55 protein-coding genes (1 of these 55 running past the window's edge) are annotated in these 56,429 nt (G+C 63.4%); 23 read left to right on the top strand and 32 right to left on the bottom strand.

Annotated elements, in window-relative coordinates:
• The 7 genes from ACZYOF_RS11075 to ACZYOF_RS11045 all read right to left on the bottom strand — a co-directional run.
• A protein-coding gene (locus ACZYOF_RS11075; RefSeq protein ID WP_463715773.1) for a hypothetical protein crosses the window boundary here: on the bottom strand, positions 1-196 show its beginning. The gene continues 452 nt to the left of window position 1, outside the view; the window shows 196 of its 648 coding nt (coding positions 1-196); its start codon is at positions 194-196; the stop codon falls past the left edge of the window.
• On the bottom strand, positions 193-753 hold the full coding sequence (locus tag ACZYOF_RS11070) for a c-type cytochrome (protein ID WP_463715772.1): 561 nt from the start codon (positions 751-753) through the stop codon (positions 193-195). The genes ACZYOF_RS11075 and ACZYOF_RS11070 overlap by 4 nt, the downstream gene beginning before the upstream one ends.
• 60 nt (positions 754-813) lie before the next feature.
• Positions 814-2,604 (bottom strand): PQQ-dependent dehydrogenase, methanol/ethanol family, encoded by a 1,791-nt coding sequence (locus ACZYOF_RS11065; RefSeq protein WP_282531888.1) that lies wholly within the window; start codon positions 2,602-2,604, stop codon positions 814-816.
• A 109-nt stretch (positions 2,605-2,713) separates the two neighbouring features.
• Positions 2,714-3,181: a copper chaperone PCu(A)C gene (locus ACZYOF_RS11060; RefSeq protein ID WP_463715771.1), complete on the bottom strand. Its 468-nt coding sequence runs from the start codon at positions 3,179-3,181 to the stop codon at positions 2,714-2,716.
• Positions 3,182-3,642: 461 nt separating this feature from the next.
• Complete coding sequence (locus ACZYOF_RS11055) at positions 3,643-4,620, bottom strand: Bug family tripartite tricarboxylate transporter substrate binding protein (RefSeq protein ID WP_463715770.1); 978 nt, start codon at positions 4,618-4,620, stop codon at positions 3,643-3,645.
• A 79-nt stretch (positions 4,621-4,699) separates the two neighbouring features.
• Positions 4,700-5,896, bottom strand: a complete 1,197-nt coding sequence (locus ACZYOF_RS11050) for a CaiB/BaiF CoA transferase family protein (protein WP_463715769.1) — start codon at positions 5,894-5,896, stop codon at positions 4,700-4,702.
• Positions 5,897-5,935: 39 nt separating this feature from the next.
• Positions 5,936-6,823 carry an IclR family transcriptional regulator gene (locus ACZYOF_RS11045; protein ID WP_463715768.1) on the bottom strand — a complete coding sequence of 296 codons (888 nt, stop codon included), beginning with the start codon at positions 6,821-6,823 and terminating at the stop codon, positions 5,936-5,938.
• Between the two features lie 362 nt (positions 6,824-7,185).
• Here ACZYOF_RS11045 and ACZYOF_RS11040 point away from each other — a divergent pair, with 362 nt between their 5' ends.
• Complete coding sequence (locus tag ACZYOF_RS11040; protein ID WP_463715767.1) at positions 7,186-7,629, top strand: hypothetical protein; 444 nt, start codon at positions 7,186-7,188, stop codon at positions 7,627-7,629.
• Between the two features lie 579 nt (positions 7,630-8,208).
• Here ACZYOF_RS11040 and ACZYOF_RS11035 read toward each other — a convergent pair.
• Positions 8,209-9,789, bottom strand: a complete 1,581-nt coding sequence (locus ACZYOF_RS11035; RefSeq protein WP_463715766.1) for a porin — start codon at positions 9,787-9,789, stop codon at positions 8,209-8,211.
• A gap of 368 nt (positions 9,790-10,157) precedes the next feature.
• Here ACZYOF_RS11035 and ACZYOF_RS11030 point away from each other — a divergent pair, with 368 nt between their 5' ends.
• The gene (locus ACZYOF_RS11030; RefSeq protein WP_130579931.1) at positions 10,158-10,640 is read left to right on the top strand and encodes a MarR family winged helix-turn-helix transcriptional regulator; all 483 of its coding nucleotides are present in this window, start codon (positions 10,158-10,160) and stop codon (positions 10,638-10,640) included.
• 104 nt (positions 10,641-10,744) lie between these two features.
• Here the strand turns inward: ACZYOF_RS11030 and ACZYOF_RS11025 are convergent, their stop codons facing one another.
• From ACZYOF_RS11025 to ACZYOF_RS11015, 3 genes are all read right to left on the bottom strand, one after another.
• Positions 10,745-11,869, bottom strand: coding sequence for an alpha/beta hydrolase family protein (locus ACZYOF_RS11025; protein WP_463715765.1), 1,125 nt, complete (start codon positions 11,867-11,869; stop codon positions 10,745-10,747).
• A 546-nt stretch (positions 11,870-12,415) separates the two neighbouring features.
• A complete protein-coding gene (locus tag ACZYOF_RS11020; protein WP_130579929.1) occupies positions 12,416-13,072 on the bottom strand; it encodes a pyridoxamine 5'-phosphate oxidase family protein in 657 nt (218 codons plus the stop codon).
• Between the two features lie 8 nt (positions 13,073-13,080).
• Positions 13,081-14,181, bottom strand: a complete 1,101-nt coding sequence (locus tag ACZYOF_RS11015) for an Ldh family oxidoreductase (RefSeq protein WP_463715764.1) — start codon at positions 14,179-14,181, stop codon at positions 13,081-13,083.
• 213 nt (positions 14,182-14,394) lie between these two features.
• Between ACZYOF_RS11015 and ACZYOF_RS11010 the strand changes: the two genes are divergently transcribed.
• Together ACZYOF_RS11010 and ACZYOF_RS11005 are read left to right on the top strand one after the other, a co-directional pair.
• Positions 14,395-15,618 (top strand): ABC transporter substrate-binding protein, encoded by a 1,224-nt coding sequence (locus tag ACZYOF_RS11010; RefSeq protein ID WP_463715763.1) that lies wholly within the window; start codon positions 14,395-14,397, stop codon positions 15,616-15,618.
• Between the two features lie 124 nt (positions 15,619-15,742).
• Complete coding sequence (locus ACZYOF_RS11005; RefSeq protein WP_394565745.1) at positions 15,743-16,348, top strand: helix-turn-helix domain-containing protein; 606 nt, start codon at positions 15,743-15,745, stop codon at positions 16,346-16,348.
• A 102-nt stretch (positions 16,349-16,450) separates the two neighbouring features.
• Here the strand turns inward: ACZYOF_RS11005 and ACZYOF_RS11000 are convergent, their stop codons facing one another.
• Positions 16,451-16,651 carry a hypothetical protein gene (locus ACZYOF_RS11000; RefSeq protein ID WP_463715762.1) on the bottom strand — a complete coding sequence of 67 codons (201 nt, stop codon included), beginning with the start codon at positions 16,649-16,651 and terminating at the stop codon, positions 16,451-16,453.
• Between the two features lie 212 nt (positions 16,652-16,863).
• Between ACZYOF_RS11000 and ACZYOF_RS10995 the strand changes: the two genes are divergently transcribed.
• From ACZYOF_RS10995 to ACZYOF_RS10970, 6 genes are all read left to right on the top strand, one after another.
• A complete protein-coding gene (locus ACZYOF_RS10995; protein ID WP_463715761.1) occupies positions 16,864-17,184 on the top strand; it encodes a helix-turn-helix domain-containing protein in 321 nt (106 codons plus the stop codon).
• A gap of 235 nt (positions 17,185-17,419) precedes the next feature.
• The gene (locus ACZYOF_RS10990; protein ID WP_463715760.1) at positions 17,420-18,160 is read left to right on the top strand and encodes an outer membrane protein; all 741 of its coding nucleotides are present in this window, start codon (positions 17,420-17,422) and stop codon (positions 18,158-18,160) included.
• A gap of 279 nt (positions 18,161-18,439) precedes the next feature.
• The gene (locus ACZYOF_RS10985) at positions 18,440-20,584 is read left to right on the top strand and encodes a methyl-accepting chemotaxis protein (RefSeq protein ID WP_463715759.1); all 2,145 of its coding nucleotides are present in this window, start codon (positions 18,440-18,442) and stop codon (positions 20,582-20,584) included.
• Positions 20,585-20,780: 196 nt separating this feature from the next.
• Positions 20,781-21,842 (top strand): MBL fold metallo-hydrolase, encoded by a 1,062-nt coding sequence (locus ACZYOF_RS10980; RefSeq protein WP_463715758.1) that lies wholly within the window; start codon positions 20,781-20,783, stop codon positions 21,840-21,842.
• 259 nt (positions 21,843-22,101) lie between these two features.
• A complete protein-coding gene (hemA, locus tag ACZYOF_RS10975) occupies positions 22,102-23,331 on the top strand; it encodes a 5-aminolevulinate synthase (RefSeq protein WP_463715757.1) in 1,230 nt (409 codons plus the stop codon).
• A gap of 116 nt (positions 23,332-23,447) precedes the next feature.
• A complete protein-coding gene (locus ACZYOF_RS10970; RefSeq protein WP_463715756.1) occupies positions 23,448-26,957 on the top strand; it encodes a PAS domain-containing hybrid sensor histidine kinase/response regulator in 3,510 nt (1,169 codons plus the stop codon).
• A gap of 144 nt (positions 26,958-27,101) precedes the next feature.
• Here the strand turns inward: ACZYOF_RS10970 and ACZYOF_RS10965 are convergent, their stop codons facing one another.
• On the bottom strand, positions 27,102-27,776 hold the full coding sequence (locus tag ACZYOF_RS10965; protein ID WP_282532205.1) for a response regulator: 675 nt from the start codon (positions 27,774-27,776) through the stop codon (positions 27,102-27,104).
• A 351-nt stretch (positions 27,777-28,127) separates the two neighbouring features.
• Between ACZYOF_RS10965 and ACZYOF_RS10960 the strand changes: the two genes are divergently transcribed.
• A complete protein-coding gene (locus ACZYOF_RS10960; RefSeq protein ID WP_463715783.1) occupies positions 28,128-29,753 on the top strand; it encodes an MFS transporter in 1,626 nt (541 codons plus the stop codon).
• Positions 29,754-29,960: 207 nt separating this feature from the next.
• On the opposite strand, the gene ACZYOF_RS10955 is transcribed toward ACZYOF_RS10960, so the two are convergent.
• From ACZYOF_RS10955 to ACZYOF_RS10945, 3 genes are read right to left on the bottom strand one after another with little or no spacing between them, the layout of a single operon-like run.
• Entirely contained in the window at positions 29,961-30,425 is a 465-nt protein-coding gene (locus ACZYOF_RS10955) for a secondary thiamine-phosphate synthase enzyme YjbQ (protein ID WP_463715755.1), read from the bottom strand.
• 26 nt (positions 30,426-30,451) lie between these two features.
• On the bottom strand, positions 30,452-30,976 hold the full coding sequence (locus tag ACZYOF_RS10950) for a hypothetical protein (protein WP_463715754.1): 525 nt from the start codon (positions 30,974-30,976) through the stop codon (positions 30,452-30,454).
• 29 nt (positions 30,977-31,005) lie between these two features.
• Positions 31,006-31,629, bottom strand: a complete 624-nt coding sequence (locus ACZYOF_RS10945; protein WP_463715753.1) for a DsbA family protein — start codon at positions 31,627-31,629, stop codon at positions 31,006-31,008.
• Positions 31,630-31,901: 272 nt separating this feature from the next.
• Between ACZYOF_RS10945 and ACZYOF_RS10940 the strand changes: the two genes are divergently transcribed.
• The 5 genes from ACZYOF_RS10940 (at position 31,902) to ACZYOF_RS10920 (ending at position 34,489) form a co-directional block, all read left to right on the top strand.
• A complete protein-coding gene (locus tag ACZYOF_RS10940) occupies positions 31,902-32,273 on the top strand; it encodes an AtpZ/AtpI family protein (protein ID WP_130583480.1) in 372 nt (123 codons plus the stop codon).
• Between the two features lie 71 nt (positions 32,274-32,344).
• On the top strand, positions 32,345-33,094 hold the full coding sequence (locus ACZYOF_RS10935) for a F0F1 ATP synthase subunit A (protein ID WP_130583474.1): 750 nt from the start codon (positions 32,345-32,347) through the stop codon (positions 33,092-33,094).
• A gap of 52 nt (positions 33,095-33,146) precedes the next feature.
• Complete coding sequence (locus ACZYOF_RS10930; protein ID WP_027537362.1) at positions 33,147-33,377, top strand: F0F1 ATP synthase subunit C; 231 nt, start codon at positions 33,147-33,149, stop codon at positions 33,375-33,377.
• Between the two features lie 57 nt (positions 33,378-33,434).
• The gene (locus ACZYOF_RS10925) at positions 33,435-34,004 is read left to right on the top strand and encodes a F0F1 ATP synthase subunit B family protein (protein ID WP_130583473.1); all 570 of its coding nucleotides are present in this window, start codon (positions 33,435-33,437) and stop codon (positions 34,002-34,004) included.
• Positions 34,004-34,489, top strand: a complete 486-nt coding sequence (locus ACZYOF_RS10920) for a F0F1 ATP synthase subunit B family protein (RefSeq protein ID WP_130583472.1) — start codon at positions 34,004-34,006, stop codon at positions 34,487-34,489. The genes ACZYOF_RS10925 and ACZYOF_RS10920 overlap by 1 nt, the downstream gene beginning before the upstream one ends.
• A 176-nt stretch (positions 34,490-34,665) precedes the next feature.
• Here the strand turns inward: ACZYOF_RS10920 and ACZYOF_RS10915 are convergent, their stop codons facing one another.
• From ACZYOF_RS10915 to ACZYOF_RS10895, 5 genes are all read right to left on the bottom strand, one after another.
• Entirely contained in the window at positions 34,666-35,316 is a 651-nt protein-coding gene (locus ACZYOF_RS10915) for a hypothetical protein (RefSeq protein ID WP_463715752.1), read from the bottom strand.
• A gap of 103 nt (positions 35,317-35,419) precedes the next feature.
• Entirely contained in the window at positions 35,420-36,007 is a 588-nt protein-coding gene (locus ACZYOF_RS10910; protein ID WP_130583842.1) for a GNAT family N-acetyltransferase, read from the bottom strand.
• A gap of 37 nt (positions 36,008-36,044) precedes the next feature.
• A complete protein-coding gene (locus ACZYOF_RS10905) occupies positions 36,045-37,334 on the bottom strand; it encodes a M16 family metallopeptidase (RefSeq protein WP_130583843.1) in 1,290 nt (429 codons plus the stop codon).
• The gene (gene thrC / locus ACZYOF_RS10900) at positions 37,331-38,749 is read right to left on the bottom strand and encodes a threonine synthase (protein ID WP_165421526.1); all 1,419 of its coding nucleotides are present in this window, start codon (positions 38,747-38,749) and stop codon (positions 37,331-37,333) included. Before thrC ends, ACZYOF_RS10905 begins: the two co-directional genes overlap by 4 nt.
• Before the next feature lie 509 nt (positions 38,750-39,258).
• Positions 39,259-39,903 carry a response regulator transcription factor gene (locus ACZYOF_RS10895; protein ID WP_282532225.1) on the bottom strand — a complete coding sequence of 215 codons (645 nt, stop codon included), beginning with the start codon at positions 39,901-39,903 and terminating at the stop codon, positions 39,259-39,261.
• Positions 39,904-40,036: 133 nt separating this feature from the next.
• Between ACZYOF_RS10895 and ACZYOF_RS10890 the strand changes: the two genes are divergently transcribed.
• The gene (locus ACZYOF_RS10890) at positions 40,037-41,314 is read left to right on the top strand and encodes a histidine kinase (protein WP_463715751.1); all 1,278 of its coding nucleotides are present in this window, start codon (positions 40,037-40,039) and stop codon (positions 41,312-41,314) included.
• Between the two features lie 114 nt (positions 41,315-41,428).
• Here ACZYOF_RS10890 and ACZYOF_RS10885 read toward each other — a convergent pair whose 3' ends face one another.
• From ACZYOF_RS10885 to coxB, 8 genes are all read right to left on the bottom strand, one after another.
• Entirely contained in the window at positions 41,429-42,205 is a 777-nt protein-coding gene (locus ACZYOF_RS10885; protein WP_463715750.1) for an SURF1 family protein, read from the bottom strand.
• Positions 42,202-42,591 (bottom strand): DUF983 domain-containing protein, encoded by a 390-nt coding sequence (locus ACZYOF_RS10880; protein ID WP_394565731.1) that lies wholly within the window; start codon positions 42,589-42,591, stop codon positions 42,202-42,204. The genes ACZYOF_RS10885 and ACZYOF_RS10880 overlap by 4 nt, the downstream gene beginning before the upstream one ends.
• 76 nt (positions 42,592-42,667) lie before the next feature.
• Entirely contained in the window at positions 42,668-43,564 is an 897-nt protein-coding gene (locus tag ACZYOF_RS10875) for a cytochrome c oxidase subunit 3 (RefSeq protein WP_394565730.1), read from the bottom strand.
• A gap of 49 nt (positions 43,565-43,613) precedes the next feature.
• Positions 43,614-44,255, bottom strand: coding sequence for a cytochrome c oxidase assembly protein (locus tag ACZYOF_RS10870; protein WP_282532216.1), 642 nt, complete (start codon positions 44,253-44,255; stop codon positions 43,614-43,616).
• Positions 44,256-44,267: 12 nt separating this feature from the next.
• Entirely contained in the window at positions 44,268-44,432 is a 165-nt protein-coding gene (locus ACZYOF_RS10865) for a hypothetical protein (RefSeq protein WP_028167936.1), read from the bottom strand.
• Positions 44,433-44,450: 18 nt separating this feature from the next.
• Positions 44,451-45,386 (bottom strand): heme o synthase, encoded by a 936-nt coding sequence (locus tag ACZYOF_RS10860; protein ID WP_130582504.1) that lies wholly within the window; start codon positions 45,384-45,386, stop codon positions 44,451-44,453.
• A gap of 68 nt (positions 45,387-45,454) precedes the next feature.
• Complete coding sequence (ctaD, locus tag ACZYOF_RS10855; RefSeq protein WP_282532218.1) at positions 45,455-47,065, bottom strand: cytochrome c oxidase subunit I; 1,611 nt, start codon at positions 47,063-47,065, stop codon at positions 45,455-45,457.
• A gap of 94 nt (positions 47,066-47,159) precedes the next feature.
• A complete protein-coding gene (gene coxB / locus ACZYOF_RS10850; RefSeq protein ID WP_463715749.1) occupies positions 47,160-47,999 on the bottom strand; it encodes a cytochrome c oxidase subunit II in 840 nt (279 codons plus the stop codon).
• 498 nt (positions 48,000-48,497) lie between these two features.
• Here coxB and ACZYOF_RS10845 point away from each other — a divergent pair, with 498 nt between their 5' ends.
• The 5 genes from ACZYOF_RS10845 (at position 48,498) to ACZYOF_RS10825 (ending at position 52,483) form a co-directional block, all read left to right on the top strand.
• Positions 48,498-49,034, top strand: a complete 537-nt coding sequence (locus ACZYOF_RS10845) for an invasion associated locus B family protein (protein ID WP_463715748.1) — start codon at positions 48,498-48,500, stop codon at positions 49,032-49,034.
• Positions 49,035-49,137: 103 nt separating this feature from the next.
• Positions 49,138-50,562, top strand: coding sequence for a metalloprotease TldD (tldD, locus tag ACZYOF_RS10840; protein WP_463715747.1), 1,425 nt, complete (start codon positions 49,138-49,140; stop codon positions 50,560-50,562).
• Positions 50,562-51,332, top strand: coding sequence for a signal peptidase I (lepB, locus tag ACZYOF_RS10835; protein ID WP_130582506.1), 771 nt, complete (start codon positions 50,562-50,564; stop codon positions 51,330-51,332). The genes tldD and lepB overlap by 1 nt, the downstream gene beginning before the upstream one ends.
• A gap of 158 nt (positions 51,333-51,490) precedes the next feature.
• Complete coding sequence (locus tag ACZYOF_RS10830; RefSeq protein WP_282532220.1) at positions 51,491-51,832, top strand: MmcQ/YjbR family DNA-binding protein; 342 nt, start codon at positions 51,491-51,493, stop codon at positions 51,830-51,832.
• Between the two features lie 84 nt (positions 51,833-51,916).
• Positions 51,917-52,483, top strand: coding sequence for a nucleotidyltransferase family protein (locus tag ACZYOF_RS10825; RefSeq protein ID WP_463715746.1), 567 nt, complete (start codon positions 51,917-51,919; stop codon positions 52,481-52,483).
• Between the two features lie 149 nt (positions 52,484-52,632).
• Here ACZYOF_RS10825 and ACZYOF_RS10820 read toward each other — a convergent pair whose 3' ends face one another.
• The 3 genes from ACZYOF_RS10820 to ACZYOF_RS10810 all read right to left on the bottom strand — a co-directional run bounded on the left by ACZYOF_RS10820 (position 52,633) and on the right by ACZYOF_RS10810 (position 55,457).
• Positions 52,633-53,187 carry a PAN domain-containing protein gene (locus tag ACZYOF_RS10820; RefSeq protein WP_165421546.1) on the bottom strand — a complete coding sequence of 185 codons (555 nt, stop codon included), beginning with the start codon at positions 53,185-53,187 and terminating at the stop codon, positions 52,633-52,635.
• Positions 53,188-53,501: 314 nt separating this feature from the next.
• Complete coding sequence (locus ACZYOF_RS10815) at positions 53,502-54,872, bottom strand: glutamate--cysteine ligase (RefSeq protein WP_282532222.1); 1,371 nt, start codon at positions 54,870-54,872, stop codon at positions 53,502-53,504.
• Between the two features lie 96 nt (positions 54,873-54,968).
• Positions 54,969-55,457: a MarR family winged helix-turn-helix transcriptional regulator gene (locus ACZYOF_RS10810; protein WP_130583966.1), complete on the bottom strand. Its 489-nt coding sequence runs from the start codon at positions 55,455-55,457 to the stop codon at positions 54,969-54,971.
• A gap of 145 nt (positions 55,458-55,602) precedes the next feature.
• Between ACZYOF_RS10810 and gstA the strand changes: the two genes are divergently transcribed.
• The gene (gstA, locus tag ACZYOF_RS10805) at positions 55,603-56,214 is read left to right on the top strand and encodes a glutathione transferase GstA (protein WP_463715745.1); all 612 of its coding nucleotides are present in this window, start codon (positions 55,603-55,605) and stop codon (positions 56,212-56,214) included.
• Positions 56,215-56,429: the final 215 nt, after the last annotated feature.

Genomic DNA, 56,429 nt, shown 5'->3' with positions numbered 1-56,429 from the left:
TATGCCGCGGATCCGTCGCACAGTAGAAATCGACATAGCCTGACTCCGCCAGTTCGTTGATGGCCATGCCGAGGCGGATGTCGCGCAGGTCGTTGCCGCCGAATTCCTCCGTCCGCGCCGGAGAATTGGCGAGCGCGACCGCCTGCCAGGCGAGCAGAGCGCTGAGGATTCCACAAAGTTTCAACCTGATCGTCACTGGCTCTTCCCCGTGCTGGCCGTCGCATCATCCTGCTTCTTGTAGATGTCGCAAACCCGCGACGTGCTCGAGAAGAAGGTGACGCATTCCGCATAAGTGGGCTCGCCAGCACCCTTGATATGCGCAAGCACATAGTCGGCGACCGCCTCGATATCCTTCTGCCGCAGGAACGTTCCGGCCTCAGGCGGCATATGGCTGCCCGCCTCCTCGCGGTTCATGCCGTAGCACTTCACCTCATCATAGGCGCCGCGCACGAAGAACGGCATGCCTGTGCTGGGCCGCCCGCAACTGACCGTTTCAATGATTTGCTCGCGCGTCAGCACGGTCTTGCGCAGCGACAGCGCATCGCCACCGTAGCCACCGCCGCCATTGCCGTGCCATTTGTGGCAACCCATGCAATTGGCCTTGCTGAACACCGCCTTGCCGGCATTGGTCGGATCCGAAGCCGTCGCCTGCCCCGACTGACCGAAAGCTGCGGTTGGCATCGAAAGAATCAGGGCGACGACACTCATGAGCAGCACACGTGCCGCCGCCGAGGATGCGTTGAAGATCATCATGACGTCTCTTGTTGACGAAGCGGGAGGGCCCGACATTGCGGGCCCTCCATGGTTGGAAACTCAGAGCGCGAACACGTAGAGCATCGATCCCGGCTGGATCTTCTTCAGCTCGGGCGTTGAATCGATGAACCATTTGTCCCAGGCGCCGCCGAGACCGACGAGGATGGCGAGATATTGCTTGCCATCGACCGTGAAGGTCATCGGCGGTGCGTTGACGCCGCCTCCGGTGTTGAACTCCCAGAGCTTCTGCAGCGACTTGGCATCAAGCGCCATCACTTCGCCGGACGGCTGGCCGCTGAAGACGAGATCAGGAGTTGCAAGAATGCCGCCCAGATTGGGGAACGGCGTTTCCATCTTGCCGGCGATCTTCCCGGTGGTGACGTCGATCGCGGTGACGCTGCCCGTGATCTTGAACGGCTGGCTCGGACCACCGCCGGTCCAGAACTCACGCGGCTTCAGCTTGTCGGGCGTAGCGACCTCGACCTTGATCCGGTTGCAGCTCTCGATCACCGGGATGTACCAGAGCTTCAGGTCCGGATTGTAGGCGGTCGGCGGCCAGTTCTTGCCGCCCATGTTGCCGGGGCAGATGTCGGTTTCCATGTTGGTGCGGCTCGGCGTCACCGAGGCGACGTAAGTCTGCACCGCCTTGTTCGGGTCGTACTCGATCGGCTTGCCGGTCTCCGCATCGAGCCCCTTGGTCCATGTGACCTTCTTGACGAACGGAAGGCCCCAAATGAACTTGCCGGTGGTGCGGTCGATCGCATAGGCGAAGCCGTTGCGGTCGGCTTCGAGCGCGAGCTTGCGCGGTCCGGTGGGTCCGGGAATATCGACCAGCACGTTCTCCGCCACGCTGTCATAGTCGTAAGGGTCGTTCGGCGTGTGCTGATAGTGCCACTTGATCTTGCCGGTGTTGGCATCGAGGGCCAGCGAGCTGTCGGTGTAGAGGTTGTCGCCGGGCCGATACTCGTTGTCCCAGTCCGGTCCCGGATTGCCGACGCCCCAAATGATGGTGTCGGTCGACGGATCGTAGCTGCCGGTCACCCAGGTCGAACCGCCGCCGGCGGCAGCCGCGTTGTTGCTGTCCTTCCAGGTGTCGCTGCCTGGCTCGCCCTTGCCCGGAATCGTATGCGTGCGCCAGAGTTCCTTTTGGGTGTTGAGATCGGTCGCGGCGATCCAGCCGCGGATGCCGTATTCCGCGCCGGCCACGCCTGTTATCGCCATGTTCTTGACGATCAGCGGCGCGCCGGTGATGACTTCGCCCTTATCAGGATCGGCGACGGTGCGTTGCCAGGCGACCTGACCGGTCTCCTTGTTGGTCGCGATCAGCCGGCCGTCCAGCGTGTGGGAAACGACGAGATTGCCCCACAAGGCAACGCCGCGGTTGTCGACGCCGCAGCAGGCGACGGCACCGGCCCAGTCACGGTCGGTCTTGGGATCCATCTTCCAGACCAACTGGCCGCGGCCGCCATGCGCGTCGATCTTGTAGACCGAGCCCCATCCGTCAGTGACGTAGAGGAAGCCGTTTTCGGCGATCGGCGTGCCTTCGAGGCCGCCATGGCTCCAGATGCCGCCGGGCTCGATGCCGCCGAGATGCATGGTCCAGGCGACCTTCAGGTTCTTCACGGTATCGCGGTTGATCTCCTTGAGGGAGGAGAACCGGTGAGCGGAGTAGTTCTGGTGATGATGAAGCCAGTTGCCCGGTTCCTTGTCGACGTTGAGCAACCGTTCCTGGTTGACCTCGTCAGCGGCGAAAGCCGGCAATGCCGCCATCATGCCTCCGGCGGCGACTGCTGCGGCGAGCAGACCCGCTCGCCTGGTGATTCTTCTTGCGTGACCTGAAAATCGCTCCATGAGCAAATGCCCTCCTATGGCAAGTTCATGTTGGATCGAGCGCTCGGCATATCCGAACCGCTCAGTCGAGAAGCCTCATTCAGCGGGCTCACCTTGCCCGTTGTCGCGATCACGGCGTTCGTGAAACCTCCACCTCCGTTTCCTTGGTTCCGGCTTTCTGGAAGACGACGGCGCATGTGAACTTCTCGCCGTCGACAAGCTTCTGCCGCGTCTGCAGCAGCATCACGTGATATCCGTCGCGCTTGAGCTCGGTCGTCTTGTTTTCCGGAATCGGAATCGACTTGATCTCGCGCATGGCCGGCGCGCCTTCCCCGCGATCGACGGTGTGCTTTTCGGAGAAGTTCGCGAACGGACAGCGGACGCGCAATATCGCGTCGGGCTCGGTCGCATCGTTCCTGATCGTCATCAGTAGCGGGAGATTGATGCCGATCTCGTTGGATGCAGGCACGCGGGCGTTGGTCACCTGCAGCGGAACATCCGCCGCGGCGGCCCCGAGCGTCAGCCAGGTTCCGACCGTAACCAATCCAATCGCAAGGATTCCCGATCTGCGGGACAGCGATGTCGCTATGGCGATCATCGGCTACGTCCTGGCGGAAGCGTGATCCTGCGAGTGCCCTGTCGGCAGCGAGCGACAGGTGACGGATGCCCAAACGAAATGCTTCGTCCGACTCATCGGCGCATTCCTCCCAAGATCATTCTTTTTTCTTAGCGAGCGACGTTACGCTCGTTGCAAAAACAAATCATCCCAAAATATGGCGACGAGAGGACCGATGTCTGGAAAAGGATTCCAATGAATGATGCGCTTCACGCATTTCATTCCAACGATGCGCACAGAGACAAGGCGTGGTCACGCCCGCGCGAGAGCCAAGTGTTCGTGAGTGCTCAACCAGCGCAGTGCAAGCGCGCTGGTACATTGGATTCCAAGCGGGCCATGATGGCCTCGAAGCGACCCCGATACGCGTCGATCAAACTTTGCTCAAATCACTCGAAGACTTCGTTGCACCGCAACAGCCGTGGCCGGCAACAGCGTTGTGATCCTCATTCTCCTTTGAGACCGGCGTCGCGGATCAACTGGCCCCACTTGCTCGTCTCCGCGTCGATGAACGCGCCGAACTCCGCGGCCGTGCTGCCGCGGACTTCCAGCCCCTGGGCGAACAGCTTTTGCTTCACGTCGGGATCGGCAAGGATGCGGACGATCTTGTCCTGCAGCCGATCGACGACGGAGCGCGGCGTGGCAGCCGGCGCCATGAAGCCGTACCAGCCGGCAGCGATCACATTGGGCAGACCTTGCTCACGCAAGGTGGGCGCGTCCGGATAGATCTGGCTGCGCTCGACTGACGCCACACCCAGCACGCGGAACTTGCCGCTTTGGATATAAGGCAACGCCGTGCTGATCGCGGTCAGCGTGGCATCGACGCGGCCTGCCAGCAATTCCGTGTAAGACATCGCATCGCCGCGGAAGGGAACGTTGAGGCCCTTGACGCCCGCATCCCTGAACAACAGCTCGGCCGCCAGATGGGGTTGGGAGCCGGCGCCTGGAGAGGCGAAGGTAAGCCCGTTGGGCTGCTGCTTGCCGTAGGCGATCAGCTCCTGCAGGTTCTTGAAGGGCGCCTCCGCACTGATGATCAGGAACAGCGGCGCGATGACCGCCATCGCCACCGGCTGCAGGTCCTTGCGGTCATAGCCCAGTTTTCCGAACAGCGCCTCGGCCGTCGCATAGGGCGCCGCGGCGTAAAGGAAGGTGTAGCCATCCGGCGTGGCGCGCGCGACCGCTTCGTTGGCGAGGCGCGTGCCCGCGCCCGGCCTGTTCTCGACGATGCATTGCTGGCCGAGCTGACGCTCGAGCTGCTCGGTCAGGATGCGCAGCGAGATGTCGTTGGCGCCGCCTGCCCCATACGGCGATACAAACCGCACAAGACGCGAAGGCCAGGCCCCCTGTGCGAACCCCCGGGAACCGCAGACCGCAGCGAAGCAGGCCGCGACGCTGCCCAGCAGAGTTCGGCGTGTGACTTTCATGAATGCCTCCCTTTCGTTGTTGCACGTCCGCAGCGTGTTCTTGTTGTCTCCGCGGAACCGCGCCGGTGCATGGCCGACCTCAGATCACTTTCTTCTGGGTGAGCCGTTCGATCTGCTGCTCCGAAAGGCCGAGCCAGTCCCGATAGACCTCGCGATTGTCCTGCCCGACGTCGCCGGCGGAATGGCGCAATTGCGCGGGATCGGCGGCAAAGCGCGGGACGACATTCGCCATCGCCACCGAGCCGAAGTCGCGATCAGGAACGCGGGCGATCATCTCGCGCGCCTTGGCTTGCGGGTCTGCCGCGATCTGATCGATCGAATAGATTGGCGCGATCGTGCCCTGCGCGGCCGTGAATTTTGCGAGCACCTCCTCGAGCGTGTGTTCGGCACACCACGCCGCGAAGATCTCGTTGAGCTCGCCCGCATGCTTCACGCGCCGCTCGTTGCCGGAGAAGCGCGGGTCCTCGATCAGGTCGGGCCGTCCGATCGCCCGGCAGTTCGCCGCATAGAGCCCATTGGTCGAACCTGCGAGCGTGACCCAGCGATCGTCCTTGGTGCGAAACACCGCCGCCGGCGCGGAATAGCCGTTGGCATTGCCGATCCGGCTGCGCACGGAACCAAGCTGGTCGAACTCGATGGGAAGGACATCGAGCAACCGGAACACCGCCTCGGTCAATGCGAGATCGATCTCTTCGCCGGGAGCATCGGGATCCCGCGCCCGCTTCCACAGCGCCGCGAGCACGCCGACGGCGCCGAACAGGCCGCCGATGGAGTCCCCGATCGGGTAGCCGGGATGCGTAGGCTCGCCGTCGGCCTCGCCCGTGATGTAGGTCAGCCCGCTCATCGCCTCGAAAATGCGGGCGAAGCCGGGTCTATCGCTATAGGGCCCGTCCTGTCCGAAAGCCGTCGCACGCAGAATAACGAGGCGAGGCTGGATCGACCACAGGACTTCGTTCGAGAGACCCCAGCAATCGAGCGTGCCCGGACGAAAATTCTCGATCAGCACGTCGAAGCGCGGCAGCATCTGCTTGAACAGCGCAAGGCCTTCGGGGGTGCGAAGATCCAGCGTCGCGAATTTCTTGTTGCGGTTTGCCGCCTTCCACCACAGGGGCTTGCCGTCCTTCAACGGCGGGAACGACCTGAGCCCATCGCCCTGCCCCGGCATCTCGATCTTGAGGACCTCGGCGCCATAGTCGGCCAGCAGGGTAGCGGCCAGCGGCGCGGCGATGATGGTGGCGATGTCGAGAACCTTCAATCCCGCGAGCGGTCCGGCCATCTCATGCTCCGCCGCTCGTTTCGGCAACAATTTTGCAGATCATTTCGTGACCTTCTTCTTGGGCTGTTCGCGCGGCTCGATGATCGGCTCTGCCTCGTTGACGAGCGAGCGGATGCTGACGGCAAGAGCCCTGATGCGCGGGCCGATCTCGGATTCGAGCTGCCCGGGCTGCAGGCGGAACGCAGGGATTCCACAATTGATGGCAAACGACTGCTTCAAGTGCCGCGCGTGAAACAGCGGCGCGGCGACCGCGTGGATCGACGGCATGTATTCGCCGTAGCAGGTGCAGAAGCCGCGATCCGCGCACTGCTGAATTCCGGCGCGGTACTTGTCGCGATGCGTGGACCACGCTTCGGCGTTATCGGTTTTGATCTGCCGCTCCAGCAATGCGGAATCAGCGGCAGGCAGTGTCGCGGCCGCAGCGCGTCCCATCGCCGTGCTGACGACGGGAATGGGCATGCCGATGTCTGGGACATGCGGTCCGACATCGCCCGATCTCGCGGACTCGACATAGACCATCGCCGTTCCGTCGAGCAGGCCGATCGAGACGGTGCCGCGCACGCTCTCCGCCAGTTCCTGCATCAACGGCCGCGCCACCTGGCGAAACTGCATGCCCGCAAGCAGCGGATGGGCCATGCGCAACGCCCGCGCGCCGAGACAGTATTTCGCGAGATCCTGGTCGTAACGGAGATAGCCGAGCTCGGCGAGCGTATGCGTCAGTCTCGCAACCGTCGGCCGCGGGATTCCCGTGCGCGCCGAAAGCTCCATGTTGCCGAGCATGGTCGCCTGGGCATCGAAGGCCTCGAGCACCACCAGCCCCTTGGCCAGCGTCGTGGCGAAAGCGGCATCGCCCGCGCTTTCAGCCAGCACCGCCTCCGCGGAGGGAGATGGAATGAAGGTCGGTTTGCGGGTCGCGGAAAGGGCCATGTGGCTCTGCTAGACCAGATCAGGATTTTTGTCCATATATTCTCCGTATTTATTAATTACGTCCACTATTCTGACGATGGCCGATAAGGCATTGATTCTACCGTCTTACACGGGGCGCCGACAGGAGAATTCAGCTTGCGGGGCGTGATGTGATTCTCGGCTTGCGCGTCGACGCTTCTTGAATGCTGGATCGCCCGGTCAAGCCGGACGATGACAGCGGAAAGCTGTTTGACATTTGAGTCAGATGCCTTCCCCGTCATTCGACGGGACGACGCCGGTGCAAGGCGCGCCAGCGACAAAACAGCGACGACGGAGAGAGCGTCGCGCTCCAGCCAACGCGGGAATCAACACAGGGCAAATGAATGGTCGGCCGGTTTTTCCTACTCGCAGCCTGGTGCGCGCTGCTCTGGTGCCTGCAGGTCGACCCGGGGCTTTCGCGCGATGCCGCTGCGGAAGCCGAAGACATCGTCTGGACGGCGATCATTCCCGACGCTTTTCCGCGCTACGTCTACACGTGGCGCATGAGTCCGGACGGGAGCTACCGCGAGGACGGGCGCGATGCTGCAAGCGGCAGGCCGATCCAGGCCACGCTTTCCGGACATTGGAGGCGCGATGGGGCGCGCATGATTCTGCGGCAGGAGGGCTACCCCTTCGTCTTCGACGGGCTGGTGGTCGGGAGTAGCTATGCGGGCACGCTGCATCTCAACGGCCGCTCCTTCTCCCGCTTCTGCGCCGCCAAGGGCGAGAAGCCGCCCGAGCGCTGTGGCAGCGAGGCCGGCGTTGCGATGATGCAAAGGCGGGATTGATCGGACGATCGCGCCACGATCGTCGAGGCTTCGGTCTAGAGCATTTTCGGTTCTGATTGAATCAGAACCGAAGCTCTCGATTCTTGCTTTGACGCGTTTTCTTCACGCGAACCGGTGTCCACTTCGCTCGAAAACGCTCTAGGAGCGCCGATACCCGAATCAGGCCGAATCAGTTGGAGCCGGAGCGCGGAGCCCTGCCGCGATCACCGTAATGAAAAACCTCCGGCAGGGCATTGCCGGAGGTTTCGGAGGTTTAGCATTAAGAGGTTCTGTCTCAGCGAGACCTAACGGGCCGGCCATGCTGCGCCGACTTAAGTCCTTACTACCTTAGAAAATTACCTGAGTAAATCATATTTTTTTGACCGTTCACTGAAGCCGCAGAGGTGGCGAATGGGAAGCAGCGAATGGCGAGTGGCGAATAGGGAATGGCGAATAGAGAAGTGTGATGGAGTGCGCGATGCCCGCTCGCATTTCCTACTCCCTAATCCCTACTCGCCATTCGCCACTCACTCTTCACGCAACGAAAAATCCCCGGCAGTTACCTGCCGGGGATTCTCTAGATGCATCAGATCGAGCGGATCAGAAGTTGCGCTGAGCGCGGACCTGCAAGCTGACCGTATCCTGGTCCTTGTACTCGTAGAGCGTGGCCGGCTTTGGGGCCGGCACAGCGAGAACGGCACCACCAGTGAACTTCTGGTCGAGGTGGAGCCAGATGACTTCGGCCGAGAACGTCAGGTTCTTGACCGGGGTCCAACGGGTGACCACGCCGAGCTGAGACACGTTGAAGTTCGGGTTACAGCTGTAATCCGCAGTGACAGCCTTGGTACCGGTGTAGTTGGCGCAGATGAACGCCTTTGCCGTGTTGTCGTAGCTCACGCTGGAGTAGCTGCCGAACAAGCTGGTCGACCAGTAGGGATCCCAGTTGTGGTTGAACGCACCACGGATACCCCAAGCCTTGGTCAGGTGGATCGAACCATCGCCACCGGCCGCGACCGGGAGATACACACCATCGGTGGTCGCACCGAAGCCGACGCTCTGATAGGCACCGAGCCTGCTGCTGCTGCCGAACATCGCAAAGCTCGGCGAGGCCCCTGACGTCGAGATCACCTGCTTGGTGTCGCCGACGGCATAGGTCGCATCCAACTTGATGTCGTCGCCGGGACCGGTCGGGATGTTCTTGATCTGCAACGCAGCCATCACTGCACCACCCCACTTGGTGTCGGGGTGACCGGACAGTTCCGAAGCGGCGGTCGGGGCCGCACCCGGCAGACCGACGCCACCTGCGGGAGCCGCAGCGGCGTTCAGCACGTTGTAGGAGCCGCTGACTTCATGCGCAGCAGCCGAAATCTGGAACAGACCCCAAGCCTGATCGATGCGGATGTTACCGACGATGTCTGGAGCATGGACGCCCGCATACGCGTTGGCGACGCCACCGGTCGCGGTGAGAGGCAGCGTCAGGTTGGCAACCGTGGTGCGGTTGAACACGGTCGGATCATCGAGGCCGATGGTGCCCGACACGCCATTGCCGAACTGCGCGGTGTACTGGATGTTGTTCACACCGGTGACGGTGTCGTGACCGCCGAGCAGGTTGGACGAGTTGTTGCCCGGATAACCGTTCCAAGGCGTCGCAAACGCGGACGACGACTTACCGAAGGTAAAGCCCGCGAACTGGATGAACACGTACTCGACCGCGACATAGCCGCCGCCCGGCGTGTGCAGCAGGTTGGCACTTGCGACCGGAAGCGAACCGTTGATCGAGTTCGGGCTGTAGGTGTTGTTGCCGAGCGTATCGAACTGGAAGTCGCCCTGAGCGAAGGTGCGGACGACGCCATATTCCGTCGCGGTACGGGTATCGATCGTCAGCGCCATACGGGAGCGGGCGGAGAAGTTGTCTTGATAACGGTTATGCTGACCCGCATCACCGCTCCAAGCCTGCGAACCGTAGATGCCGCCGTTGAACGTGGTGTCGACACGCAGATAACCACCGATCTTCATGCAGGTATCGGTGCCCGGGATGTACCAGAAACCGGCACCATAGAGCGAACAGACCTTCACGTACTCGACCGCTTTGGCCTTGACGGGAAGATCGGCCGCCTGAGCCCCGCCCATCGCGAGCAGAGCCGCCGCTGAGCCGAGAATAAGGCTCTTAGCCACCTTCATTGTTAACCTCCAAGTAAGTGCTATGCACGAACCCCCGTGCAAAGCGGATTAGACTGCCCTCGAAAAAAACGTTGAGGATCAACGCATCTCTCAAGCCGGTGGACTGATGAGAACCACCTGAGACGAGACGGTCGGGTGCCCCCCTCCGTCGGAATGAAAGTTATGCATGTGCTATTTAGATAATCAAATTAGTTTACTCACTCATATATTGATTGCCACCTCGATGTGTCTTTTCGGCAACTGAGACGCGCACCGCCGAAGACCACCTGTTGCTAATTTCTCGTGCGAATTGACACGTATAACGGATTACCGCTGTCGTTTCCGCCGGACATCCGCTATGGAATCTGAAGGGGGTGAGTACAGTGCCCATGGATGAGTCCGCCACCAAGAGCGAGAATGTCATTCGGCGATTCGCCTGGGAGATCGCGGCGATCAGCGTTCATCTCGAGGAGATTCGCTACTTCTGGGCCAAGAAGCTCGGAATCAGCGGACCGCAATGGATGATGATCGTGGCGCTTGCCGACCTCGATCAGGGCGACGGCGTCCCCGTAAACGCTGTGTCAAAAATGCTGCATGTCGACCCGTCGTTCGTCACGACCCAATCGAAGCTTCTGGAGAAGAAAGGTTTAGTCCGTCGCAAGCCGGCGAAGGAAGACGCCCGCATCGTGAAGATGTCGCTGACGGACAAGACCTACAAGCAGCTCGCGGGCCTGACCTCGCAGCAGGAAAGCCTGAACGAGTTCATTTTCGCGGAATTCAGCCCGCGCGAGCTGGATGATCTGACCAACAAGCTCGCTGCCCTCAAGAAGCGCCTGGAGAAAGCCCGCCTGAAAGTGGCGGCGGACTTCTAGAGACACGAAGTCTTCCGACCCAAACGCAAAGAGGGTAGCGACAGCGCGGCTTCGGACTATGCCCTATTATTCGGACTATGCCCCATTATTCGGACTATGCCCCATTATAAAGGCTGCGCCGCGATGCGGGATGCTATCCAATCCAAAATGCACTCGTTGGCGAGAGTTGGATTGTCGAAGAGCCCCTGGCCTGCGGTAGTCTCCGCGCTCTCAAAAATCTCGAGCGTGATGTCCCGGTCGCGCCGCCCCGCCCGCAACTGATCCGTCAGTTCTGCAACCCTGTCCGCCCTGAGTCCGCCGCGCCCGCTCGCGGCAATCAGCAACGGACACCTGATGCTCCTCAGGATGCGGTCGGCTTCCAATTCAGGACACGATTCGATGCCGAATGGCCTGTCCTGCGGATTCAGGAATGACCCTATATGCAGATCCCAGATGCCGCCGTCGCAAACGGCCGCAGCAAAGCGATGGTCGAAGGCGATGCCGCGCGCGACAAAGGACGAACTCCAGCCATCGGCGAGGATCGCGATCCGCCGCTCATCGACATCGTCGCGGCCGACAAGGTAATCCATGATCGGTGCGATGGCCCGCTGCGGCTTGTGGCGCAGCGATACCTCCTCGAACGACTGGCCGGTGCCGTCGCCCAGGACGTCCACCGCAAGCAGCGCCATCCCGCGCTCGGAGGCGTGGTGCGCAAGCTTGAACAGGAATTCTTCCTTGTGGTGTCCGGGCTCTCCGATACAGATGACCACCGGCGCACGATCGCCGCCGCGGCGCGCCGGCAAATAATATCCCTGCAAGGTGAACTCGTTCAGCCAGGGTATCGAGACGACCTCGCCGACCGGCTCGCGGCAGTTGAGATATTTCGCGGCGCATTCGCGCATCGATGCGGTCGCTGACCGCCGCTTGTCCGGCGAAAGATCAAACGGATATGCGGCGGTAAGATAATAGTTGATGGCGCGCAGCCAATTGCTCCTCGCCGTCGCCAGATGGCCCTGTGCGGCCGCGGATGAAGCCCGCTCGCGATTGACTTCCGCGGCGCCAATCCATTCCCGGTGCCAAGAATCGTCGCCATCGTCGCCAGCGAAATCGATGCGGCTGGCGGTGAGCCAGCATTCCGAAAAAGTCGCGCCGCCTTCCTGGACGGAAGCCAGCAAGCGCATGAACTCGAGCGAGAGATCCTCACGTTCAGGCCACCAGATCCCCCCTTGCGGGCTCAGATCAGAGTCCATGGCCGGAACCGCCCCCACGCGGGAGAGATGATCGCGAGGACTGCGATCTCCATAATCGACTACCGGCAACAATTAGCGCGTCCCCCAAAAAGTCTCAGCCAACATCAACAGCCCAACAAGCGCATCACAAAAGGTTCATGCGCGCGGTTCTTCCCCAACTTCGCCCATCGAGAATGAGGCCCTTCTTTCGGCGCAAATCACATTGCTGTCAAAGCAAATGGCGGGGTTGCGGCATTTTGCGACGATCGCGAGTCGATTGTGCTCACCCGTTCATCACTAAGAGAAGTTGCGATCTGCATCATAGCGGGCAGAGAGACAGCCAGCGCCAGCGATCCGGCGAGAATGGCCCCGCGAGTATGACGCCAAGTTCGGCTATCGCGGCGTCTGTCGCCGTAGCAACTTTGAGAGTCGATCAGCAGACAAATCAGACCGCGCAGCCGCGCGCGGCCTTGATGTGCACATCACTTTCACTCGCAGCGACCCGACCAACATCAGTGCGCCGATCGTCATCGGCGCACGAAACGATATACAGCTCAGATCACAGCTTCACCGGCCGCGGCGATAGTTCTTCGCGTAGTCGGGTACGGCGATACCGGGTTTCAAGGCCGAACAATTGCGCGGCTCGCCGGCGGTAAGTTGGAGCGGAATCACGCCCGACCAGGTGTCGAGCCGATAATCCTCTTCGGGATCCACCACGCCCTGATTCCTGATCTTGACCGAGGCTTCGGTTAGCGGAAACCGCACGAAGAGCGTGGCGGCGATTTCCTTCGGTTTCGGCGCGCGCACCTGGTGGCCTGGGCAGATATCCTCGATGAACGCTGCGACAAGGCGCTCCTTCTCGCCGGGATCGACGATCTTCTCAGCCGCCGCGAAAATCATGACGGAGCGGTAGTCCATGCTCATTCCAAATCCCGATCGTCCCGCAACGATCGAATCGATCAGGGTGACCGTGATGCAGGCGGGAGCGCCGGCGGCCAGCGCCGCGAGCGACTGATTGGCGGGACTGCCATGGATGTAGGCGAAGTCGCCGATCCTGACGATCGCGGTCGGAAGCACGCGCGGCGCGCCATCGACCACGACACCGACGTGACAAACCAGCGCCTCGTCGAGGATGCGATACATCACCTCGCGATCATAGACGGCGCGCTCCGGATGAAGCCGGACGCGGGTACGCTCGGTCGGCGATAATGTCGAGCCTGTCATGGCTGCCCTCACCTCGCGACGGCCCGACCGGCATCCTTGCGATGCGTCAGGTGATCGCCCTCATAGGCATTCCGCTCGGCTGCTTGCTTGCCTGCGATGTAAAGCTCGATCGAGTCGCGGAGCGATTTCGGCACCAGCACCCCTTCGACTTCGGTGCGCTTGCGGGCCTCGTAGCGGCGATCCGAAGGCAGCCGGACGCCGTCCTGTGCCAGCATCCTGCCGAACAGCAGTTCGGCATGTTCGAGCTGTTTGGCGCGATCCCCGTTCGCCATGCAGCGGACCGGATCGATCGCGATCACGAGTTCTCCGCCGCACGGAGCGCCCGTATTTGCCTTGTCGCGCTCGCCGGCTTCGAAGCTGAGGACATCTCCGAGCAGCGGGCCCGCCAGCAATTCCACCATCATCGCGATGTTGGAACCCTTGAAGCCGCCGAACGGAAGCTGCGCGCCGGCCAGCGCCTGGGCCGGATCGCTGGTCGGCGTGCCGTCCGGTCCAATGGCCCAGCCGTCGGGCAATGTCTTGCCGTCGCGAAGCCGAAGCTGAATCTCGCCGCGGGCGCTGGCGCTCGACGCCTGATCAAACACGACCGGAGGCTCGCCGTTTCGCGGCCAGGCGAATGCCATGGGGTTGGTGCCGAACAGCGGCTTTGTGCCGCCGGCCGGCGCGACATAGGGACTGGCGGCGACAAAGGCGAAGCCGACCAGGCCGTGCTCCGCCAGCCGCTCGACCTCCGGCCAAAGCGCGGCGACGTTGAGCGCGTTGTTCACCGCCATCGCCGCGATCCCTATCTTCTTGGCGAGCGCGGCGAGCGGCTCCGCGCCGCGCTCCAGTGCCAGCGGCGAGAAACCGTATTTCGCATCGACCTTGATCACAGCAGGCGCAAGTACCGACAGTTCAGGCTCGGCGTCCGGCGACGCCTGACCTGAGTGCAGCCCGTTCATATAGAAGGGCAGCCGGAACAAGCCGTGATGGCGGCATTCGTCCCGCTCGGCCATGGTCACGGTGTTCGCAATCGCATTTGCATGTGATGCACTAAATCCTTGCGCAAGCAGCGCGGCCTTGGCTGACCTGTGCACGTCAGCCAACGACATCAGGACGGCGTCCGACATCCCCTACTCCTGTTTCTCTCAGCTTTTTCGGCGCGAGGGGCCGGCCTAGCTGCGTTGAGAATTTTGCATATTATGCAAATTACGTCCAGACTATTTCGTAATCGGCAAATGCCGATAATTTAATCCTACACTGAAGTGCATGATATGCAAAAATTGTGCGGCGAGATCGTGCAAACGCCGTTCCCCGCCCAGCGAATCCAAAGGAGAAGCAAGATGCCGTCACTGACGAAATTCCTCAGGCTTGCAGTCGTGCCGATCGGCCTGGTCCTGGCCATGCAGCAGGGCCGGGCCGCCGACCCGGTCGTCTCGGACGACTTCGTCAAGATCGGCATCATGAACGACCAGTCCGGGCTCTATGCGGATCTGGCCGGTCCGGGCTCGGTGGTTGCGGCGAAAATGGCGATCGAGGAATTCGGCGGCACTATCCTCGGCAAGAAAATCGAGCTCGTCTCCGCCGATCACCAAAACAAGGCCGACATCGGCGCAGCAAAGGCGCGCGAATGGTTCGACCGGGATGGCGTCGACATGGTCGCCGACTTCTCGAACTCGTCGGTCGGCTTTGCCGTGCAGGCCCTGGCGAAGGACAAGAGCAAGATCGCCATCATCATGGCGGCCTCTTCCGATTTCACCGGCAAGGCCTGCACCGCCACCTCGGCGCAATGGGTCTACACCAGCTATTCCAACGGCTACAGTCTCGCCAGGACGATGACCGATGCCGGCGACAAGAGCTGGTTTCTCCTGACGGTCGATTACGCATTCGGCCACGCCTTCGCCAACGATATCCGCAAGGCGGTGACCGAAGGCAGCGGCACTGTCGAAGGCGAGGTGCGCCACCCGCTCAACACCGCCGACCTCAGCTCATATCTGCTGCAGGCGCAATCCTCGAAGGCCAAGGTGGTGGCGCTGGCGAGCGCCGGCGCCGACATGGCCAACGCAATCAAGCAGGCGGCGGAATTCGGCATCAACAAGAGCAAGACCTTCGTGGCGCCGATCGTCTTTATCACCGACATCCATGCGATGGGCCTCGCCAGCACCCAGGGCCTGCGCTTCGTCTCGGCCTTCTACTGGGACCGCAATCCGGAAACCCGCGCCTGGTCGGAAAAGTTCTTCAAGCTGCACAAGGCCATGCCGACGATGACGCAAGCCGGCGTCTATTCGGCGGTGCGCCATTATCTTCACGCGATCGAAGCGGCCGGTACCGATGAAGCAATTGCGGTGATGGCGAAGATGAAGGAGCTGCCGGTGGATGACATCTTCACCCACAATGGCCGGGTCCGCGAGGACGGGCTGCTGATGCACGACATGTACCTGATGCAGGTAAAGCAGCCCCAGGAATCCAAGGAGCCATGGGACTATTACAAGATCCTGGCCACCTTGCCGGCCGACAAGGTGTTTCCGCCCTTGGAAGCGAGCGCATGCCCGCTGATCAAGAAGTGACTTGCACATTGTGGTACGGCGCAAGCCGGAGTTTGCGCCGTTTTTACCGCTGATCTTGCGTCCGATGCAAATCACCTCTAGAGCAAGTCCCGGTAAGCCATCACGATAGCTTTCGGGAGGGGCCATGGATCAGGCGCGGCTGATCGCCCGGCAACTTGGAGTGCGAATCCGTAAAGCGCGCACGGATCGGAAGCTCACGCTGCAGGCGCTCGGCAACGATACCGGCCTCTCGGCGGCCTATCTCTCGCGGGTGGAGCGCGGCGAGGCGGCGATGTCGATCGCCAATGTGATCCTGATCGCGACCCGGCTGAACATTCCGCTGCGTGACCTGTTCGAGGATTCCGGCGACGTCCAGGCGCCCAAATATTACACGATCTCGCGCCGCCGCCAGCGCGAGACTTCTCCGCCGCACTCCGCCAACGGCTATGACTATCACTGGCTCTCGGGCGACCTCGGAGACCCCAAGCTGAGCGCCTTCGTGCTCGATTTTCCGGTCACCTCGGACCTCGACATCAAGCTGCTTTCCCATGAGGGCGAGGAAATCCTCTACGTGCTCGAGGGCAGGATCGAATTTCAGATCGGCGAGGAACGCTTCGTGCTCGACCAGGGCGATTGCGTCCATCTGTTCGGCGACCGACCGCATATGGGCCGCAATGCCGGGCTTGGACCAGCGCGATTATTGATGGTCGTCACGCCGCCGGACGTGATCGAGCATCATTCGGAAACCTAGAGCATGATCCGAAAGTGGAAACTTCTCCCTCGCGGCGAACGCAAAGCGTCTGCGCGGAGACCATGACCCGATTCCGTCTGATCGGATCATGATCCAGTTCGATCAATCGGCCGCAAGCGCACAGGACACGCAAGCGACCGCAGCCAGCGACAGCTCGTAAGCCGAGCCTTTCGTAGATCGATGGGTCATCAGCAGACCGGCTGCGATCACCACCACTGCCATATAAAACGCGAACATGGCGCCGATCAATTTCCAGTCGATTCGGCAAGCGTCGGGTGTGAGGCTTTCAATCAAGCTGCGCATGATCTCCTCCTCATCAGGAATCGGCGAGCGGTATAACTTGCTTCCGCGATGGGCCGTGTGATCTAGTTCACAAACCATCCGAATGGAGCGCTACTAAAGCGTGATGAACCGTCATTCCGCTCTATCTTTTGTGTGAGCATGATATTCCCGCAGACGCTTCGAAAGCTGGCGCCTACTTTTCCGGATCATGTTCCGGTCCGAACGAGGTATCGATGACCGGCCCAGAGCTGAAAAAGCTCCGCGAGCATCTCGGCGAAGCTATTGGCCGGCCGCTCACGGCGGCCGACATGGCGGGGCTGTGCGGACTGAAGGAGCCCGAGGGCGCCAACACCGTCCGCCGCTGGGAGGTGACGGGACCGAGCGCGCAAGTCGCCGATCTCCTACGCGTGCTGGCGATGGCCAGCGAGCACTATCCGATCCTCGAGAAGTTCAACGTGTTCGACCGCTATGACGTCCCGGAGAAGGAACGGCCGGCGCGCAAGGCTCAATTCCGCGAACAGATGCGCGAGGACGTCCGGCGCCGGCTTGGTTAAGCAAGTCTTGCCCGGTTAGGAATGGCTTCCGCAAAGCTTGCGCACCCAAGCGCAAATTAAGCCTTCCTTCACCCTTCCTTAAGCCGCCGTTAAGCACAAAAAACAATTACCGGCCAATAGGTTGGATTATCGACCGCGATCGTCCCCCGCTGACATCATTTTATTCAAATGCGGTCTTTACTCGCCCCAGGGGGCGCTGCGCGCAGCGTCTCGTTTGTATTTTCGAGGACTGGAAATGAAGAAGATCCTGCTCGCAACCGTTGCCCTCATGGCGTTCGCCGCAGCCGCGCCGGCATTTGGCGCCGATCTCGGCGCCCGCCCTTACTACAGCAAAGCCCCGGCGCCGGTTTACGCCGCGCCGATCTACAACTGGACCGGCTTCTATGTCGGCGGCCATATCGGCGGCGCCTTCACCAGCAGCGACAACTTTAATGGCTTCGCGCTCAGCGACCGCAAAACCCGCTTCCTCGGTGGCGTCCAGGTGGGCGGTGACTGGCAATTCCACCCGAACTTTCTGGTCGGCGTCGAAGGTCAGTATTCCTGGCTCGGAGGCGACCAGGTCAGCGCGGCGTTCCCCGGCGGCTTCGTCTACAACAACGACCAGCGCGGGATCGGCTCGATCACCGGCCGCGTCGGCTGGACCTGGGGCCCGGGCCTGATCTACGCGAAGGGCGGCTACGCTTACTCCGACAACAATGAGGCGCTGAGGTTCGGCGGCGTCCCGGTCGGATTCGCGCTGAGCGACCGCCACCGCAACGGCTTTACCGTCGGCGGCGGCATCGAATACATGTTCGCGCCGAACTGGTCGGCCAAGGCCGAATATCAATTCTACGATTTCGGCGACAGCCGCTTCGTCGCGCCGGCCCGGCTGGTGCCGTTCGGCAGCTTCCACAATGACGAGCACACCGTGAAAGCCGGCATCAACTACCGCTTCAATTTCGGCAGTTTCGGCGGGCCGGTGGCAACGGGCTACTGACCGCGATCCAAGAAATCTGAACAAGAGATCTGAACAAGAGATCTGAAAAAGGCCGGCATCTCGCCGGCCTTTTTTTAATTCTCGAGAGGTTGTAGGCGCGGGTTTCCTGCAAGCACTGCGTGATCAATTCCGACGTGCGGTACAAAGCTACTTCAACGCCGCCATGCGCGGCAAAAATTGCGCCGCCGCACATTCGGGTTCCCGATTTTGTTAACCCGCCATCGCGATACTGCCGCGCGAGGATTCAAGCTCAAGGACAGTGACTGCGGGGGCAGGTAGATGGCGTTACGATTCCGCTTCGGTAAATTGAAACTTAAAGGCATCCGCCGCCCGCGATGGGGCGTCAGGGGCAGCCTGTTCGCGGCGTTCGCCGTCATCGCCGCCATGGCGATCGTGATCAGCGCGGGCGCTGCCATGGTGTTCGAACAGCTCGGCAAGACCATGGGCGACCTCTCCGGCCGCGACATCCCGCGGCTTGCCGCCAGCCTGCAATTGTCGGCGCAAAGCGCGAGCCTGGCGAGCCAGGGTCCGGCGCTGCTCGCCTCGCGCACCGAGGAGGCGCTGAACGAGCGCTCTGCCAAGATGAAGGAAACGCAGAAGCAGGCGCTGCAGAAACTCGACGAGATCATCAAGCTCGGCGCCGACAAGGCGATCGGGAAAGCGCTGACCGAGACGGTCAAGAACATCGACGACGTGATCGAGAGCCTCGGCTCGGCCGCGCGCGAGCGGCTGGAAACGGCGGCGTTGCACGACAAGCAGTATGAAACGCTGCGCAAGGTGCAAGCCGAGTTCGTCGCGGCCTCGGCGCCGGCGATGATGGACGCGCAGAGCCAGCTCCATGCCATCCTCGGCGCGGCCGAGCCGTCGTCCGACGACGCAAGCAGCGCCGCACGCGTCGTCGAGCAGCTCGGCGATGTGATCGCCAGCGGCAACCTGATGGCCTCCAACATGGCCGCAGCGCTGTCGGCGACCAACAGCGACACGCTGGAAGCGATCGAGAAGGATTTCAAGCGGGTGCTCTCGCAGACGATTTCCAATCTGGGGATGCTGCCGAAGAATTCCGGCACCAAGGCGCTGGCCGATGCCGCCGCAAAGCTGCAGACGCTCGGCCAGGGCAAGACCGGCGTGTTCAAGGTCCGCCAGAAGGAATTGGACGCCACCGATTTCGGCGAGACCATCCTGGAGGAGACCCGCAAGCTCAATATCGGCCTCGGCATCAGCGTGCAGCAGCTCGTCGACGGCGTGCGGAAGGCGACCGATGCGTCCACCAGCCACGCGCAACAAGAGATTTCGTTTGCGACCATGGTGATGCTCGCGCTCGGCATCGGCACCCTGATCGGCTCGATCCTGTTCGTCTGGCTCTATGTCGGCCGCAACATCCTCAAGCGGCTCAAGGGCCTGCAGGACGCGATGCAGCGGCTGTCGGCCGGCGATCTCGACACCGAGATCCATCAGAGCCGCCAGGACGACGAGATCGCCGCGATGGGCAACGCGCTGACGGTGTTCCGCGAAAGCATGATCGAGGGCCGCGCGCTCTCGGCCGAACAGGACAAGGACCGCATCGCCAAGGCGGAGCGCGCCTCGCGCATGGAAGCCCGCATCGTCGAATTCGAATCCACCGTCCGCAGCGCCCTCGACAGCCTGCAGAACGCCGCCAGTTCGATGCAGTCGACGGCGCAGAGCATGTCGGCGACCGCCGACCAGTCCAGCGCGCTGGCGAACACGGTCGCCTCCGCGGCTGAGGAGACCTCGGTCAACGTGCAGACGGTGTCCGCGGGCACCGAGGAGCTCTCTTCCTCGATCGCCGAGATCGGCCGCCAGGTCGTGACCTCGGCCGAGATCGCGCGCAAGGCGGTGGACGAAGCCGGCCAGACCGACGTTACCATGCAGGGCCTTGCCGAGAACGCCGGGCGCATCAGCGTGGTGGTCGATCTGATCCAGACCATCGCCTCGCAGACCAACCTGCTCGCGCTCAACGCCACCATCGAGGCGGCGCGCGCCGGCGAAGCCGGCCGCGGCTTTGCCGTGGTCGCCTCCGAGGTGAAGAGCCTCGCCAACCAGACCGCCAAGGCGACCGACGAGATCCGCCAGCAGATCGTCAGCATGCAGGAGGTGACGACGACGGCGGTTTCCGCGATCCGCAACATCAGCAATACGATCGGCGAGATCAACGACGTCACCACCGCGATCGCCGCCGCGGTCGAGGAACAGGGCGCGGCGACGCGCGAGATCGCCCGCAACATCCAGCACGCGGCCGGCGGCACCAGCGAGGTCTCAAGCAATATCGTCGGCGTCAGCAGCGCCTCGGCGGAAGCCGGCACCGCCGCCGGCGAGGTGCTGAACGCCTCCAGCGAATTGCGCCGGGAGGCCGAGGTGCTGCGCGCCGGAATCGACGCGTTCCTGTCGAATATCCGCGCGGCGTAAGGAACCGCCGCCACCCCGGGAACAACTGTAGCCCGGATGGAGCGAAGCGTAATCCGGGGCCGTCTCGCCCCAGATCACCAATCCCGGATTGCGCTGCGCTTCATCCGGGCTACGGGATATTCATGCCCATTATCCGAACCGGCATCTGCTTTTTTGAGCTAGCGCCGGGCGGCCGGTACCGCTAAGCCGGTAGGCGATGCATTCGAAAACAGACAGCGTGCAGTCCTCGGCGGAGGCACTGCGATACCCCTTCGAAAATCACCCCGGCCCGGACCAGGTCGTGGAAGTGATGCCGGGCGTGCTCTGGGCGCGGCTGAAACTGCCGTTCCGCCTCAACCACGTGAACATCTATCTGCTCGCCGATGGCGACGGCTGGACCATGATCGATTCCGGCTTCGGCAACGAGGAATCGATCGCAGCCTGGACCACGCTGTTCGAAGGCCCGCTCAAGGGCATGACCATCACGCGTCTGATCGTGACCCATTCGCATCCCGATCATGTCGGGCTCGCCGGGTGGATCATCGAGCGGTTCGGCTGCCCGCTATACATGTCGCAGGTCGAATACCTGCAGTCGGTCTATCATCAGAACCGCGGCACCGCCGAGCGATTGACCGCGCAACGTCTGTTCTTCCGCCGTCACGGCATGGACGAGGACCTGACCGACAAGCTGCTCGGCCGCGGCCAGGATTATCTGAAGCGGGTCTCGGTGCTGCCGGCGTCCTACCGCCGGCTGACCCATGGCGACGAGGTCGTGATCGGCACGCGGCGCTTCAAGGTCATCACGGGCGGCGGACATGCGCTCGACCAGGTGATGCTGTATTGCGCTGCCGACAAGCTGTTCCTCTCCGCCGACCAGGTGCTGAGCAAGATCTCGCCCAATGTCAGTGTCTGGGCCGTCGAGCCCGAGCAGAACTCACTCGGCGAATATCTGGCCTCGCTGGCGAGCCTCACCACGACGCTACCCTATGACGCGCTGGTGCTGCCCGGCCATGGCGTGCCGTTCTACGGCCTGAAGACACGGATCAAGCAGCTCGCCGACCATCACGAGGAGCGCTGCGGGCTGATCGCCGAGGCCTGCCGGGAGACCGCCAAGACCTCTAAGGAGCTGGTGCCGGTCGTGTTCCACAAGCACGTGCTGGATGCGCACCAGATGGGATTCGCCGCCGGCGAACTGATCGCCCACGTCAACTACATGCTGGTCGAGGGCCGGCTGACGGCCGAGGCAATCGACGGCGTGCTGCGTTTCCGCACCACCTGACGCGCTACACCCGGTTCGGTTGATCCGGACAATTACGGGCATCGTGCGATTGCGTAACGATGCGGCCCGCGAAGCTATTGGCGCGCATTCCAGCAGTCGGTCTAGGTCGTTGATCCACATCAACATTTGCCGCGCTTCCATGGACAATCTGTCCAATGTCTGGTGCATGCCCAAACATGGGATAGCGGATAGACATTAGAGATTGAAAAGCTCTAAGAAGAGGTGGCCGCCCCGGCCGGGTCCTGCTCTAGGTTTGCCGATGGATTACAGCCAGTTTTTCAGCGCCGCCCTCAACCGCCTCCATGACGAACGGCGCTACCGCGTATTTGCCGACCTCGAACGTATCGCAGGCCGCTTTCCGCATGCGATCTGGCACTCGCCGAAGGGCCAGCGCAATGTCGTGATCTGGTGCTCCAACGACTATCTCGGCATGGGCCAGCATCCCAAGGTCGTCGGCGCCATGGTCGAGACCGCGACCCGCGTCGGCACCGGCGCCGGAGGCACCCGCAATATCGCCGGCACCCATCATCCGCTGGTGCAGCTCGAAGCCGAGCTCGCCGACCTCCACGGCAAGGAAGCATCGCTCCTGTTCACCTCCGGCTATGTCTCGAACCAGACCGGCATCGCGACGATCGCAAAGCTAATCCCGAACTGCCTGATCCTGTCGGACGCGCTGAACCACAATTCGATGATCGAAGGCATCCGCCAGGGCGGCTGCGAGCGGAAAGTTTTCCGCCACAGCGACCTCGCGCATCTGGAGGAGCTGTTGCGCGAGGCCGGTCCCGACCGGCCGAAGCTGATCGCCTGCGAAAGCCTCTATTCAATGGACGGCGACGTCGCGCCGCTCGAGCAGATCTGCGACCTCGCCGAGCGCTATGGCGCCATGACCTATGTCGATGAAGTCCATGCGGTCGGCATGTACGGGCCGCGCGGCGGCGGCATCGCCGAGCGCGATGGCGTCATGCACCGTATCGACGTGCTCGAAGGCACGCTGGCGAAGGCGTTCGGCTGCCTCGGCGGCTATATCGCCGCCAAGGCCGAGATCATCGATGCCGTGCGTTCCTACGCGCCGGGCTTCATCTTCACGACCGCGCTGCCGCCGGCGATCTGCTCGGCCGCGACCGCTGCGATCCGCCACCTCAAGACCTCGAGCTGGGAGCGCGAGCGCCACCAGGAACGCGCCGCCCGCCTCAAGGCGATCCTGAACGCTGCCGGACTGCCCGTAATGTCGAGCGACACCCATATCGTGCCGCTGTTCGTCGGCGACCCCGAAAAGTGCAAGCGCGCGACCGACATCCTGCTCGAGGAACACGGCATCTATATCCAGCCGATCAACTATCCGACCGTCCCCAAGGGTACCGAGCGGCTGCGGATCACGCCGTCGCCCTACCATGACGACGGCCTGATGGACGGCCTCGCCGAGGCGCTGCTGCAGGTCTGGGAGCGGCTTGGGCTGCCGCTCCGCAAGCGGTCGATGGCGGCAGAATAACCCTAACGACGCGACATCAGGGATTGGAACGGTATCGTACGGTGCGCCGCCCGTACGATGCCGCTATACTGCCCCTTCACGGCCCGCTCTGAGGCCGGGAAGGGAGATGAGCAGCGATGCTGCACGACTGGGGCGTCATCGCCGCCGCGTTCGGCTATATCGGGTTCCTGTTCTTTGTCGCCAGCCGCGGCGATCGTTCGCTGCCGACGAAGCGCGGTCGCGCGGGCATGGTGATCTACCCGCTGTCGCTCGCGATCTACTGCACCTCCTGGACCTTCTTCGGCTCGGTCGGATTTGCGACCCGCACCAGCGTCGACTTCCTCGCGATCTATGTCGGCCCGGTCCTGATGATCGGCTTGTGCACGCCGCTGCTCCGCCGCGTGATCGGGCTTGCCAAGTCGCAGAACATCACGTCGATCGCCGACTTCATCGCCGCGCGCTACGGCAAGAGCCAGGCGGTGGCCGCCACCGTGGCGCTGATCGCGATCATCGGCTCGGTGCCCTATATCGCGCTCCAGCTCAAGGCGATCGCCTCCTCGCTGGAAACGATCCTGACCGAGGACAGGGCGTTTTCCTCGGTCCCCATCCTCGGCGACATCGCGCTGGTGGTGATGCTGGCGATGGCCGTATTCGCGGTGCTGTTCGGCACCCGGCAGGCTGATGCCACCGAGCATCAGCACGGCCTGATGCTGGCGGTCGCGACCGAATCCATCGTCAAGCTGGTGGCGTTCCTCGCCGCGGGCATCTTCGTCACCTTCTGGATGTTCTCACCGACCGAACTGATCGAGCGCGCGATGAAGACGCCGGAAGCGGTGCGCGCGATCGAATATGTGCCGTCGGTCGGCAATTTCCTGACCATGACGCTGTTGTCGTTCTGCGCGATCATGCTTTTGCCGCGCCAGTTCCATGTCAGCGTGGTCGAGAATTCAGGCCAGGAGGAGGTCGGGCGCGCGCGCTGGCTGTTCCCGCTCTATCTCGTCGCGATCAACCTGTTCGTGATCCCGATCGCGATCGCAGGGCTCGTGACCTTCCCGTTCGGCGCCGTCGACAGTGACATGTATGTGCTGGCGCTGCCGATGGAGGCCAACGCGTCGCTGCTCAGCGTCGCCGTCTTCATCGGCGGGCTGTCGGCGGGCACCGCGATGGTGATCGTGGAATGCGTGGCGCTGTCGATCATGGTCTCCAACGACATCGTGCTGCCGATGGTGTTGCAGCGAAGCCGCGAAGCGCTCGCCGGGCAGAAGGATTTCAGCGACTTCCTGCTGAGCGTGCGCCGCTTTGCGATCTTCGGCATCATGGTGATGGCCTATTTCTATTATCGCGCGCTCGGCAATACCCAGCTTGCCGCGATCGGGCTGTTGTCGTTCGCGGCGATCACGCAGCTTGCGCCCGCCTTCTTCGGTGGGCTCCTGTGGCGGCAGGCGACCGCGCGCGGTGCTATCGCCGGCATGGTGGTCGGCTTTGCCCTGTGGATCTACACGCTGTTTCTGCCGAGCTTCCTGGAGAGCAGCACCACGGGGCTGATGCTGCTGCAGCACGGCCCCTTCGGCATCGAGGCGCTGCGGCCGCAGGCGCTGCTCGGCACCGACCTGCCGCCGCTGCTGCACGGGGTGCTGTGGAGCCTGTCGCTGAACATCTTCACCTACCTCGTGTTCTCGCTGGCGCGCGAGCCGACCTCGATCGAACGCCTGCAGGCCGACCTGTTCGTGCCCCACACCTTCACGCCGATCGCGCCGAGTTTCCGGCGCTGGCGCACCACGGTGACGGTGCAGGACATCCAGAGCACGGTGGCGCAATATCTCGGGCCCGAGCGCGCCGGCCTCGCCTTCGAGGCGTTTGCGACCGAACGTGGCGGAAGGCCCGACGCGTCGGCGCCCGCCGGCCTCGAATTGCTGCAGCATGCCGAGCGCCTGATCGCGTCCTCGATCGGCGCCGCCTCCTCGCGGCTCGTGATGTCGCTGCTGCTCCGCAAGCGCACGGTTTCGGCGAAGGCTGCGCTGAAGCTGCTCGACGATTCCCATGCGGCGCTGCATTTCAACCGCGAGATCCTGCAGACCGCGCTCAATCATGTGCGCCAGGGCATCGCGGTGTTCGACGCCGATCTGCAACTGATCTGTTCGAACCGCCAATTCGCCGAGATCCTGGCATTGCCGGCGCATCTGGTTCAACTCGGCATCCCCTTGCCGGAGATCCTGGAGTTCATGGGCGCGGTCAATCCGTCAGGCTCGGGCGATGCCCAGATCATGCTGGAGAAGCGGCTCGCCGCCTACACCACCGAGGGCGAGCCTTACCTGGAGCGGCTGCCCGACCGCCACATGGTGATCGAGGTCCGCACCAACCGGATGCCCGGCGGCGGCTTCGTCATCACCTTCTCGGACGTGACGCCGAGCTTCGAGGCGGCCGAGGCGCTGGAGCGCGCCAATGCGACGCTGGAAAAGCGCGTGCGCGACCGCACCGAGGAACTCACCCGCCTCAATTCCGAGCTGGCGCTGGCCAAGAGCGCCGCCGAGGATGCCAACATTTCCAAGACGCGATTTCTCGCGGCCGCCAGCCATGACATCCTGCAGCCCTTGAACGCGGCGCGGCTTTACGTCACGAGCATGGTGGAGCGCCAGCAGGGCGGCGAGGATTCCCGCCTGGTCGAGAATATCGACGACTCCCTGGAAGCGATCGAGGAGATTCTCGGCGCGCTGCTCGACATTTCGCGGCTCGATGCCGGTGCCATGACGCCGTCGATCAGCCGCTTCAAGATCGGCGATCTCATGCGTTCGCTCGAAATCGAGTTTGCGCCGATCGCGCGTGCCAAGGGGCTGGAGCTGGCCTTCGTGCCCTGTTCGCTGGCGGTCGAGTCCGACCGTTCGCTGCTCAGGCGGCTATTGCAGAACTTCATCTCCAACGCGATCAAATATACGCCGCGCGGCCGTGTGCTGGTGGGCTGCCGGCGTCGCGGGAAGTCGCTCAAGATCTGCGTCTACGACACCGGCGTCGGCATTCCCGTGCTCAAGCGCGGCGAAATTTTCAAGGAGTTCCACCGCCTCGAACAGGGCGCGCGGATCGCGCGCGGCCTGGGGCTGGGGCTGTCGATCGTCGAGCGGCTGGCGCGCGTGCTCGACCATGGCATTGCGCTCGATGCCAATACGGGCGGCGGCTCGGTGTTCTCGGTGACCGTGCCGGTCGCAAAAGCCATCAACCATACGGGTCCCGTGACCAGCGCAACGCCGCTCGCCAAGACCCCGATCAGCGGCGCGCTGATCGTCTGCATCGAGAACGACCGGGCGATCCTCGATGGCATGAAGACGCTTCTGACCGCCTGGGGCGCCGAGGTGATTGCGGTCGCCGATCCCGAAAGCGCGATCGGTGCGATCGAGGCCGCGGGCGGGCGCGTCACCGGCCTTCTGGTCGACTACCATCTCGACCGCGGCAACGGCGTCGCCGCGATCCGCGACATCCGCCGCCGCCTCGGCGAGGGGCTGCCCGCGATCCTCATCACCGCCGACCGCAGCCCCCATGTCCGTGCCGCCGCACGCGAGGAAAACATCGCGGTGCTCAACAAGCCGGTGAAGCCCGCGTCGCTGCGCGCCTTGCTCGGACAGTGGCGGACCCAGCAGATGGTCGCGGCGGAGTAACGGAGCGATGCCATAGGGTGGGCAAAGCCAACGGGTCGCGCGAACGCGCGCCCGATGACAGGCTCCGCGTGCCCACCACCACGAGCGGGATGCTTATTGGTGGGCACGCTGCGCTTTGCCCACCCTACCGGCGCACGTGGCTGATCACCCCTGCGGCGTGCCCTGGCGCCATTGGCCGCCGGCGATCTTGGCAGCGGCGATCACGGCCTGGGTTCGGCTTTCGACGCCGAGCTTTTGCAGGATCGCGGACACATGCGCCTTGATGGTGGCTTCGGAGACGCCGAGCTCGTAGGCGATCTGCTTGTTGAGCAAACCCTCCGACAGCATCATCAGGACACGCACCTGCTGCGGCGTCAGCGTCACCAGCCGGTCACGCAGCCGCGCCATCTCGGGATCGCCGGCCGACGACAGGTCGGTGTCGGCGGGAACCCAGACGTCGCCGTCCATCACCTTCATGATGGCATCGCGCAGCGTATCGACGCCGAAGCGCTTCGGGATGAAGCCCGACGCGCCGAAGTCGAGCGAGCGGCGGATCGTGGTGGCATCATCGCTGGCTGATACGATCACCACCGGAATCGCCGGATACTGCGCGCGCAGATAGATCAGGCCGGAGAAGCCGCTGATCCCCGGCATGGTCAGGTCGAGCAGAATTAGGTCAACGTCAGCGTCCTTCTCGAGCAAGGCGGTGAGCTCGTCGAACGAACCTGCTTCGGTAATGGCGGCCGCACTGACGACGCTCGCGACTGCCTGCCGCAGCGCATCGCGGAACAGCGGATGGTCATCGGCGATGACAAGATGGGTCTGGACAGCAACGGTCATCGGTATCTCTTGAGCGGGTCGCCGCCCCCTTTTTTGTCCCTTGTCCTCCGAGCGAAGGCTGCGTGCAAGCCGTAATTCTACCGTCTGTCGAAGCAGTTAATGTGCGCGCTTGTGCGTCGCAACACGCGGGCCGAAGTCCGGATCGGGACCGCGCAACCGGCAACTCCTCGCGGCGTGGAAGGGCGTGAAAAGGGCCGAAAGTCGTATTGGGGCGGCTTTTGCCGCGATGTTACCCTCCTTCCAAGCCCGTAGCTCATCCGGCCGAACTCGGCAGGCGAGTTCACCAGCAATAATTTGGGGGGAATGATCCAGATGTCCACAATGACTGCAAGTTCGGCGCGCCCTGGCGGCATGACAAAGGATGAACGCTTCGTCATCCTTGCCTCCTCGCTCGGTACCGTCTTCGAGTGGTACGACTTCTACCTGTACGGATCGCTGGCCAGCATTATCGGCGCGCAGTTCTTCTCGGCCTATCCGCCGGCGACTCGCGACATTTTCGCCCTGCTGGCCTTCGCCGCCGGCTTCCTGGTGCGTCCGTTCGGCGCCATCGTGTTCGGCCGCGTCGGTGACATCGTCGGCCGCAAATACACATTCCTTGTGACCATCCTGATCATGGGCCTGTCGACCTTCATCGTCGGCCTGTTGCCCAACGCCGCCACCATCGGCATCGCCGCGCCGGTCATCCTGATCGCGTTGCGCCTGCTGCAGGGCCTTGCGCTCGGCGGAGAATATGGCGGTGCAGCAACCTATGTTGCCGAGCACTCCCCACAGGGCAAGCGCGGCTACTACACCTCCTTCATCCAGACCACCGCCACGCTCGGCCTGTTCCTGTCGCTGCTGGTGATCCTGTTCACGCGCACCGCGACCGGCGAGCAGGCCTTTGCGGAATGGGGCTGGCGCATTCCGTTCCTGGTGTCGGTGCTGCTGCTCGGCATCTCTGTCTGGATCCGGCTGCGGCTGAACGAATCGCCGGTGTTCCAGCGCATGAAGGACGAGGGCAAGAGTTCCAAGGCACCGCTGACGGAAGCCTTCGCCAACTGGGCCAACGCCAAGATCGTGCTGCTCGCCCTGATCGGCGGCACCATGGGCCAAGGCGTGGTCTGGTACACGGGCCAGTTCTACGCGCTGTTCTTCCTGCAATCGATCCTGAAGGTCGACGGCTACACCGCCAACCTCCTGATTGCCTGGTCGCTCCTGCTCGGCACCGGTTTCTTCATCGTGTTCGGCATGCTGTCCGACAAGATCGGCCGCAAGCCGATCATCCTCGCCGGCTGCGCGATCGCTGCGCTGACCTTCATCCCGATCTTCAAGATGATCACCACCAACGCCAACCCCGCGCTGGAAAAGGCGATCGAAGCGACCAAGGTCGAGGTGGTGGCCGATCCCAAGGGCTGCGGCGACCTGTTCAACCCGGTCGGCACCCGCGTCTTCACCGCGCCTTGCGACACCGCGCGTGCCTACCTCGCCCAGTCCTCGGTGAAGTACGCGACGACCTCCGGCCCGGCCGGCTCCGGCGTGAAGGTCGTCGTCAACGGCAAGGAAGTGCCTTACGCTGACGCCAAGACTTCCAATGCTGCGGTGCTGGCGGCGATCCAGGCGGCGGGCTATCCGAAGACGGGCGACGCCGGCATCGTGAAGATGTCGCACCCGTTCGACATCTTCCGTCCGCAGGTCGCGGCCGTGGTCGGGCTGTTGTTCATCCTGGTGCTCTTCGTCACCATGGTCTACGGCCCGATCGCCGCCATGCTGGTCGAACTGTTCCCGACCCGCATCCGCTACACCTCGATGTCGCTGCCGTACCACATCGGCAACGGCTGGTTCGGCGGCTTGCTGCCCGCGACCGCGTTCGCGATCGTGGCTTCCACCGGCGATATCTATGCCGGCCTCTGGTACCCGATCATCTTCGCGGCAATCACCGCGGTGGTCGGCTTCCTGTTCCTGCCGGAGACCAAGGACGTCGATATCAGCAAGACCTGAGACGAAGCGCGCTTTGCAGCGCTTGCTCGATCGGCCGCGGAGCGATCCGCGGCCGATTTTGTTTGAGCTGGCTGATCTCCAAGTTTCGTAGCCCGGGTGGAGCGCAGCGCAACCCGGGACACTTGTGTCGACATCTACCAGCGGTCCCGGGTTACGCTGGCGCTTCGCCCGGGCTACGGAGCTTCCCGTGAGGCGAGACGATCTGCGTCATTTTGTGCCGCCGACGAATTGCAGCACGACCTCGCGCCGGTGCGGTCTGGCGCGATGCTCGATCAGGTAGATCGCTTGCCAGGTGCCGAGCGCGAGTTCGCCATCGAGTACCGGAACCTGGAGCGAGGTCGACGTCAGCATGGTCTTGATATGCGCCGGCATGTCGTCGGGACCTTCGGTGTCATGGCGCCATCCGCCATTCTCCGGCGCCAGACGGCGCAATACGGTCAGGAGATCCTCGAGCACGGTCGGATCGGCATTCTCCTGGATGGTCAGCGACGCCGAGGTGTGACGGATGAACAGCGTCACTTGCCCCTCGGCCCCGCGCGCCTCGCGCAGAAATTTTGCGACCTCCGATGTGAGGTTGGTGAAGCCGACGCTCGGCGTGTGCACGGTCAGTAGCGATGACACGATGGTGGTGGCACTGGCGATTGATGGGGCGCTGCGCGAGAGTGAGGTCATGAACGAAGGACCTATCTACAAACGAACTAAATCTTCCCCGACGCGTCGCGCTGCACGCGGTTGGCCATCTCGACCAGGCGGCGCCAGGCTCGCTCGAGGAACGACATCATGCGGTCCATATCCTGATCGCTCGGCAACGGGATTTCGATCCTGCGTCCGCCCTCGGCGACCTTCGGCTCGCTTTTCTTCAGCGAATCCGATTTCGGCAGCGCCTCGTCGGTCTTGCCGGTGGTGGTCGGATCGCGCTGCGCGAGCTCGGCCTTGAGCGTCTCGTTCTCGGCCTGCAGCCGGCCGATTTCCGCGTCCATCGCGGCGCGCTCGTCGGGCACGGCATAGCAGGCCCAGCCCGTACCCGAATTATTGTTGCAGGTTGAGACCGTGCCGGTCCGCGTGTCGAGCCGCAGCACACCATCGGCGGTGGTTGACAGCGCGTAACGGCCGTTCTCGGTATCCGGCCGAGATTGAGCAAAGGCTGCGCCGGTCAGGCTCACGCTCAACGCCACACCGGCCAGGGCCGTGGAAACTTTCGAGGATGAGGTCGCGTTTCGCATCGGCTTCCTCCCGCAAGATCAGCGTGCCCCTATACATCCGACGTATAGGGCCGCCTGCCCGACTTCAATGCATCGGCGAGCAAATCCAGCCGGTCCTGCCCCCAAAATACCTCGCCATCCAGCACATAGGCGGGCGAGCCGAATACGTCGGCCGTTATCGCATCCTGACGGTTCTGCTCATAGGCCGCGCTGATCGCCTCCGAAGCGGAACGTTCCACCAGCTTGCTGCCGGGCAAGCCCGCTTCGTCGGCAAGGCGCGCCAGCGTCGCGGGATCGGCGAGATCGAGCTGGTCCTCCCAGACCGCGACAAAACCGCGCTTCAGGAAAAGATCGGGATGGAGCCCCAGCTCGATCGCAGCGATGACCGCGCCGTCTGCAAGGCGGGCATTGAAGGGCCAGTGCGCGGGCTTGAGATGAAACTGCAATCCGCGCCGGTCGCGCCAGCGCTGCAATTCCACCATCCGATAACGTTGCCGCACCGGGTGGCGCTTGAGAAGCGGCAAGCCGCCGGTCTCCGAGAACAGGTCGACCAGCACCACCGGCTTGTAGTTCACCTTGAGATCAAAGCCAGTGACGAGATCGCGGAACGGCTGGTGACCGATATAGGCCCAGGGAGATTGAAACGAGAAGTAGTAGTCGACCTGGCGCGACATGACGGCTCCGGGCGGGATTGGTGCGATGATGCGCCCATCCCAACAGAGCGTCCCGACCGGTGCAAGACCGCCGCGGCCTGAATGTCGGCTGTTGCGTTGCGATGACAGGTCGCAGACATCTGGAATATCTCCAAAGAAGTGCAATCGAATCAATGCGCTAACTGGTTGTTACGCAATCTTGACTTGATCCGACACGGTAAGTATGGTCCGCGCGGCTTTTGAGGGTGGCGGCGCAATTTCCATCAACCGCAGCATCGTTTAGTGTCTGCCGCATGGCGGAAAACAAAAACGACAACGCAAGTGGAAATCGCGACCAGTCGTCGTCCGACGAAGCTGCGCTTTCCGCAAGGCTCGGAAGTCTGGATCATCGGTTGTCCGAAATACGCGACAGCCGCAAAATCAGGACTGATCAATCCGGAACTGAAAGCGGAGACGGTGCCGCCAGAGCTTCCGCTATGGCGCTCGGTTTCCGGCTTTCCTCGGAATTGGTTGCGGGCGTTGTCGTCGGGGCGGTGATTGGCTGGGGATTCGACCGTCTGCTGTCGACATCGCCGTTCGGTCTCATCGTGTTCCTGCTGCTCGGCTTCACGGCCGGCGTGGTCAACGTGGTGAGGTCTGCAGGCGTGGCCTCAGGCAAGCGCTGAGTTCTGGCGGAAGTCACGACATCTGTAATTCGATTGCCGGCGGATAAGCCGGGGGACCAAGAGCCGCGCGGATGAAAATCGATCCGATCCACCAGTTCAATATCGAGCCCCTCTTCACGATCGGCCATATCGGCGATCACACGATCGCCTTCACCAATTCGACGCTCTACATGTTCGTGGCGGTGGCGTTGATCTCGGTACTGATGCTGGCGAGCGGCCGGCAACTGGTTCCGGGGCGCCTGCAGTCGGTCGCCGAAATCTCTTACGAGTTCGTCGCCAGCACCATCCGCAGCACCGCCGGCGCGGAAGGCATGAAGTTCTTCCCGCTGATCTTCTCGCTGTTCATGTTCATCTGCGTCTCGAACCTCGTGGGCATCATCCCCTACACGTTCACGATTTCGAGCCACCTGATCGTCACCGCAGCGCTCGCGCTGCTCGTGTTCTTCACCGTCCTGATCTACGGCGTCTACAAGAACGGACTGAAGTTCTTCAAGATTTTCGTGCCGTCCGGCGTTCCGATCTACATCCTGCCGCTGGTCATGTTCATCGAGATCCTGTCGTTCTTCCTGCGGCCGGTCTCGCACAGCGTGCGTCTGTTCGCCAACATGCTGGCCGGCCATATCGCGCTGAAGGTGTTCGCGGGTTTCGTCGCGATGCTCGGCGTCTCGCTGGGCGCCATCGGCTGGCTCGGCGGCGTGATGCCGCTGGCCCTCACGGTCGCATTGACCGCGCTCGAATTGCTGGTCGCTTTCCTGCAAGCCTACGTGTTTGCGATCCTGACCTGCATCTACCTCAACGACGCCATTCATCCGGGACACTGAGCGGTCCGGGGAATTTCCACCCACATCTGTCTTTCTCTCCAAGGAGCAAACTATGGAACCGGCAGCAGCTAAACTTATCGGCGCGGGCATCGCGTGCATCGGCATGGGCGGTGCGGGCGTCGGCGTCGGCGTTATCTTCGGCAACTACCTTGCCGCCGCGGTGCGCAATCCGTCCGCCGCCCAGGGCCAGTTCGGCAACCTGATCTTCGGCTTCGCCGTGACCGAAGCGCTCGGCATCTTCTCGCTGCTGATCGCGTTGCTCTTGCTGTTCGTTCCGCTCTGAGCGGTACACTTTTGCGCCGCCTGCGGGCGGCGTCCGTGACAGCTACAGGAGAACACCATGGCTGAGAGTCATGGCGAAGCATCAGGCCAGAAGGCCGGCGCCCACACCGAAGCCGATGGCGGCCACGGCGGAGCTTTCCCTCCGTTCGATTCGTCCACCTTCGCCTCGCAACTGGTGTCGCTGGCTATCGCCTTTGTCGTGCTCTACATCATCGTGTCGCGTTTCGCGCTGCCGCGTGTCGGCGGCGTGATCGAAGCGCGCCAGAACATGATCGAGGGCGATTTGGCGGAAGCGCAAAAGCTCAAGGACGAGTCCGCCGCTGCGCTGAAGGCTTATGAGAACGACCTGGCGGCCGCGCGCTCCCGCGCTCAGGCCATCAGCAGCGAGACCCGCGAGAAGCTGAACGCGGCCTCCGAAGCCGAGCGCAAGGTGCTGGAGGACAAGCTTACAGCCAAGCTCCACGACGCCGAGAAAACCATCGCGGCGACGCGGGCGGCGGCGATGAGCAATGTCCGCGGCATCGCGGCGGACGCGGCGACCGCGATCGTGCAGCGGCTAACCGGCGTGGCGCCGGATGGCGCTGCGGTGAACGGCGCCGTCGACGCCTCGCTGAAGGGACAAGCCTGATGTTGACCGAGCCGGAAACCTGGGTTGCGATCGCCTTCGTCATCCTGATGGTGGTGTTTGCCTATCTCGGCATCCATCGCACGGTGCTGAAGGCGCTGGACAACCGCAGCGAACGCATCAAGGCCGAACTCGACGACGCTCGCCGCCTGAAGGAAGAGGCCGCAAAGCTGCTCGCCGAATACAAGGCCAAGCGCACGACTGCCGAGCGCGAGGCGGAGGAAATCGTCGCGAGCGCCAAGGCGGACGCCGAACGCATCGCGGCTGAAGCCAAGACGAAGATGGAAGATTTTGTCGCGCGGCGGACCAAGACCGCCGAGAACAAGATCGCGCTCGCCGAAGCCCAGGCTCTGGCGGATGTCCGTGCCGCTGCGGCGGATGCCGCAGTGACGGCGGCGTCCACCATCCTGTCGCAGTCGGTCAAGGGCTCCGTCGCCGACGACCTCCTGGCCAAGGGAATCGCCGAGGTTCGTTCCAAGCTGAACTGAGCAGCTTCAACGCAAACCAAAAAAAGCCAGCGCGAGATGATCGCGCCGGCTTTTTGTTGGCTGTCTTGTATGGTGGGCAAAGCGCAGCGTGCCCACCATTTACGGTCGGTGCAAGAAAAGGTGGGCACGCTTCGCTTTGCCCACCCTACGGCCGCCGTTTCAGCGCAGCCCTCCCGCTACTTCTTCCTTACCGCCTTCGGCTTTGGCTCGGGCTTCAGCGCCTGCGGGTCGAAGCCGATATAGAAGACGTAGTTTTCGGCAACGTCGGCCGACGGCGCCGGAAAGGTCAGATCCTCAGCCACCAGCGTAAAGGGTTCGCTGCCGGATTCGCCCATCGTCACCGTGGTCTGATAGGCCTTGGTCGCGATCGTCTTTTCCGAGACGCCGCCCTGCACCACGGCGACGCGCAGCGGCACCTGAACGGTCGGCGGGGCGCCGGCAGGACCGACGATGATCCGGCCCTGGATGCCGATCCGCGCCGTGATCTCGCCGCCATTGATCGCGCATTCGCGGGCGGTGCGGGTGATCGTCGCCTGGAACCGCAGGTCGCTGCCGACCGGTTCCTTGCCGGGCGCCCCCACCGCGTAAGTCGAGGCACCGGAGCGGATCGCCACCGGCGGACAGAGGACGTCCGATTCGTTGCTCTGGCCCTCGGCGGGCGCTGAGGGCTTCTCAGCCGGTGCCTCCTCGGACTTGCCGCCGCCGAACAGGCTCTTGAAGCGGTCGGTCAATGACTGTGCCGCCGCCGGCGCGGCCAGGGTGCCGCAACCAAGCGCGGTCGCCACCACTGAGGCGATCGCGGCCCTGATCACACGATGTCTTGCCATGCGAAATCCCTGCCATCCCATTTCCCGAGCGGCGTTATAGCAGCGCAATGGCGGCGAACCCAAGGCACCAACAAAGGCGCTAACCAGCGCTAAGAACCCGGTATTAACCCCGGAAATCCTCGTGCAACAGGCCAAACAGCAGGTGATCCTGCCAGATGCCATTGATGCAGAGATAGCGCCGCGCCAGGCCCTCGCGGGTGAATCCGCATTTCTCCAGGACGCGGATCGAGGGCGCGTTGGAGGGGATGCAAGCGGCCTCGATGCGGTGCAGATTGAGCTCTCCGAACAGCGAGGGCAACAGCACCCGCAGCGCCGTGGTCATGTAGCCGCGCTGCGCATAGGGCTCGCCGACCCAATAGCCGATGGTGCCGGCCTGCACGATGCCGCGGCGGACGTTGGCGAGCGTGATGCCGCCGACCATCACGCCGTCCACTTCGCGGAAGATGATGAAGGGATAGGAGCGGTCAGCGGCGATGTCCTCGGCATAGCGGCGCAGGCGGCGGCGGAAGCCCGAACGGGTCAAATCATCGGACGGCCAGATCGGCTCCCATGGCGTGAGATAAGCGCGGCTCAATTCGCGCAATTGCGCCCACTGCGGAAAGTCGGCCATTTGCGGCGCACGTAGCAGCAGTCCATGACCGCGCGGCATCAGGGCGGCCGGTCCGCTGGATGGCAAACGAAACAGGGCCATGCCCTTGAACTCCCTGCCCGCTATCGGGGCTGCCGGTCTAGTGCAGGAGCGTCTTCGCCTTCGACCGGGTCAATCCTTCCGCAAAAGACACCGCCGTGTCCAGACCTCTGCCGCTGCCGAGCGCCACCACCGCGGGCCGGCTGCGCGCGAGCAGCGCACGGGCGGCATTGCGGGTCGATTCGACACTCACCGAATCGATCCGGCTGACCAGTTCGTCCACCGTCAGCGGCCTGCCATAGGCTAGCACATGCCGTGCCAACTGCTCGGCGCGCGAGGAACAGCTCTCCAGCGCCATCAACAGCCCCGCCTTCATCTGCGCCTTGGCGCGGGCGACCTCGGCCTCGGTCAGGGTCTCCACGGCCTCATTCATCACGTCCACGATCACTTCCATCATTTCCGGCGCATCCGACGGATCAGTGCCGGTGTAGAGGCCGAAAAAGCCGGTGTCGCTATAGGGGGCGTGGAAGGTGTAGATCGAGTAGCACAGCCCCCGCTTCTCCCGCACCTCCTGGAACAGCCGCGACGACATCCCGCCGCCGAGCGTGTTGGTGAACACCTGCAGCGAGAACAGCGACAGGTCGGTCTGCGGCACGCCTTCCAGCGCCAGCGTCAGATGCGCCTGTTCGAGGTCGCGGTGCACGACGCGGGAACCGCCCTTGCCGAACATGGCCGCCAGCGGCTTCGGCGCGGGCGCTGCGTCGAAGCTTGCGAACTTCTGCGTTGCCTCTTCGACGATCCGCTTGTGGTCCACCGCGCCGGCAGCGGAGATCACCATATCGGGCCCGCGGTAATGAGTTGCGAGGTAGCCGCGCAGCATGTCGCGGTCGAACCCCTTGAGCGTCTTGGCGGTGCCGAGCAGGGAGCGGCCCATCGGCTGGTCGGGATAGCAGAGCTCGTTCAGGTGCTCGAACACGACGTCGTCGGGCGTATCCTGTGCCGCGCCGATCTCCTGCACGATGACGCTCTTCTCGCGCTCGAGCTCATCAGGCACGAAGGAGGGATTGGCGAGGATGTCGGCGAGCACGTCGAGCGCCAGCGGCACATCCGCCTTCATCACGCGCGCGTAATAGGCCGTGGTCTCGGTCGAGGTGCCGGCGTTGAGATCGCCGCCCACGGCCTCGATCTCCTCGACGATCTCGCGCGAGGAGCGGCGCGTCGTGCCCTTGAACGCCATGTGCTCGAGCAGGTGGGATATCCCGTGCTCGTTCGGCTTTTCGTCGCGTCCGCCGACGCCGGCCCACACGCCGAGCGCGGCCGTCTCCAGATGCGGCATGGTGTCGGTGACGACAGTCAATCCGGACGGCAACTTGGTGATCTCAACGCTCATCCGGCTACTCCCTGCTTGGCGGCGCGACTCACCGACAATACGAACTTTTCGACTTCCGCCTGATCGCTTTTCATCACCTTGAGGTGTTCGGGTTTGGTCATCAATCCGTCGAGCCAGGCCGGCAAATGCGGTCGCACCCCGCAGGCGGCCTCGACCGCATCGGGGAACTTGGCCGCATGCGCGGTCGACAGCACGATATTGGGAATCCTCGAATCGGCGCTGTCGCGGTCGGCGACCGCCAGCGCCACCGCGGTGTGGGGATCGACGAGATCCCCCGCCTCGCGCCAGGCGGCGCGGATCGCGGCCGCAGTCTCGGTCTCGTCCGCCTTGCCTGCGTCGAACTCCTCGCGGATCGCAGCCAACATCGCAGCCGGCAACACGAAGCGGCCGGACTGCTTCAGCGAATCCATCAGCCGCCGCACGCTGTCAGCGTCGCGCCGGCTTGCCTCGAACAACAGCCGCTCGAAATTCGAGGACACCTGGATGTCCATCGACGGCGAGGTCGTGGCGTGAACCTCGCGGACCTCGTAGATGCCCGTCTTCAGCGTGCGCGGCAGGATGTCGTTGATGTTGGCCGCGATCCGCAAGGACCGGATCGGCAAGCCCATGCGCTTGGCGACGTAGCCTGCAAAGATGTCGCCGAAATTGCCGGTCGGCACCGTGAAATCCACCGTCCGCTCCGGCGCGCCGAGCGCAACCGCCGAGCTGAAATAGTAGACCACCTGCGCCACGACCCGCGCCCAGTTGATCGAGTTCACGCCCGACAACGACACGGCATCGCGGAAATCGTGATGGTTGAAGAGCCCCTTCACGATCGCCTGGCAATCGTCGAAGGTGCCTTCGATCGCCAGCGCATGGATGTTGGCGGCGCCGGTCGTCGTCATCATCCGCCGCTGCACCTCGGAGATGCGGCCTTGCGGGAACAGCACGACCAGATCGACATTTTCGAGATTGGCAAAGGCCTCGACCGCGGCGCCGCCGGTATCGCCCGAGGTCGCGACCACGATCGTGGTGCGCTGTGAACGCTTCGCCAACACATGATCCATCAGCCGCGAGATCAACTGCATCGCGACGTCCTTGAACGCCAGCGTCGGGCCGTGGAACAGCTCCAGCAGGAACTGATTCGGGCCGATCTGGTCGAGCGGCACGACGGCGGGATGGCGGAACGTTGCATAGGCTTCGTTCGCCATGCGACCGAGATCGGGATCGGAAATCTCGCCGCCCGCGAACGGGCGGATGACGTCGACCGCGACTTCCCAATAGGGCCGTCCGAAGAAACCGGCGATGGTTTCGCGCGACAGGACCGGCCAGCTTTCGGGCACGTACAGGCCGCCGTCGCGGGCAAGCCCGGTCAGCATCACATCACAGAAACCGAGAGCCGGGGCCTCTCCCCGGGTCGAAACATACCGCGTCAAACCGCCCTCCAAAGGCTCAAGCCTTTACCTTAAGCCCTTGATATCATGGAATTTATCGAGTTCTCGCTGCGCGGACTCGAAGCGCCACCATAAAGGGTTTTCGCGCCAAGGGGAAACCGCTTCTTGTGCGGCGCTGCCGCAAAGCACGGCCGGCTGGCCGGCTTGACGGAGGTGCCCCGTCAAGCGCGCGGGGATGCGCCAAACTATCGCTGGCTTCACGATGGCAGTCGCACTGCCGTTCTTTCTCGGGCCGTCAGGACGCGATGGATCGCCGATCTCTGGCGCCTCGGAACCATTGCCGCTTTTTCCCGTTTATGTCCGCCATCGAGGCAAGGGGAGCAGCGACCAGCGGCGTGGCCGATGCTCCGGCACGTTGCATCAGAACCGAAACAAGCTCTAGGAATCGCCTGCACCGCCCTGCTGTTCCCGAATTGCCCCGGCAGAAGCGAATGCAAGCGATGGGAACGGTCGCGCCTTCGGGCGCGACCAGTTCCGCAGGCGATTAAGGGTCAGCTCAACCCCATCTCGACGGCGATACGGATCAGATCGGAATGGCTCTTGGCGCCGAGCTTCTGCTTCAGAAGCGAGGTGGTGTTGGCGACGGTCTTGTAGGAGATGTTGAGCGCCGCGGCGACCTCGCCGATCTTGTCGCCCCGGCCGAGCAGTCGCAGGATTTCCAGTTCGCGTGGCGACATCAGCGAGGCCGGATTGGCCTTGATGGCGGCGCCCGAAAAGGTCACGGCCTCGGCAAGGTGCGGCGATATGAAATTGTCCCCGGCCGCGACCTTGCGAACGGCTTTCACGAACACCCTGGGGTCGTCGGTCTTCGAGACATAGCCCTGGGCGCCTGCTTCCACCGCGCGGACCACGAAGGCCGGATCGTCGTTCATGCTGAACATGATGATCCTGGCCTCGGGATCTTCCTTGCGAATCCGGCGCATCAGCTCGAACCCGGAAACATCCGGGAGGTTGATGTCGATTACGGTAACATCGGGCTTCTTGCTGACATAGGCGCGGTGCCCCGACTTGGCGTCGGTGGCTTCCTCGATCTTCACCGAGCTGTCGGAAGCGAACAGGGACCGGCACCCGGACAACACGACCGGGTGGTCATCGACAATCAATATTCTTGTGGCCGGTTTCGGCGTATCTTGCATAACTTGCATTCTGTATCCAGAACATAGATGGCCGGGAACCTGTGAAAAGGGAAAACCGCCGGAGCGAATTAGAATTATCCAAATGTGGAAAAGATGTTCGCTCCGAACGCGGTTCTTCCTTCCGCTCGGTATCATGTTCGTGGCCGCGCTCCTGGTCGGAGCGATTTCGCTACAGCTCTTCGTGCCGGAACAACTGTCGGACGAGAACGCACCGGCCGCACGTTCGGCCAGGGTGGTTGCAGACGCGCTCAACAGCGCGCTTGGGACCTCGGCCAATCCGCAAGCGACGCTGGATGCCTTTGCGCAGGCGCTAGGCGCGTCCGAAGCCATCCGCTTCCGACCCGACGGCGCAAGCCGCCCGCCCCCGGTCGAGGTGCAAACCCCGATCGGACGGGTGCCACGATGGTTCGTGGACCTGCTCACGATACCGGAGATCGGCGCATCGTTCCCCGTCCGGATCGAAGGCAAGCAGGTCGGCCAGATCATTTTCTCGCCCGACCTGTCGGCCGATATCTTCGAGAAATGGATCGGCTTTGTTGCGATCACATTCTCCGCGGTCGCGCTGACGCTGCTTACCGGTATTATCGCCCATTTCACCGCCGGCGCCGTGCTGCGCCCTCTGCAGGATCTCGGCGAAGGCCTCACCCGCATGCGCGGGGGTGATTATAAGCAGCTCATCCCCCAGTCAGGCCCGCCGGAGATCCGCCGAAGCGCCGAGGAAGCCAACGAACTCGCCCGCGCGCTCTGCCGGCTGAGCCAGGACAATCGAGGTTTGCTGCGCCGTATCGTCTCGTTGCAGGACGACGAGCGGCGCGACATGGCGCGCGAACTGCACGACGAGCTCGGACCGCTATTGTTCGGCATTCGCGCCAAAGCGGTTGCGCTGCTCGAAGCGATCCCGCATGGCAACCTGCAACTTGCGGCCTCCGCCGACGGCATCCTGCAATCGGTCGAAGCGCTGCAGCAGGCCAACCGCCGCATCCTCGACCGGCTGCGGCCGCTCTACATCCAGGAATTGGGACTGGAGAACAGCATCGAGACCTTGTTGCAGTATGCGCGCGCACAAGCGCCCGGGCTTAAGCTCGTCTCGCAGATCGACGGCAGGCTGAATGCGATCGAGGGGCTGCTCTCGCAAACCGTCTATCGCGTGATCCAGGAGAGCATCACCAACGTGCTGCGCCATGCCCGCGCCCGCTCGGTCACCGTGGAGGCTTCGATGAAGGCGGCGGAGCTGATCGTGGAGGTATCCGACGACGGTATCGGCCTTCCCAAGGACTCTGTCTTCGGCCGCGGGCTGACGGGGATGCAGGAACGGGCGCGCGCGCTGAGCGGCACGCTCGAGCTGGTGCGCAAAGACGGACGGACCATCGTGCGCTGCTGCCTGCCGGTCGGCGACAGCGCGCTTGGCTAGACCATGAGCTCGTAGCCCGGGTGGAGCGGAACGCGTAACCCGGGACATCTGCGTCGGTGCAAGCGGTCCCGGGTTACGCTGACGCTCCACCCGGGCTACGGTGCTGCATCCGAGCTACTCGGATCTGATCCGACGTTGGCCGCGAAACCACAATGCGAAGACGATCAGCACCGCCACGGCTAGCGTGAACCAGGTGATGGCGTATTGCATGTGGTCGTCCTTGAGATTGACCTTCAGCGGTCCCGGCTTGGGAATGCCGCTGTCGGGCACGGGCGACTCCAGATCGATGTAGAAGGGCGCGACTGTCTTGCCGCCCTCGCCCCAGCCAAGTGCGCTTGCCATCGCCAGATGATTGCGGACGAACCACAGGCGCTTTGCCGGATCTTCCTTCGGCGTCAGCGAGCCGGCGCTTTCGGGAAAGCGGAGATAGCCGGTCAGCTTAACCGGTTCGCCCGTGATCAGCGGCGCAACCGCGCGGTCCTCTTGGGCACGATCCTGCATCGTGTTCTGCACGAAGCCAGCATTGACCACGACGATCTCGCCGTCAGGCAGGCGCGCCGGGAGAAACGCCCAGGTGCCGGGACCGGAAATGTCGTCGCGGACCGCGGAGCCGGAGCTGAACACCATCGCATCCGGCAGCTTCGCATAGGTCGCCGTAACCGTGACGCGGCGGAATTCGTCGCTCACCGGACGGAGCGCAGCCCATTGCGAAGGCTGCGGCAGCGCTTCGGGCGCCGCCGCCAGGCGCTCGTTGAGGGCCGCGATCAGCGCATGCTTCGCGACCCGGCGCTGCAATTGCCAGATCCCGAGGCTCGTGAACACCACCACCAGGATCAACGTGAAAATGCCGAAGCCAGCGGCACCGCGCCCGTGCGAGGATGGTGCGGTCATTTCTGCTCGCGCTTGATCAGCCGGCCCTCCGCCGCCTTGTGGTGGAACTGGAGTGCGATCAGAAGCGATTTCATCGAACGCAGCGGCAGCAAGGTGGTGACGACGATGAGCGGCAGCCAGAGCACCGCATGCACCCAGAATGGCGGCTGGTACTTGACCTCCACGATCAGTGCGCAGGCGACCACGATCGCGCCGGCCAGCATGATGATGAAGATCGCCGGTCCGTCACCGGAATCGATGAAGGCATAATCCAGCTCGCAGCTCTCGCAGCGCGGCGCGAGCGTGAGGAAGCCCGCATAGAGCTTGCCCTTGCCGCAGCGCGGACAGCGGCAGGCGATGCCGCGGAGCGCGCTCTCGGTAACCGTCGGAGGAGTGTCGGCAGGCATCAAGTGGTTCGATCTTCGCTTCCAAAAACCAAAAGGGCGGCCGTCGGGCCGCCCCCTTGTAGCACATCGCGGCGGGTTAATGCGCGGCGTGCGCCATGGCTTCGGCGCCGCGGCCCCACACGTAGATGCAGATGAACAGGAACAGCCAGACCACGTCGACGAAGTGCCAATACCAGGCGGCGAACTCGAAGCCGAGGTGCTGCTTGGGCGTGAAGTGGCCGGCATAGGCGCGGAACAGGCAGACCAGGAGGAAGATGGTGCCGATGATCACGTGGGCGCCGTGGAAGCCGGTCGCCATGAAGAACACGGAGCCGTAGACATTGCCGCCAAACGAGAACGTCGCGTGGGCGTATTCATAGGCCTGCACGCAGGTGAAGGCCGCGCCGAGCAGCACGGTGAGGATCAAGCCGTATTTGAGGCCCTGACGGTCGTTCTCCAAGAGCGCATGGTGGGCCCAGGTCACCGTGGTGCCGGAGGTCAGCAGCAGCAGCGTGTTGAGCAGCGGCAGGTGCCAGGGATCGAAGGTCTCGATGCCATGCGGCGGCCAGGTGCCCGGCACGGCGCAAGCTCCGGCGGCGGTGCCCGCACCGCAACCGAAGATCGCATCGCGAGCGGCATGGACCGGATCGGCCGGGAACAGCGCAGCGTTGAAGAACGCCCAGAACCAGGCGACGAAGAACATCACCTCGGAGGCGATGAACAGGATCATGCCGTAGCGGTGATGGAGCTGCACCACACGGGTGTGGTCGCCCTTGTACTGCGCCTCGCGGATCACGTCGCCCCACCAGCTCGCCATGGTGTAGAGCACGCCGATCACGCCGATGCCGAACACGATCGGCGCGCCCGTGAACATGTGATGCATCCAGCCGATGGCGCCGAAGCACATGATGAAGGCCGAGATCGAGCCGACCACCGGCCAGGGGCTCGGATCGACGAGATGGTAATCGTGATGCTTGACGTGCGCCTCAGCCATTGCAGTCTCTCCGTTCGCGTGCCGTCAGGCACGTATTCGTCTCAGAAATTCAAAGATTGCCCTTGCGCTTGTCCTGCTCGCCGGAGGCCACTGGCTTCGGGACCGGATCGCGCACGGAATAGAAAGTGTAGGACAAGGTGATCGATTTCAGGCTGTCGTTCTCGCGGTCGGCGACCAGCGCCGGATCGACATAGAACACGACAGGCATCTCGCGCTTCTCGCCCGGCGCCAGGGTCTGCTCGGTGAAGCAGAAGCAGTTGATCTTCTGGAAATAGGCCCCGACCGTCAGCGGCGCGACATTGTAAGCCGCCTGGGCCGTCGTGGTCCGCGCCGACTGGTTGGTCACTGTGTAGAAGACGGTGACGACTTCGCCGATCCTGACTTCGATCTCGTTCTGCTCGGGCTCGAACTTCCAGGGCAAGCCCGGCGCGACATTGGCATCGAAGCGGACCTCGATCTTGCGGGCAAGCGGCCCCTCCACCGGCGCGGAGGTCGCGACCTGGGTGGTGCCGTTGAAACCGGTGGCGCGGCAGAACCAGTTGTAGAAGGGCACGGCCGCATAGGACGCGCCGACCATCAGCACGACGACGAAGCCGCAGATCGAGGCAACCACCGCGTCACGCGTCAACGTGCGGCGGGACGCCTTTTGGCTCGTGCCGGACTGCTTGGGCGTGGTCGTCTCTTGCGCCATCTCGATCACATCTCAGATCGGCCGCACCAGGACGGCCGGGCCCTTGACCAGGGTGACCGCGAAGAACAGCACAACCAGCACACCGAGCGCGAGCGCAATGGCGATCGAGCGCTGGCGGCGGCTCCTGAGCTGCGCCTCGGTAAGAACAATTCCTTCCTGCTCGCGTTTGTCATCCATTGCGTGTTCATGCGCTCCCTACCCGACCCATGCTGCAACGGTGCGGAAGGCAACCTCGATCAGCAAGGTCGCGAACAGCGCGAACAAATAAAAAATGGAGAAAGCAAACAATTTGCGGCAGGCGCGATTGGCTTCCTTGCCCTCGCGGCGGCGATAGACGTCGACCGCGAGCCACAGCATGCCCGACCCGAGCAGGAGCGAGGCCACGCCATAGACCGCATCGAAATAGCCGAGCGGCCACGGCGCCACCGCGATCGCGACGAGCACGATCGTGTAGAGCAGGATCTGCAGCCGGGTCGCGTCGGGACCGGCGACCACCGGCAGCATCGGCACGCCGGCGCGGGCGTAGTCGTCGCTGCGGAACAGCGCCAGCGCCCAGAAATGCGGCGGGGTCCAGAAGAAGATGATCAGGAACAACAGCACGGGCTCGATCGACAACGAGCCGGTTGCGGCCGCCCAGGCCACCACCGGCGGCAGCGCGCCGGCGGCGCCGCCGATCACGATGTTCTGCGCGGTCCAGCGCTTCAGCCACATCGTGTAGACCACGACGTAGAAGAAGATCGTGAAGGCCAGCAGCGCGCCCGCGACCCAGTTGACGAGGATGCCGAGCGTCATCACCGAGAAGAACGCGAGCGTCAGGCCGAAGGCGGTGGCTTCTCCACTTGTGATGCGGCCGCGTGGGATCGGCCGGTTGGCGGTGCGCGTCATCAACGCGTCGATATCGCCTTCATAGGCCATGTTCAGCGCGCCTGAGGCGCCTGCACCGACCGCGATGCAGAGGATCGAGGTGAAGGCCAGCACCGGATGGACGTGCCCCGGCGCGATCATCAGGCCGACCAGCGCGGTGAAGATCACCAGCGACATCACCCGCGGCTTCAAAAGCGCGATGTAGTCGCCGACCTCGGCCTCGGAGATCCGCGGCAACTCGATGGCGTTGTGATCGACAACCGACACGATAGATTCGTTCCCTTAAATCAAGCAGAGAGCGCGACGCGCCCGTGAAGGGCGCGTCGCTGTTTCCTTTACTGCACGCGCGGCAGCACTTCGAACTGGTGGAAGGGCGGCGGCGAGGACAGCGTCCATTCCAGCGTGGTGGCGCCGGCGCCCCATGGGTTGGCAGCCGCCTGCTCCTTGCGGACGAAGGCGTCGATCACGCCGTAGATGAAGATCAGCACGCCGAAGCCGGAGATGTAGGAGCCGATCGAGGAGACCAGGTTCCAGCCCGCGAATGCGTCCGGATAGTCGACATAGCGGCGCGGCATGCCCGACAGACCGAGGAAGTGCTGCGGGAAGAACACCAGGTTCACGCCGATGAAGGTGAACCAGAAGTGCAGCTTGCCGATGGTCTCGCTGTACATGTAGCCGAACATCTTCGGGAACCAGTAGTACCAGCCCGCGAAGATGCCGAACACGGCGCCCAGCGACAGCACGTAGTGGAAGTGCGCCACCACGTAGTAGGTGTCCTGCAGCACGCGGTCGACGCCGGCATTCGCCAGCACGACGCCGGTGACACCGCCGACCGTGAACAGGAAGATGAAGCCGATCGCCCAGATCATCGGCACCTTGAACTCGATCGAGCCGCCCCACATGGTCGCGATCCAGGAGAAGATCTTCACGCCGGTCGGGACCGCGATCACCATGGTGGCGGCGACGAAATAGGCCTGCGTCGCCGACGACATCCCGACCGTGTACATGTGGTGCGCCCACACCACGAAGCCGATGCCGCCGATCGCGACCATCGCGTAGGCCATGCCGAGATAGCCGAACACCGGTTTGCGCGAGAAGGTCGAGACGATCTGGCTGATCATGCCGAAGGCCGGCAGGATCAGGATGTACACTTCGGGATGGCCGAAGAACCAGAACAGGTGCTGGAACAGCACCGGATCGCCGCCGGCATCGGGGGCGAAGAAGGCGGTACCGAAGTTACGGTCGGTGAGCAGCATGGTGATGGCGCCGGCGAGCACCGGCAGCGACAGCAAGAGCAGGAACACCGTCACCAGGATCGACCACACGAACAGCGGCATCTTGTGCAGCGTCATGCCCGGTGCGCGCATGTTGAAGATCGTGGTGATGAAGTTGATCGCGCCCAGGATCGAGGAGGCGCCGGCGAGATGCAGCGACAGGATCGCGAAGTCGACTGCCGGCCCTGGGTGACCCGAGGTCGACAGCGGCGCGTACATGGTCCAGCCGGCGCCGACGCCGTTGGCGCCCGGCTCGCCCTCGACGAAGGTCGAGATCAAGAGCAGCGCGAAAGAGGCCGGCAAAAGCCAGAACGAGATGTTGTTCATGCGCGGGAACGCCATGTCGGGCGCGCCGATCATCAGCGGCACGAACCAGTTGCCGAAGCCGCCGATCATCGCCGGCATGACCATGAAGAAGATCATGATCAGGCCGTGCGAGGTCACGAACACGTTGTAGGTGTGGGACTCGTGGAAGATCTGCACGCCCGGATACATCAGCTCGGCGCGGATCGCGATCGACATCGCAGCCCCGATGATGCCCGCAATGACCGCGAAGATAAGGTACATCGTGCCGATGTCCTTATGGTTCGTGGAGTAGAGATAGCGGCGCCATCCGGTCGGATGGCCGTGATCATCATGGGCGTGATCGTGTGTCGCTGCGCCTGTTGCCATGTCCTAGATCCTTAAGCCAATTCCCTTTTGGACCTTTGCGGTCCCATCGCCCTTATTCTTCCGATGCGCGAAGCCCGCCCCCGGGCTTGCAGCCTTACCGCGACGCCTGACCAATCGAGGCGTATGAATTCGCCGGGTTGCTGGCAAATTTCTTCTTAGCGGCGTCCACCCAGCTCGCGAATTCCTGATCCTCCACGACCCGAACCGCAATCGGCATGAACGCATGGTCCTTGCCGCACAGCTCGGAGCACTGGCCGTAATACATGCCGGTCTTGGTGGCCTTGAACCAGGTCTCGTTGAGACGGCCCGGGATCGAGTCGATCTTGATGCCGAAGGCCGGCACCGCAAACGAGTGGATGACGTCCGCGCCGGTGGTCTGGATCCGGATCACCTTGTTGACCGGCACCACCATCTCATTGTCGACGCCGAGCAGCCGCGGCTGCTTGTCCTGGGCAAGCAGCGAGTCGAACTCGAACTTGCCGTTATCCGGGTAGGCGTAGGACCAATACCACTGCTTGCCCGTGACCTTGATGGTCAGGTCCGACTTCGGCACGTCGAGCTGCAGGAACAAAAGGCGGAACGACGGCACCGCGATGCAGACCAGGATCAGTACCGGAACCAGCGTCCAGGCCACCTCGATCAGCGTGTTGTGGGTGGTCCTGGAGGGGACCGGATTCGCGCGCGCGTTGAACTTCATCACCACCATGACGAGCAGCGCCAGCACGAACAGCGTGATCACAGTGATGACCACCAGCAGGAAGTTATGAAACCAGACGATGTTCTCCATCACCGGGGAGCCCGCCTGCTGCAGGGTGACTTCCCAGGGCGCCGGCTGCCCCAATTCGGCGAATGCCGTCCCGCCGGTCGCGAGCGCCATGCCCGCTACCGCACCCCCCAGCAACCGCCGGCCCATCAGGCCCATCGACATCCTCATGCCGCTCGCGCTCCCTATGATTTATCCCCTTAGCACCCCCGCCATACGGCGAGGATGCAGCACGATCCGCCCTGACAAACGGCCTGCCGGACGCACCTTCGGAAAGTACGGGGCCAGATCGTTAGAACGCGTCGAAATCTAGCCTCTCAAACCATAATTCGCAGGCGCTCGCAATGCAGTAGTAGGGTCCCAAGCCATGCGCGATCGGCTATTCCCGTGATGTGACATTTTCTCGATAAATCAGGCGATAGCGGCGCTCCCGCGGGCCACGCCGCTTGACAGGGCGATTGCTGGATGTACCCACAGGCTGGGCGCTCCGCAGGAACCTGATTCGCGCGAAGAGCACCCACCACGGCGCGAGATTTGCTTGGGGATCGCCTTCAAGGCGCCGTCATTGCGGTATCAGTCGTTTTGCGTGCCGCCGGCAGCCGGGCAATGCACCGGACCTTGGCCGGGGAAACCAAGCCGGCATGGCCGGCCATCAAAGGATCGACCCGGATGGGCGCTTTGAAACATCACAGCGGACGTAGCTGGAGTGCCACCAACTGGCTGGGCGGCCTGCTGGCGCTCGTGTTCATGTTGGGCCTGATGCAGGCGGCCCACGCCCAGGGGGCGGTGCGCTCGGTCCATGGCGATTGGCAGATCCGCTGCGATACCCCGCCGGGTGCCCAGAGCGAGCAATGCGCGCTGATCCAGAGCGTGGTCGCCGAGGACCGTTCCAATGCCGGCCTCACCGTGATCGTGCTGAAGACCGCCGACCAGAAGAGCCGCCTGATGCGGGTGGTTGCGCCGCTGGGCGTCCTGCTTCCCTCCGGGCTCGGCCTGAAGCTCGACAATCAGGACGTCGGCCGCGCCGGCTTCGTCCGCTGCCTGCCGAACGGCTGCGTCGCCGAGGTCGTAATGGACGACAAGCTGCTCGGCCAGCTCAGGGGCGCCAAGACCGCGACGTTCATCATCTTCGAGACCCCCGAAGAGGGCATCGGCTTTCCGCTCAGCCTGAACGGGCTGGCAGAGGGGTATGACAAGTTGCCGTGAGGCAGCCTCTCCCGAATTGCTGCATCAGCGCCTATCTTGAACAATGCTGTCCCGGCCAAGCCAAACATGAACGGGATGTAATTGCGTTGAATTCGGAGTCGTCATGACCAGTCCCGCCACAACCTCCCTGCTCGACCGCGCCAATCTCGACCGCGATGCCGTACGCCGCGAGGTCACGCGGGGGCTCCAAGGAGCGGATGACGGCGAATTGTTCCTCGAATTCGGGCAGACCGAGGCGCTGGTGTTCGACAATGGGCGGCTGAAGCAGGCGACCTATGACACCAGCCAGGGGTTCGGCCTGCGCGCGGTGAAGGACGACGCGGTCGGCTATGCGCATTCCTCGGACGTATCGCTGCCGGCGCTGATTCGCGCCGCCGATGCGGTGCATGCGGTGCGTGGCGGCTATTCCGGCAGCTTCGCCGCGGCACCCGCGCACACGAATGTGAAACTGTACGGCGACGAGAACCCGCTGGATGCGCCGGGCTTCGAGGCCAAGGTCAAACTGCTCGGCGAGATCGACGCCTATATCCGCGACAAGGACCCGCGGGTGCGGCAGGTTTCCGCGAGCCTGACCGCGACCTGGCAGGTGGTGGAAATCGTCCGGCCGGACGGCGAGAGCTATCGCGACATCCGGCCGCTGGTGCGGGTCAATATTTCCGTGGTCGCGGGCCAGGGCGACCGGCAGGAGAGCGGCAGCAAGGGTTACGGCGGCCGCGAAGGTTACGCCCGTTTCATAGAGACCAAGGCCTGGCGCGACGCTGCCGACGGCGCGCTGCGCGAGGCGCTGGTCAACCTGGAATCGGTGCCGGCGCCGGCCGGCGAGATGGACGTGGTGCTGGGCGCCGGCTGGCCCGGCGTGATGCTGCATGAAGCCGTCGGTCACGGGCTCGAGGGCGATTTCAACCGCAAGAAGACTTCGGCCTTCGCAGGCCTGATGGGCCGGCAGGTCGCCGCCAAGGGCGTCACCGTGGTCGACGACGGCACGATGGCCTCGCGCCGCGGCTCGCTCTCGATCGACGATGAGGGCACGCCGACCAACCGCACCATGCTGATCGAGGATGGCATCCTGGTCGGCTATATGCAGGATCGCCAGAACGCGCGGCTCATGAACATGAAGCCGACCGGCAATGGCCGGCGGCAGAGCTATGCCCATGTGCCGATGCCGCGCATGACCAACACCTACATGCTGGCCGGGAAGAGCGATCCCGCGGAGATCCTCGCCTCGGTGAAGAACGGCATCTATGCCGCCAATTTCGGCGGCGGCCAGGTCGACATCACCTCGGGCAAATACGTCTTCCAGTGCACCGAGGCCTACAAGATCGAGAACGGCAAGCTGGGGGCGCCGCTGAAGGGCGCGATGCTGATCGGCAACGGGCCGACCGACCTCAACCGCATCACCATGATCGGCAACGATCTCGCGCTCGACACCGGCATCGGCACTTGCGGCAAGAACGGCCAGGGTGTGCCCGTCGGGGTTGGCCAGCCGACGCTGCGCATGGAGCGGATCACCGTAGGAGGAACCGGCTAGTGAGCAACGACGAAGTGGCGGTCAGCAAACCCACAAGCTGGCGTTCGCAAGCAGCTCAACTCGCGGCGATCGTCGCTGTCGTGTTCCTCGCCAAGGGCGCGATCGCCGAGCCGTTCTACGTGCCGTCGGGCTCGATGGAGCCGACGCTTTTGATCGGCGATGCGCTGGTCGCGTCGAAATACCCTTATGGTTACGGGACGGCCTCGCTGCCGATCCAGATCACGCTGCCGGAGTCGAGCGGCCGGCTGTTCGGCGAGCCCCCGCAGCGCGGCGACGTCGTGGTGTTTCGCTGGCCCGGCGACCGCTCGCAGGCCTGGGTCAAGCGCGTGGTCGGCCTGCCCGGCGACCGCATCCAGATGCGGCAGGGCCAGCTCTTCATCAACGACCACCCCGCGACGTTGAAGCCCGACGGCAGCGGCGAAGCCGAGGACGACCGCGGCCACACCGAGACCGCCTATCGCTATGTCGAGACACTGCCGAACGGCGTCAGCCACGCGATCTTCAAGATGCGCGACAACGGCCGCCTCGACAACACGCCTGAGGTCACCGTGCCGGCGGGAGAGCTGTTCGTGCTCGGCGACAACAGGGACAATTCCGCCGACAGCCGCGTCTCCGTGCGCGACGGCGGCGTCGGACTGCTGCCGGTCAACAACCTGATCGGCCGCGCCGACGCAGTGGTCGGCTCATGGGACATGGGCATCCGCAGCCAGCCGGTCTGGACCTGGCCGTCAGGCTTTCGGTTCGCGCGGTTCTTTACCTCGGTGCACTAGCTAGTAGACCCTCATGGTGAGGAGGCGCCAACGGGTCCGCGCGAAGCGCGGCCCGATGACAGGCTCCGCGCCGTCTCGAACCCATGAGGCCCGCGGCCCATCCCTCGAGGCGCCGCTTCGCGACTGCTCCGGATGAGGGAATGAATGTGGGGCACCAAATGACCTTCGACGACGTCAGGAAAATCGCGCTGGCGTGGCCGGAGGTCGAGGATGGCACCTCCTACGGCACGCCGGCATTGAAAGTGCGCAAGAAGATGCTGGTGCGCCTGAAGGAAGACGGCGACAGCCTGGTCATGCCCGGCGTGCCGCAGGACGAGTGCGACATGCTCGTCGAGAGCCGGCCGAAGGTGTTCTACTTCACCGATCATTATCGCGACTATCCGATCGTGCTGATCCGACTGTCGAAGGCGAGCCGCAGCATCGTCGAGCCGCTGTTGCGCCGCCACTGGCGCGCGCTGGCATCGAAGGCTGCGCTGAAAGCTAACGATGCTAATTCGTAGGGTGGGCAAAGCGCAGCGTGCCCACCACCAGCACTCCGCTCGGAGTGGTGGGCACGCTTCGCTTTGCCCACCCTACGGGACCTCATGACCCGAGACGAATTCGTCGCCACAGCGCTGCGCAATCCCGCCAATGCCATCATCGCCGATGAGCTGCTGCGGCTGGCACTGCCCGACGCGTGGCTCGTGGCGGGCTGCCTGGCGCAGACGGTCTGGAACGTCAGGACTCATCGTGCGGCCGACTACGGCATCAGCGACTACGACATTTTCTATTTCGATCGCAATACATCCTGGCAAGCCGAGGACCGGATCATCAAACGCGTGCATGATGCGGTTCGCCACCTCGGCGTCGCCGTCGAAGTGCGCAACCAGGCGCGCGTCCATCTCTGGTATCCCGAAAAGCACGGCCTGCCCTACCCGCCATTGACACGCTCGACCGATGGCATCGACCGGTTTCTTACGAAAAACACCCAGATCGGAATCCGCCGCACGGCGGAAGGCTACGATGTCTATGCGCCCGACGGCTTCGATGACGTCGCCGACATGATCGTGCGGCCGAACCCGGGAGCGAATTTTTCTGCAGCGAATTACCAGAAGAAAGCGGCGAGGTGGAAGGCGCTGTGGCCGGAGATCAGGGTATTGCCGGGTTGCTGATGCCTCCCGTCATTGCGAGGAGCGACAGCGACGAAGCAATCCATGCCTCAGCACGCGGAGACGTGGATTGCTTCGCGGAGCCTGTCATCGGGCGGCGCTACGCGCCGACCCGGTGGCTCGCAATGACGGCGGGGGGTCGCGCTCGCCTGTTACCGCACCACGCCCGAGGTGAATCCCGCCTTGCGTCGCGGCGGCTTGATGTCCTTCTTCAGGAAACAATGCGGCTCGCGCCCGGCATAGCCGGGGCGCGCAAAGGTCCAGGCACGACATTTGTTGTCGGCGGCGCAAGCGGCCTTGCAGATCTCGTCGCCCTCGCCTGCCTTCAATTCGAAATTCTTGTAGTCGCCGCCGAGACGATCGATCGAGGTCTCGACCGTGCCATTGCGGGGCTCGACGACGCCGGCGCCGCGTACACCGGTGACGCAGCAATTGTTCTGGACGCGCGACGGCACCGAATTCTTGAGCCAGCACACCGCGCCGGTGGTGATGTCGGTCGGATAGTTGAAGCTCCAGGCGCGGCAGCGGCGGTCGCGCTCGCAGACCAGCGCGCAATCCGCGGGATCGCCCGAGGCAACGGGCGAACTCAGGTAATCGCCGCCGGGACGATCGAAGTTGACCTGCGCCTGCGCCGGCCGCGACGTCGCTACGACCGCCAACAAGGCGAACGTCACCACACTCGCCCAGAAGAGGCGGCCAATTCTCATATCCTACGCTTTCGACTGTCCCCCCGCGCTCACCGCGGGTGGTCATTTGAGCGCCGCCAACCTGTACGCTGGATGAACGGCTCAAAAATGCGGCAAGCTGGCACACCAGTCGTGTGACCGCCGGCCAGCGTGTGGCCTAAACGCCACGCACGCGAAGAAGATGCATCAAAACAAGCGGATAGGACACGATGACGCTAAATCAGAACCGAAGCTCTAGATTCTTGGTTTGACGCGTTTTCTGCGCAGATAAGTCTACGCAATCTGCGTAAACTTGATTGCTATGCGAACCGGTATCCACTTCGCTCGAAAACGCTTTAGAACGCGTATTCGTCATAGGCGGGCTCGACGGAGCCGTTCCAGGCGCCGTTGAACTTGTCCAGCAGCTCTTCCGCCGGCGTCCGGCCACAATCGATGATCCGCTCCAGCGGCTCGAGATAGCGGCTCTCGTCGCGGCCGATCTGGTCGATGCGGTTCCGCCGCCGCAGACCCACATGCGACAGTTTGAGACACTCTTTCGCGATCTCGAACAGATAGCGGTCCTTGATCCGCGCCTTGAAGCCGAAGCGCGGCACGTCGTCGCGCAGCGCCTGCCGCTCCCGCGCGGTCCAGTTCCGCACCAGATCCCAGGCCGCATCCAGCGTGTCGTTGTCATAGAGCAGCCCGACCCAGAATGCTGGTAATGCCGGCAGCCGTCCCCAAGGCGCGCCATCGGCGCCGCGCATTTCCAGATAGCGCTTGAGCCGCACCTCCGGAAAGATCGTCGAGAGGTGATTGGCCCAATCCGACAGGGTTGGACGCTCGCCGGGCAGCGCAGGATTCTTGCCCTCGAAGAAATCGCGGAACGAGGTGCCGGAGACGTCAAGATAGTCGTCGCCGCGCTTGACGAAATACATCGGAACGTCGAGGGCATAATCGACCCAGCGCTCGAACCCCATGCCGTCCTCGAACGCCCATGGCAGCATGCCGGAGCGCCCATTGTCGGTGTCGCGCCAGATCTCGGACCGGAACGACAGGAAGCCGTTGGGCTTGCCTTCCGTGAACGGGGAGTTGGCGAACAGTGCGGTCGCGATCGGCTGCAAGGCGAGCGACACGCGCAGCTTCTTCACCATGTCCGCTTCGGAGGAGAAGTCGAGATTGGTCTGCACCGTGCAGGTGCGATACATCATGTCGATGCCGTATTTGCCGACCTTCGGCATGTAGCCGGTCATGATCTTGTAGCGGCCCTTGGGCATCACCGGGATCTCTGCCCGCGACCAGGACGGCGTCATGCCGAGGCCGAGAAAGCCGATGCCAAGCGGGGTTGCGATCTCGCGGACCTGCGCGAGATGCGCCATCAGCTCGCTCTGGGTCTGATGCACGGTCTCGACCGGCGCGCCCGACAATTCGAACTGGCCGCCCGGCTCGAGCGAGATCGCGCCTCCCCCGGTGACGTCGTAGAGGCCGATGATGTTGCCGTTCTCCATGATCGGCTCCCAGCCGAGCAGGAGCTTCATGCCGTCGAGCAAGGCGCCGATGCCGCGCGCGCCTTCATACGGCACGGGCTGATGGTCCTGCAGCGTGAACGGCGTCTTCTCATGCTCGGTCCCGATCCGGAAATCGGATGGATCCTTCACGCCCGCCTCGATCCACGCGACCAGTTCGTCGCGCGATTGGAGTGGCGTCATATCGATCTGGTCACGCGCCATACGAATTCCGATACTGAAGCGCTTCGATCGAATGCGCGCGGTGGCAGGGGCATCCACGAACCAGGCGGCCCGCGGATGCTGGTGGCAACAATGATATCATCGGGCTGTCACGCCGTCTCTTATCGCAGGCGGCTTGGCGTCGCTGCAGGAACATCCCAGCCGGTCCAGGAGCGCGCAGAGCTTGACCGCGTCGGTATCAGACAGTTTCGACCCGACATGCTTCTCGATCGCCGCCGAATAGGCGCCCCACATCCGCTTCTGCAATTCACGTCCCGCCTCGGTAATCTCGACGAACTGGCCGCGCTTGTCGACCTTGCATTCGCGACGGGCCGCCAGCCCCTCGTCCACCAGGCGGTCGATCAGCCGCGACGTTGAATATTGCGGCAGCAGCATCTGACGCTCCAACTCCACCGGCCGCAACTCCCCCGACGGCGCGCGCGACAGCTCGAGCAGGGCATCGTACCAGGCGAGCGGCGGAAAACCGGCCTTCTTCAGGTCCTGCTCGACGGCGTCGAGCACCCGGCTCTGCACCCGCATCAGGCGGATCCAGGCGGCGGTCGCCTCGGTCGATGGTTTGCGTTTCATGGCCTAGTCCGTCATCGTCAGCACGAAGTGTACCGTACTCAATGCACCTGCATCAATCTTGACTAATCATGCATGTGCATTTAGTCGGTCCGACGCCCAAGGCCAACAGGAAAAAGGCCAACAAGAATTCGAGAGGAGATCTCCGATGAAATTATACTATTCGCCCGGCGCCTGCTCGCTTTCGCCCCATATCGCGCTCTTGGAGGCCGGCCTGCCCTACGAGCTGGTCAAAGTCGATGTACGCGCCAAGAAACTGGAAAATGGCGACGATTTCCTGCAAATAAACCCTAAGGGCCAGGTGCCGGCACTGGCGCTCGATTCCGGCGAACTGGTCACCGAAGGCCCCGTGATCGTACAGATGATCGCCGACCGTGCCGCGGGCAAGAACCTGGCGCCGGCCCACGGCAGCGCCGAGCGCTACAAGCTCCTCGAGTGGCTCAATTTCATCACCACCGAGCTGCACAAGAATTTCAGCCCGCTGTTCGCGCCGGTCCTGTCCGATGACACCAAGGCGTTCTTCAAGGACCGTCTGATGGGCAAGTTCAAATATATCGACGGCCAGCTTGCCGGGCGCGACTACCTCCTCGGCAGCCAGTTCACCGTCGCCGACGGCTATCTGTTCACGATGCTGGCCTGGGCCGACCGGATGAAGTTCGACCTGTCGGGCCTGCCCAATCTCACCGCCTACAAGGCCCGCGTCGCCGCTAGGCCGAAGGTGCAGGAAGCGCTGACCAAGGAAGGGCTGCTGAAGGCGTAAGCTGTCGTCCCGGCGAAAGCCGGGACCCACAACCACCGGCCCGCGTTGTAGAGCGGGCCGGGGCGCCTAGCGAGGGTAACAATGAGGTCCTGTGGTTGATGGGGTGGACGGCCCCCTACGGCATCAGTTGTGCCAGAATGAGGTTGTCGAAATCTCAAACGAGGGAGCCGTCCGTGACGCAGATTATCCGCATTGGAATGGATACGTCGAAGCAT

Source organism: Bradyrhizobium sp. LeoA1Lang (assembly GCF_055413685.1).
This window is presented reverse-complemented; position numbering and strand designations above follow the sequence as displayed.

Coding starts and splice junctions, on each gene's coding strand:
- ACZYOF_RS11070 (WP_463715772.1), bottom strand. CDS start 753: ATGATGATCTTCAACGCATCCTCGGCGGCGGCACGTGTGCTGCTCATG.
- ACZYOF_RS11065 (WP_282531888.1), bottom strand. CDS start 2,604: ATGGAGCGATTTTCAGGTCACGCAAGAAGAATCACCAGGCGAGCGGGT.
- ACZYOF_RS11060 (WP_463715771.1), bottom strand. CDS start 3,181: ATGATCGCCATAGCGACATCGCTGTCCCGCAGATCGGGAATCCTTGCG.
- ACZYOF_RS11055 (WP_463715770.1), bottom strand. CDS start 4,620: ATGAAAGTCACACGCCGAACTCTGCTGGGCAGCGTCGCGGCCTGCTTC.
- ACZYOF_RS11050 (WP_463715769.1), bottom strand. CDS start 5,896: ATGGCCGGACCGCTCGCGGGATTGAAGGTTCTCGACATCGCCACCATC.
- ACZYOF_RS11045 (WP_463715768.1), bottom strand. CDS start 6,823: ATGGCCCTTTCCGCGACCCGCAAACCGACCTTCATTCCATCTCCCTCC.
- ACZYOF_RS11040 (WP_463715767.1), top strand. CDS start 7,186: ATGGTCGGCCGGTTTTTCCTACTCGCAGCCTGGTGCGCGCTGCTCTGG.
- ACZYOF_RS11035 (WP_463715766.1), bottom strand. CDS start 9,789: ATGAAGGTGGCTAAGAGCCTTATTCTCGGCTCAGCGGCGGCTCTGCTC.
- ACZYOF_RS11030 (WP_130579931.1), top strand. CDS start 10,158: ATGGATGAGTCCGCCACCAAGAGCGAGAATGTCATTCGGCGATTCGCC.
- ACZYOF_RS11025 (WP_463715765.1), bottom strand. CDS start 11,869: ATGGACTCTGATCTGAGCCCGCAAGGGGGGATCTGGTGGCCTGAACGT.
- ACZYOF_RS11020 (WP_130579929.1), bottom strand. CDS start 13,072: ATGACAGGCTCGACATTATCGCCGACCGAGCGTACCCGCGTCCGGCTT.
- ACZYOF_RS11015 (WP_463715764.1), bottom strand. CDS start 14,181: ATGTCGGACGCCGTCCTGATGTCGTTGGCTGACGTGCACAGGTCAGCC.
- ACZYOF_RS11010 (WP_463715763.1), top strand. CDS start 14,395: ATGCCGTCACTGACGAAATTCCTCAGGCTTGCAGTCGTGCCGATCGGC.
- ACZYOF_RS11005 (WP_394565745.1), top strand. CDS start 15,743: ATGGATCAGGCGCGGCTGATCGCCCGGCAACTTGGAGTGCGAATCCGT.
- ACZYOF_RS11000 (WP_463715762.1), bottom strand. CDS start 16,651: ATGCGCAGCTTGATTGAAAGCCTCACACCCGACGCTTGCCGAATCGAC.
- ACZYOF_RS10995 (WP_463715761.1), top strand. CDS start 16,864: ATGACCGGCCCAGAGCTGAAAAAGCTCCGCGAGCATCTCGGCGAAGCT.
- ACZYOF_RS10990 (WP_463715760.1), top strand. CDS start 17,420: ATGAAGAAGATCCTGCTCGCAACCGTTGCCCTCATGGCGTTCGCCGCA.
- ACZYOF_RS10985 (WP_463715759.1), top strand. CDS start 18,440: ATGGCGTTACGATTCCGCTTCGGTAAATTGAAACTTAAAGGCATCCGC.
- ACZYOF_RS10980 (WP_463715758.1), top strand. CDS start 20,781: ATGCATTCGAAAACAGACAGCGTGCAGTCCTCGGCGGAGGCACTGCGA.
- hemA (WP_463715757.1), top strand. CDS start 22,102: ATGGATTACAGCCAGTTTTTCAGCGCCGCCCTCAACCGCCTCCATGAC.
- ACZYOF_RS10970 (WP_463715756.1), top strand. CDS start 23,448: ATGCTGCACGACTGGGGCGTCATCGCCGCCGCGTTCGGCTATATCGGG.
- ACZYOF_RS10965 (WP_282532205.1), bottom strand. CDS start 27,776: ATGACCGTTGCTGTCCAGACCCATCTTGTCATCGCCGATGACCATCCG.
- ACZYOF_RS10960 (WP_463715783.1), top strand. CDS start 28,128: ATGACAAAGGATGAACGCTTCGTCATCCTTGCCTCCTCGCTCGGTACC.
- ACZYOF_RS10955 (WP_463715755.1), bottom strand. CDS start 30,425: ATGACCTCACTCTCGCGCAGCGCCCCATCAATCGCCAGTGCCACCACC.
- ACZYOF_RS10950 (WP_463715754.1), bottom strand. CDS start 30,976: ATGCGAAACGCGACCTCATCCTCGAAAGTTTCCACGGCCCTGGCCGGT.
- ACZYOF_RS10945 (WP_463715753.1), bottom strand. CDS start 31,629: ATGTCGCGCCAGGTCGACTACTACTTCTCGTTTCAATCTCCCTGGGCC.
- ACZYOF_RS10940 (WP_130583480.1), top strand. CDS start 31,902: ATGGCGGAAAACAAAAACGACAACGCAAGTGGAAATCGCGACCAGTCG.
- ACZYOF_RS10935 (WP_130583474.1), top strand. CDS start 32,345: ATGAAAATCGATCCGATCCACCAGTTCAATATCGAGCCCCTCTTCACG.
- ACZYOF_RS10930 (WP_027537362.1), top strand. CDS start 33,147: ATGGAACCGGCAGCAGCTAAACTTATCGGCGCGGGCATCGCGTGCATC.
- ACZYOF_RS10925 (WP_130583473.1), top strand. CDS start 33,435: ATGGCTGAGAGTCATGGCGAAGCATCAGGCCAGAAGGCCGGCGCCCAC.
- ACZYOF_RS10920 (WP_130583472.1), top strand. CDS start 34,004: ATGTTGACCGAGCCGGAAACCTGGGTTGCGATCGCCTTCGTCATCCTG.
- ACZYOF_RS10915 (WP_463715752.1), bottom strand. CDS start 35,316: ATGGCAAGACATCGTGTGATCAGGGCCGCGATCGCCTCAGTGGTGGCG.
- ACZYOF_RS10910 (WP_130583842.1), bottom strand. CDS start 36,007: ATGGCCCTGTTTCGTTTGCCATCCAGCGGACCGGCCGCCCTGATGCCG.
- ACZYOF_RS10905 (WP_130583843.1), bottom strand. CDS start 37,334: ATGAGCGTTGAGATCACCAAGTTGCCGTCCGGATTGACTGTCGTCACC.
- ACZYOF_RS10895 (WP_282532225.1), bottom strand. CDS start 39,903: ATGCAAGATACGCCGAAACCGGCCACAAGAATATTGATTGTCGATGAC.
- ACZYOF_RS10890 (WP_463715751.1), top strand. CDS start 40,037: ATGTTCGTGGCCGCGCTCCTGGTCGGAGCGATTTCGCTACAGCTCTTC.
- ACZYOF_RS10885 (WP_463715750.1), bottom strand. CDS start 42,205: ATGACCGCACCATCCTCGCACGGGCGCGGTGCCGCTGGCTTCGGCATT.
- ACZYOF_RS10880 (WP_394565731.1), bottom strand. CDS start 42,591: ATGCCTGCCGACACTCCTCCGACGGTTACCGAGAGCGCGCTCCGCGGC.
- ACZYOF_RS10875 (WP_394565730.1), bottom strand. CDS start 43,564: ATGGCTGAGGCGCACGTCAAGCATCACGATTACCATCTCGTCGATCCG.
- ACZYOF_RS10870 (WP_282532216.1), bottom strand. CDS start 44,255: ATGGCGCAAGAGACGACCACGCCCAAGCAGTCCGGCACGAGCCAAAAG.
- ACZYOF_RS10865 (WP_028167936.1), bottom strand. CDS start 44,432: ATGGATGACAAACGCGAGCAGGAAGGAATTGTTCTTACCGAGGCGCAG.
- ctaD (WP_282532218.1), bottom strand. CDS start 47,065: ATGGCAACAGGCGCAGCGACACACGATCACGCCCATGATGATCACGGC.
- coxB (WP_463715749.1), bottom strand. CDS start 47,999: ATGAGGATGTCGATGGGCCTGATGGGCCGGCGGTTGCTGGGGGGTGCG.
- ACZYOF_RS10845 (WP_463715748.1), top strand. CDS start 48,498: ATGGGCGCTTTGAAACATCACAGCGGACGTAGCTGGAGTGCCACCAAC.
- tldD (WP_463715747.1), top strand. CDS start 49,138: ATGACCAGTCCCGCCACAACCTCCCTGCTCGACCGCGCCAATCTCGAC.
- ACZYOF_RS10830 (WP_282532220.1), top strand. CDS start 51,491: ATGACCTTCGACGACGTCAGGAAAATCGCGCTGGCGTGGCCGGAGGTC.
- ACZYOF_RS10825 (WP_463715746.1), top strand. CDS start 51,917: ATGACCCGAGACGAATTCGTCGCCACAGCGCTGCGCAATCCCGCCAAT.
- ACZYOF_RS10820 (WP_165421546.1), bottom strand. CDS start 53,187: ATGAGAATTGGCCGCCTCTTCTGGGCGAGTGTGGTGACGTTCGCCTTG.
- ACZYOF_RS10815 (WP_282532222.1), bottom strand. CDS start 54,872: ATGGCGCGTGACCAGATCGATATGACGCCACTCCAATCGCGCGACGAA.
- ACZYOF_RS10810 (WP_130583966.1), bottom strand. CDS start 55,457: ATGAAACGCAAACCATCGACCGAGGCGACCGCCGCCTGGATCCGCCTG.
- gstA (WP_463715745.1), top strand. CDS start 55,603: ATGAAATTATACTATTCGCCCGGCGCCTGCTCGCTTTCGCCCCATATC.